At 52.7% G+C, this 57,671-nt stretch carries 55 protein-coding genes (2 of these 55 cut by a window edge); 30 read left to right on the top strand and 25 right to left on the bottom strand.

Annotated elements, in window-relative coordinates; genetic code table 11:
• Window positions 1-655, bottom strand: the 5' portion of a protein-coding gene (argC, locus tag F3J40_RS21550; RefSeq protein ID WP_167017945.1) for an N-acetyl-gamma-glutamyl-phosphate reductase. Its footprint begins 350 nt before the window's first position; only the first 655 of its 1,005 coding nucleotides appear in the window; it begins with the start codon at window positions 653-655; its stop codon lies off the left edge, out of view.
• 167 nt (window positions 656-822) lie between these two features.
• Between argC and argE the strand changes: the two genes are divergently transcribed.
• Window positions 823-1,974 carry an acetylornithine deacetylase gene (gene argE, locus F3J40_RS21545; RefSeq protein WP_017348796.1) on the top strand — a complete coding sequence of 384 codons (1,152 nt, stop codon included), beginning with the start codon at window positions 823-825 and terminating at the stop codon, window positions 1,972-1,974.
• Between the two features lie 269 nt (window positions 1,975-2,243).
• A complete protein-coding gene (ppc, locus tag F3J40_RS21540) occupies window positions 2,244-4,895 on the top strand; it encodes a phosphoenolpyruvate carboxylase (RefSeq protein WP_017348797.1) in 2,652 nt (883 codons plus the stop codon).
• A gap of 83 nt (window positions 4,896-4,978) precedes the next feature.
• Here ppc and F3J40_RS21535 read toward each other — a convergent pair whose 3' ends face one another.
• Window positions 4,979-7,414: a bifunctional aspartate kinase/homoserine dehydrogenase II gene (locus F3J40_RS21535; RefSeq protein ID WP_167017943.1), complete on the bottom strand. Its 2,436-nt coding sequence runs from the start codon at window positions 7,412-7,414 to the stop codon at window positions 4,979-4,981.
• A 2-nt stretch (window positions 7,415-7,416) separates the two neighbouring features.
• Window positions 7,417-8,577, bottom strand: a complete 1,161-nt coding sequence (metB, locus tag F3J40_RS21530; RefSeq protein WP_017348799.1) for a cystathionine gamma-synthase — start codon at window positions 8,575-8,577, stop codon at window positions 7,417-7,419.
• Between the two features lie 270 nt (window positions 8,578-8,847).
• Between metB and metJ the strand changes: the two genes are divergently transcribed.
• Complete coding sequence (gene metJ / locus F3J40_RS21525; RefSeq protein ID WP_017348800.1) at window positions 8,848-9,165, top strand: met regulon transcriptional regulator MetJ; 318 nt, start codon at window positions 8,848-8,850, stop codon at window positions 9,163-9,165.
• 74 nt (window positions 9,166-9,239) lie between these two features.
• On the opposite strand, the gene rpmE is transcribed toward metJ, so the two are convergent.
• Entirely contained in the window at window positions 9,240-9,452 is a 213-nt protein-coding gene (gene rpmE, locus F3J40_RS21520) for a 50S ribosomal protein L31 (RefSeq protein ID WP_017348801.1), read from the bottom strand.
• 225 nt (window positions 9,453-9,677) lie between these two features.
• Between rpmE and priA the strand changes: the two genes are divergently transcribed.
• The 6 genes from priA (at window position 9,678) to rraA (ending at window position 16,809) form a co-directional block, all read left to right on the top strand.
• Entirely contained in the window at window positions 9,678-11,873 is a 2,196-nt protein-coding gene (gene priA / locus F3J40_RS21515) for a primosomal protein N' (protein ID WP_167017941.1), read from the top strand.
• 144 nt (window positions 11,874-12,017) lie between these two features.
• A complete protein-coding gene (cytR, locus tag F3J40_RS21510; protein ID WP_167017939.1) occupies window positions 12,018-13,055 on the top strand; it encodes a DNA-binding transcriptional regulator CytR in 1,038 nt (345 codons plus the stop codon).
• 154 nt (window positions 13,056-13,209) lie between these two features.
• Window positions 13,210-14,175: a cell division protein FtsN gene (ftsN, locus tag F3J40_RS21505; RefSeq protein ID WP_167017937.1), complete on the top strand. Its 966-nt coding sequence runs from the start codon at window positions 13,210-13,212 to the stop codon at window positions 14,173-14,175.
• A gap of 88 nt (window positions 14,176-14,263) precedes the next feature.
• Entirely contained in the window at window positions 14,264-14,794 is a 531-nt protein-coding gene (hslV, locus tag F3J40_RS21500) for an ATP-dependent protease subunit HslV (RefSeq protein WP_071524416.1), read from the top strand.
• 11 nt (window positions 14,795-14,805) lie between these two features.
• A complete protein-coding gene (gene hslU / locus F3J40_RS21495; protein ID WP_167017935.1) occupies window positions 14,806-16,137 on the top strand; it encodes an ATP-dependent protease ATPase subunit HslU in 1,332 nt (443 codons plus the stop codon).
• Between the two features lie 186 nt (window positions 16,138-16,323).
• Window positions 16,324-16,809, top strand: a complete 486-nt coding sequence (gene rraA / locus F3J40_RS21490) for a ribonuclease E activity regulator RraA (protein WP_017348809.1) — start codon at window positions 16,324-16,326, stop codon at window positions 16,807-16,809.
• Between the two features lie 52 nt (window positions 16,810-16,861).
• Here rraA and zapB read toward each other — a convergent pair whose 3' ends face one another.
• Complete coding sequence (gene zapB, locus F3J40_RS21485) at window positions 16,862-17,101, bottom strand: cell division protein ZapB (protein WP_017348810.1); 240 nt, start codon at window positions 17,099-17,101, stop codon at window positions 16,862-16,864.
• Window positions 17,102-17,518: 417 nt separating this feature from the next.
• Here zapB and F3J40_RS21480 point away from each other — a divergent pair, with 417 nt between their 5' ends.
• From F3J40_RS21480 to glpX, 3 genes are all read left to right on the top strand, one after another.
• Entirely contained in the window at window positions 17,519-18,358 is an 840-nt protein-coding gene (locus F3J40_RS21480) for an MIP/aquaporin family protein (RefSeq protein WP_167017933.1), read from the top strand.
• Between the two features lie 30 nt (window positions 18,359-18,388).
• Window positions 18,389-19,906, top strand: coding sequence for a glycerol kinase GlpK (gene glpK, locus F3J40_RS21475; RefSeq protein ID WP_167017931.1), 1,518 nt, complete (start codon window positions 18,389-18,391; stop codon window positions 19,904-19,906).
• A 224-nt stretch (window positions 19,907-20,130) separates the two neighbouring features.
• Window positions 20,131-21,141 (top strand): class II fructose-bisphosphatase, encoded by a 1,011-nt coding sequence (glpX, locus tag F3J40_RS21470; protein ID WP_167017929.1) that lies wholly within the window; start codon window positions 20,131-20,133, stop codon window positions 21,139-21,141.
• Here the strand turns inward: glpX and emrD are convergent.
• The gene (emrD, locus tag F3J40_RS21465) at window positions 21,131-22,324 is read right to left on the bottom strand and encodes a multidrug efflux MFS transporter EmrD (protein ID WP_017348814.1); all 1,194 of its coding nucleotides are present in this window, start codon (window positions 22,322-22,324) and stop codon (window positions 21,131-21,133) included. The two genes, glpX and emrD, sit on opposite strands and share 11 nt — an antisense overlap.
• Window positions 22,325-22,621: 297 nt before the next feature.
• Between emrD and fpr the strand changes: the two genes are divergently transcribed.
• From fpr to tpiA, 3 genes are all read left to right on the top strand, one after another.
• Complete coding sequence (fpr, locus tag F3J40_RS21460) at window positions 22,622-23,368, top strand: ferredoxin--NADP(+) reductase (RefSeq protein ID WP_167017927.1); 747 nt, start codon at window positions 22,622-22,624, stop codon at window positions 23,366-23,368.
• A 138-nt stretch (window positions 23,369-23,506) separates the two neighbouring features.
• The gene (locus F3J40_RS21455) at window positions 23,507-24,130 is read left to right on the top strand and encodes a DUF1454 family protein (protein WP_167017925.1); all 624 of its coding nucleotides are present in this window, start codon (window positions 23,507-23,509) and stop codon (window positions 24,128-24,130) included.
• Between the two features lie 81 nt (window positions 24,131-24,211).
• Window positions 24,212-24,979, top strand: coding sequence for a triose-phosphate isomerase (gene tpiA / locus F3J40_RS21450; protein WP_167017923.1), 768 nt, complete (start codon window positions 24,212-24,214; stop codon window positions 24,977-24,979).
• Between the two features lie 19 nt (window positions 24,980-24,998).
• Here tpiA and F3J40_RS21445 read toward each other — a convergent pair whose 3' ends face one another.
• The 8 genes from F3J40_RS21445 to cpxP form a co-directional block, all read right to left on the bottom strand.
• Window positions 24,999-25,760 (bottom strand): CDP-diacylglycerol diphosphatase, encoded by a 762-nt coding sequence (locus F3J40_RS21445; protein ID WP_167017921.1) that lies wholly within the window; start codon window positions 25,758-25,760, stop codon window positions 24,999-25,001.
• 105 nt (window positions 25,761-25,865) lie between these two features.
• Entirely contained in the window at window positions 25,866-26,861 is a 996-nt protein-coding gene (locus F3J40_RS21440) for a sulfate ABC transporter substrate-binding protein (RefSeq protein WP_167017919.1), read from the bottom strand.
• A gap of 125 nt (window positions 26,862-26,986) precedes the next feature.
• Window positions 26,987-27,949, bottom strand: a complete 963-nt coding sequence (gene pfkA, locus F3J40_RS21435; RefSeq protein ID WP_017348820.1) for a 6-phosphofructokinase — start codon at window positions 27,947-27,949, stop codon at window positions 26,987-26,989.
• A gap of 182 nt (window positions 27,950-28,131) precedes the next feature.
• A complete protein-coding gene (fieF, locus tag F3J40_RS21430; RefSeq protein WP_167017917.1) occupies window positions 28,132-29,031 on the bottom strand; it encodes a CDF family cation-efflux transporter FieF in 900 nt (299 codons plus the stop codon).
• Window positions 29,032-29,245: 214 nt separating this feature from the next.
• On the bottom strand, window positions 29,246-29,428 hold the full coding sequence (locus F3J40_RS21425; protein ID WP_017348822.1) for a con-10 family general stress protein: 183 nt from the start codon (window positions 29,426-29,428) through the stop codon (window positions 29,246-29,248).
• A 420-nt stretch (window positions 29,429-29,848) separates the two neighbouring features.
• Window positions 29,849-30,397 carry a hypothetical protein gene (locus F3J40_RS21420; RefSeq protein WP_167017915.1) on the bottom strand — a complete coding sequence of 183 codons (549 nt, stop codon included), beginning with the start codon at window positions 30,395-30,397 and terminating at the stop codon, window positions 29,849-29,851.
• Window positions 30,398-31,069: 672 nt separating this feature from the next.
• Window positions 31,070-32,020 carry an Ssp4 family T6SS effector gene (ssp4, locus tag F3J40_RS21415; RefSeq protein WP_167017913.1) on the bottom strand — a complete coding sequence of 317 codons (951 nt, stop codon included), beginning with the start codon at window positions 32,018-32,020 and terminating at the stop codon, window positions 31,070-31,072.
• Between the two features lie 201 nt (window positions 32,021-32,221).
• Complete coding sequence (cpxP, locus tag F3J40_RS21410; protein ID WP_017348826.1) at window positions 32,222-32,734, bottom strand: cell-envelope stress modulator CpxP; 513 nt, start codon at window positions 32,732-32,734, stop codon at window positions 32,222-32,224.
• A gap of 148 nt (window positions 32,735-32,882) precedes the next feature.
• Here cpxP and cpxR point away from each other — a divergent pair, with 148 nt between their 5' ends.
• Genes cpxR through trmL form a run of 3 tightly spaced genes read left to right on the top strand, consistent with a single transcriptional unit; the run spans window position 32,883 to window position 35,464 of the window.
• Complete coding sequence (cpxR, locus tag F3J40_RS21405) at window positions 32,883-33,581, top strand: envelope stress response regulator transcription factor CpxR (RefSeq protein WP_026042746.1); 699 nt, start codon at window positions 32,883-32,885, stop codon at window positions 33,579-33,581.
• Window positions 33,578-34,954 carry an envelope stress sensor histidine kinase CpxA gene (gene cpxA, locus F3J40_RS21400; RefSeq protein ID WP_017348828.1) on the top strand — a complete coding sequence of 459 codons (1,377 nt, stop codon included), beginning with the start codon at window positions 33,578-33,580 and terminating at the stop codon, window positions 34,952-34,954. Before cpxR ends, cpxA begins: the two co-directional genes overlap by 4 nt.
• A 39-nt stretch (window positions 34,955-34,993) precedes the next feature.
• Entirely contained in the window at window positions 34,994-35,464 is a 471-nt protein-coding gene (gene trmL, locus F3J40_RS21395; RefSeq protein WP_017348829.1) for a tRNA (uridine(34)/cytosine(34)/5-carboxymethylaminomethyluridine(34)-2'-O)-methyltransferase TrmL, read from the top strand.
• 6 nt (window positions 35,465-35,470) lie between these two features.
• Here the strand turns inward: trmL and cysE are convergent, their stop codons facing one another.
• The 5 genes from cysE to F3J40_RS21370 all read right to left on the bottom strand — a co-directional run bounded on the left by cysE (window position 35,471) and on the right by F3J40_RS21370 (window position 38,582).
• On the bottom strand, window positions 35,471-36,289 hold the full coding sequence (gene cysE, locus F3J40_RS21390; protein ID WP_017348830.1) for a serine O-acetyltransferase: 819 nt from the start codon (window positions 36,287-36,289) through the stop codon (window positions 35,471-35,473).
• A gap of 68 nt (window positions 36,290-36,357) precedes the next feature.
• Window positions 36,358-37,374: an NAD(P)H-dependent glycerol-3-phosphate dehydrogenase gene (gpsA, locus tag F3J40_RS21385; RefSeq protein WP_205297477.1), complete on the bottom strand. Its 1,017-nt coding sequence runs from the start codon at window positions 37,372-37,374 to the stop codon at window positions 36,358-36,360.
• The gene (secB, locus tag F3J40_RS21380; protein ID WP_167017911.1) at window positions 37,374-37,835 is read right to left on the bottom strand and encodes a protein-export chaperone SecB; all 462 of its coding nucleotides are present in this window, start codon (window positions 37,833-37,835) and stop codon (window positions 37,374-37,376) included. The genes gpsA and secB overlap by 1 nt, the downstream gene beginning before the upstream one ends.
• Before the next feature lie 40 nt (window positions 37,836-37,875).
• A complete protein-coding gene (grxC, locus tag F3J40_RS21375; protein ID WP_167017909.1) occupies window positions 37,876-38,130 on the bottom strand; it encodes a glutaredoxin 3 in 255 nt (84 codons plus the stop codon).
• Between the two features lie 20 nt (window positions 38,131-38,150).
• A complete protein-coding gene (locus F3J40_RS21370; protein WP_026042748.1) occupies window positions 38,151-38,582 on the bottom strand; it encodes a rhodanese-like domain-containing protein in 432 nt (143 codons plus the stop codon).
• Between the two features lie 251 nt (window positions 38,583-38,833).
• On the opposite strand from F3J40_RS21370, the gene envC reads away from it, so the two are divergent.
• The 4 genes from envC to F3J40_RS21350 all read left to right on the top strand — a co-directional run bounded on the left by envC (window position 38,834) and on the right by F3J40_RS21350 (window position 43,586).
• Window positions 38,834-40,135 (top strand): murein hydrolase activator EnvC, encoded by a 1,302-nt coding sequence (envC, locus tag F3J40_RS21365; protein WP_167017907.1) that lies wholly within the window; start codon window positions 38,834-38,836, stop codon window positions 40,133-40,135.
• A gap of 3 nt (window positions 40,136-40,138) precedes the next feature.
• Window positions 40,139-41,053 carry a divergent polysaccharide deacetylase family protein gene (locus F3J40_RS21360; RefSeq protein ID WP_370659871.1) on the top strand — a complete coding sequence of 305 codons (915 nt, stop codon included), beginning with the start codon at window positions 40,139-40,141 and terminating at the stop codon, window positions 41,051-41,053.
• A gap of 167 nt (window positions 41,054-41,220) precedes the next feature.
• Window positions 41,221-42,342: a glycosyltransferase family 9 protein gene (locus F3J40_RS21355; RefSeq protein WP_167017905.1), complete on the top strand. Its 1,122-nt coding sequence runs from the start codon at window positions 41,221-41,223 to the stop codon at window positions 42,340-42,342.
• Complete coding sequence (locus tag F3J40_RS21350; protein ID WP_167017903.1) at window positions 42,339-43,586, top strand: O-antigen ligase family protein; 1,248 nt, start codon at window positions 42,339-42,341, stop codon at window positions 43,584-43,586. Before F3J40_RS21355 ends, F3J40_RS21350 begins: the two co-directional genes overlap by 4 nt.
• Here F3J40_RS21350 and F3J40_RS21345 read toward each other — a convergent pair.
• The 4 genes from F3J40_RS21345 to rfaD are packed head-to-tail and all read right to left on the bottom strand — an operon-like array spanning window position 43,581 to window position 47,635.
• The gene (locus F3J40_RS21345) at window positions 43,581-44,660 is read right to left on the bottom strand and encodes a glycosyltransferase family 9 protein (RefSeq protein ID WP_167017901.1); all 1,080 of its coding nucleotides are present in this window, start codon (window positions 44,658-44,660) and stop codon (window positions 43,581-43,583) included. The two genes, F3J40_RS21350 and F3J40_RS21345, sit on opposite strands and share 6 nt — an antisense overlap.
• A 1-nt stretch (window position 44,661) precedes the next feature.
• Window positions 44,662-45,639 (bottom strand): lipopolysaccharide heptosyltransferase RfaC, encoded by a 978-nt coding sequence (rfaC, locus tag F3J40_RS21340; RefSeq protein WP_017348840.1) that lies wholly within the window; start codon window positions 45,637-45,639, stop codon window positions 44,662-44,664.
• The gene (gene rfaF, locus F3J40_RS21335) at window positions 45,627-46,685 is read right to left on the bottom strand and encodes an ADP-heptose--LPS heptosyltransferase RfaF (RefSeq protein WP_167017899.1); all 1,059 of its coding nucleotides are present in this window, start codon (window positions 46,683-46,685) and stop codon (window positions 45,627-45,629) included. The genes rfaC and rfaF overlap by 13 nt, the downstream gene beginning before the upstream one ends.
• A gap of 20 nt (window positions 46,686-46,705) precedes the next feature.
• Complete coding sequence (gene rfaD, locus F3J40_RS21330) at window positions 46,706-47,635, bottom strand: ADP-glyceromanno-heptose 6-epimerase (protein ID WP_167017897.1); 930 nt, start codon at window positions 47,633-47,635, stop codon at window positions 46,706-46,708.
• Window positions 47,636-47,861: 226 nt separating this feature from the next.
• Here rfaD and F3J40_RS21325 point away from each other — a divergent pair, with 226 nt between their 5' ends.
• The 3 genes from F3J40_RS21325 (at window position 47,862) to F3J40_RS21315 (ending at window position 51,335) form a co-directional block, all read left to right on the top strand.
• Complete coding sequence (locus tag F3J40_RS21325; RefSeq protein WP_167017966.1) at window positions 47,862-49,085, top strand: glycine C-acetyltransferase; 1,224 nt, start codon at window positions 47,862-47,864, stop codon at window positions 49,083-49,085.
• Window positions 49,069-50,097: an L-threonine 3-dehydrogenase gene (gene tdh / locus F3J40_RS21320; RefSeq protein ID WP_167017895.1), complete on the top strand. Its 1,029-nt coding sequence runs from the start codon at window positions 49,069-49,071 to the stop codon at window positions 50,095-50,097. The genes F3J40_RS21325 and tdh overlap by 17 nt, the downstream gene beginning before the upstream one ends.
• Before the next feature lie 137 nt (window positions 50,098-50,234).
• Window positions 50,235-51,335, top strand: coding sequence for a glycosyltransferase (locus F3J40_RS21315; protein ID WP_167017893.1), 1,101 nt, complete (start codon window positions 50,235-50,237; stop codon window positions 51,333-51,335).
• Between the two features lie 15 nt (window positions 51,336-51,350).
• Here F3J40_RS21315 and F3J40_RS21310 read toward each other — a convergent pair whose 3' ends face one another.
• On the bottom strand, window positions 51,351-52,370 hold the full coding sequence (locus F3J40_RS21310; RefSeq protein WP_167017891.1) for a glycosyltransferase family 9 protein: 1,020 nt from the start codon (window positions 52,368-52,370) through the stop codon (window positions 51,351-51,353).
• 207 nt (window positions 52,371-52,577) lie between these two features.
• Between F3J40_RS21310 and rfaQ the strand changes: the two genes are divergently transcribed.
• From rfaQ to coaD, 5 genes are all read left to right on the top strand, one after another.
• On the top strand, window positions 52,578-53,654 hold the full coding sequence (rfaQ, locus tag F3J40_RS21305) for a putative lipopolysaccharide heptosyltransferase III (protein WP_167017889.1): 1,077 nt from the start codon (window positions 52,578-52,580) through the stop codon (window positions 53,652-53,654).
• Window positions 53,647-54,783, top strand: a complete 1,137-nt coding sequence (locus tag F3J40_RS21300) for a glycosyltransferase family 4 protein (protein WP_167017887.1) — start codon at window positions 53,647-53,649, stop codon at window positions 54,781-54,783. The genes rfaQ and F3J40_RS21300 overlap by 8 nt, the downstream gene beginning before the upstream one ends.
• Before the next feature lie 80 nt (window positions 54,784-54,863).
• Window positions 54,864-56,138: a lipid IV(A) 3-deoxy-D-manno-octulosonic acid transferase gene (gene waaA / locus F3J40_RS21295; protein ID WP_167017885.1), complete on the top strand. Its 1,275-nt coding sequence runs from the start codon at window positions 54,864-54,866 to the stop codon at window positions 56,136-56,138.
• A complete protein-coding gene (locus tag F3J40_RS21290; protein WP_167017883.1) occupies window positions 56,138-56,914 on the top strand; it encodes a glycosyltransferase family 2 protein in 777 nt (258 codons plus the stop codon). Before waaA ends, F3J40_RS21290 begins: the two co-directional genes overlap by 1 nt.
• The gene (coaD, locus tag F3J40_RS21285) at window positions 56,911-57,396 is read left to right on the top strand and encodes a pantetheine-phosphate adenylyltransferase (protein ID WP_017348851.1); all 486 of its coding nucleotides are present in this window, start codon (window positions 56,911-56,913) and stop codon (window positions 57,394-57,396) included. The genes F3J40_RS21290 and coaD overlap by 4 nt, the downstream gene beginning before the upstream one ends.
• Here the strand turns inward: coaD and mutM are convergent, their stop codons facing one another.
• Window positions 57,397-57,671 carry the end of a bifunctional DNA-formamidopyrimidine glycosylase/DNA-(apurinic or apyrimidinic site) lyase gene (gene mutM / locus F3J40_RS21280; RefSeq protein WP_017348852.1) on the bottom strand. 535 nt of this gene lie beyond the right edge of the window, so the window shows 275 of its 810 coding nt (coding positions 536-810); its start codon lies off the right edge, out of view; the stop codon is at window positions 57,397-57,399. It lies immediately after the preceding gene.

Here is a 57,671-nt window from a genome sequence, read left to right as displayed (position 1 = left end):
CAATTTCAGGCTGGTGACGGTGATTAAACAGGCCATAAGCTTGCAGGCTCACTTCACACAGGCTGGTGTTGAGGTTGGCTTTACGTCCAGCACCGCTCACGCCGCTGGTGGCGTTAATCACTGGCCACTGCGCTTCGTTGATCAGACCGGCGTCAAGCAGCGGCTTGAGTGACAGTTGAGCTGCGGTAGGATAGCAACCCGGTACAGCCACTAATTGTGCCTGCGCGATGGCTTCACGGTTCCACTCAGCCAGACCATAAACAGCCTTATCTAGCCAGTCAGCGTGCTGGTGTGGGAAGCCGTAATATTGGGTGTAAAAAGCGCCATCATTGACACGGAATGCGCCTGACAGGTCGAACACCACGCAACCGGCTTTCAGGAACTCAGGAGCCAAATCGTGACTCACTTCGTGCGCGGTAGCGAGGAACACTACATCCACTTTATCTGCCCATTCAGCGGCATTGCTCAGCGGCTGCAGTGGCAGATCGATCACGCCCTTAAGCTGCGGATGAAGATCGGAAAGACGTTTTCCTGCATCCGGGCTTTGCGCGGAAACCGCCAGAGCGGTTATGTTCATATGTGGATGGCGATTGAGGAAAGTGGCAAGCTCTACGCCAGCATAGCCACTGGCACCAACGATCAGCGTATTCAACATCAGGCTGTATACCTTTTTACAGTCACACATTCCGGGTCGCGGCCTTGCCCCGTTGCCCACCATGTCGTTTGCAGCAAATTTGGGTTCACATGCATACGACGTTAATGTATTTTTATTCACTATTAATGCATGAATATTGATACATCCTAACTCAAGGACCGTCAACAGTGAAGACAAAATTACCGCCTTTTATCGAACTGTACCGCCAGTTGATCGCTACCCCGTCGATCAGTGCGACTGAAAGCGCGTTGGATCAGAGTAATGAAACTTTAATCAGTTTGCTGGCAGGCTGGTTCCGCGATCTGGGCTTCCAGGTTGAAGTACAGCCCGTGCCAGGAACGCGTCGTAAATTTAACATGCTGGCACGCAGTGGCGATGGCGCAGGCGGACTGCTGCTAGCCGGTCATACTGACACAGTTCCTTTCGATGACGGGCGCTGGACGCGCGATCCGTTCACCCTGACCGAACATGACAATAAACTCTATGGTCTGGGCACCGCAGATATGAAGGGCTTTTTTGCCTTTATTCTCGACGCGCTGCGTGATGTCGATGTGACAACACTGAAAAAACCGCTCTACATTCTGGCGACTGCCGATGAAGAAACCACCATGGCCGGTGCGCAGTATTTCGCGGAAAGTACGCATATCCGTCCCGACTGCGCCATCATTGGTGAGCCAACGTCACTCAAGCCGGTGCGAGCACACAAAGGTCACCTCTCGAATGCGATTCGCATTGAAGGACATTCCGGTCACTCCAGCGATCCGGCGCGTGGCGTTAATGCCATTGAGCTGATGCATGAAGCTATCGGCCACCTGATGGGGCTGCGCAACACGCTGAAAGAGCGCTATCACCACGCCGATTTCGCCATTCCCTATCCCACCATGAACTTTGGCCGCATCAGCGGCGGTGATGCAGTCAACCGTATCTGTGCATGCTGCGAACTGCATATGGACATCCGTCCGCTGCCAGGGCTGACGCTGGACGATCTGGATGGATTGCTGAATGAAGCGCTGGCACCGGTGAGCGAGCGCTGGCCTGGGCGTCTGACGGTGGGAGCCATGCATCCCCCTATCCCTGGCTATGAGTGTCCGAAGAATCATGAACTGGTGAAGGTGGTGGAAAAACTGCTGGGTGTTGAGACGGAAGTAGTGAACTACTGCACTGAAGCGCCATTTATTCAGCAGTTATGCCCAACGCTGGTACTGGGGCCGGGATCGATCAACCAGGCGCACCAGCCAGATGAATTTATCGATACCGCATTTATCAAGCCCACACGCGAACTCATTTCTCAAGTGGTACACCATTTCTGCCACTGTTAAGCAATAAATCGGGCATTTTGCTGATAATTCAGCAAAATGCCCCAGCAATTCCCTTTGACGGGTGATAAGAATAACTTATCTCGCTTCCCTCCAGTTAAATTCCATGAATTTCCGTTATTTAGCGACACGTTTATGTCAGTTTAAGTCAATTGACGAATCCATGATTACGTGGCTAGATAAAAGACGATGTTATGTCCACGTGATCTTATTCACAGATTTTCGGGCATATGTGGTGGTGTTTATTTAGACGATAAGGTTAACAGGGTCCAATGAACGAACAATATTCCGCAATGCGTAGTAACGTCAGTATGCTCGGCAAATTGCTCGGGGATACCATCAAGGATGCTTTAGGAGAGAACATCCTCGAGCGGGTAGAAACTATCCGTAAACTCTCGAAGTCATCCCGTGCCGGAAATGACGCTCATCGCCAGGAACTGTTGACCACACTGCAAAATCTGTCTAATGAGGAGCTACTGCCTGTTGCTCGCGCATTCAGCCAGTTCCTCAATCTGACCAACGTTGCTGAGCAGTATCAAACCATTTCCCGCAGCGGCGATGGCGCAAACCACCCTGAACTGCTGAAAAAGACCTTCGAAAACCTGAAACAGCAGGGCAACATCAGCGAGTCAGCGATCCGCGAAGCGATTGAATCGCTGTCGCTGGAACTGGTACTGACTGCGCACCCAACCGAAATCACCCGCCGTACGCTGATTCACAAACTGGTCGAAGTAAATAGCTGCCTGAAGCAGCTCGATCACAGCGACGTGTCCGAATACGAATACAACCAGATTATGCGCCGCCTGCGCCAGCTGGTGGCTCAGGCATGGCACACGGATGAGATCCGTAAATATCGCCCGACCCCGATCGACGAAGCTAAATGGGGCTTTGCCGTGGTTGAAAACAGCCTGTGGGAAGGCGTGCCAGCTTTCCTGCGCGAACTGAACGAACAGGTTGAAGAAACCTTTGGCATCAAGCTGCCAGTGGACTTCGTGCCGGTGAAATTCACTTCATGGATGGGCGGTGACCGTGATGGCAACCCAAACGTTGTGGCCAGCGTAACGCGTCATGCACTGCAACTGGGGCGCTGGAAAGCCGCCGACCTGTTCCTGCGCGATATCGCCGTCCTGATTTCCGAACTCTCGATGTCCGAATGTACTCCGGAAGTGCTGGAGTTAAGTGGCGATCCAGAAGCGATTGAGCCTTATCGTGTGATTCTGAAGCGTCTGCGCAGCCAGTTAATGAGCACCCAGGCCTACCTGGAGCGCCGCCTGAAAGGTGAGCGCCTGCCGCGTCCAGCAGACCTGCTGATCACCAACGAACAGCTCTGGCAGCCGCTGTATACCATTTATCAGTCACTGCAAAAGTGCGATATGGGGATCATCGCCAATGGCCAACTGCTGGATACGTTGCGCCGCGTGAAGTGTTTTGGTGTTCCGCTGGTCCGTATCGATATTCGCCAGGAGAGCACACGTCATACCCAGGCGATTGCCGAAATTACCCGCTATCTGGGCCTGGGCGATTATGAAAGCTGGTCTGAAGCAGACAAACAAGCCTTCCTGATCCGTGAACTGAACTCCAAGCGCCCGCTACTGCCACGGAGTTGGGAACCGACCGACGACACGCGTGAAGTGCTGGAAACCTGTCGCGTTGCGGCGGAAGTGCCGGAAGGCTCAATTGCTGCCTATGTTATTTCTATGGCAAAAACGCCGTCCGATGTACTGGGCGTGCACCTGCTGTTGAAAGAAGCGGGCATCACTTTCGCAATGCCAGTTGCCCCGCTGTTTGAAACCCTGGACGACCTGAACAATGCCAATGACGTTATGGGCCAGTTGCTCAATATCGACTGGTATCGCGGCTTTATTCAGGGCAAGCAGATGGTCATGATTGGCTACTCTGACTCAGCAAAAGATGCAGGTGTCATGGCGGCAAGCTGGGCACAGTATCAGGCACAGGATGCACTGATTAAAACCTGTGAAAAAGCCGGTATCGCTCTGACGCTGTTCCACGGACGCGGCGGCACCATTGGCCGTGGCGGCGCACCAGCGCATGCTGCCCTGCTGTCACAGCCACCGGGGAGCCTGAAAGGCGGCCTGCGTGTCACCGAACAAGGTGAGATGATCCGCTTTAAGTTCGGCTTACCGCAAGTGGCAGTGGCCAGTCTTTCGCTCTATACCGGTGCGATTCTGGAAGCGAACCTGCTGCCACCGCCAGAGCCTAAAGCGGAATGGCGTAACATCATGGACCAGCTCTCTGCGCACTCTTGTGCCATGTACCGTGGCTATGTGCGTGAGAATCCGGACTTCGTGCCTTACTTCCGTTCAGCCACACCAGAACAGGAACTGGGTAAGCTGCCACTCGGCTCACGCCCGGCGAAACGCCGTCCTACCGGCGGTGTTGAATCACTGCGCGCTATTCCGTGGATCTTCGCGTGGACGCAAAACCGTCTGATGCTGCCCGCCTGGCTGGGTGCCGGTGCGGCCATTCAACAGGCAATGAATGATGGCCACCGCGATCAGCTGGAAGCGATGTGCCGTGACTGGCCATTCTTCTCTACCCGTTTGGGGATGCTGGAGATGGTGTTCCTGAAAGCGGATTTGTGGCTGGCGGAGTATTACGATCAGCGCCTGGTAGATAAGTCACTGTGGCCGCTGGGGCAACAGCTACGCGACCAGTTAGAAGCGGATATTAAAGCAGTACTGACCATTGCTAACGATGCGCATTTAATGGCCGATCAGCCCTGGATTGCAGAATCCATCGCGCTACGTAATGTCTATACCGACCCACTCAACCTGCTCCAGGCCGAACTCCTGCATCGCGCCCGTGCGCAGGAAGCGCGTGGTGAAGAACCCGATGCCAGCGTTGAACAAGCGCTGATGGTCAGCATTGCTGGTGTTGCTGCAGGTATGCGTAACACGGGTTAATGATGGCTGCCCCGGTGAAAGCCGGGGAGAGATAATAAGTCAGAAAGGGTGCCAGGAGGGCACCCTTTTTTGATTCAAAGAGATTAGAGCAGCTGCGCCAGCCGGTTGATATCGGACTGAATAGCGCCAGCAGTGACATCACGCCCGGCACCAGGCCCGCGAATCACCAGTGGGTTATCACGATACCAGCGGCTTTCAATGGCAAACACGTTATCACAGGGTAACAGCGCTGCCAGCGGATGGTCGGCTCGCACGGCTTCAACACCGACACGGGCTTTCCCGTTAGCATCAAAACGCGCGACATAACGTAACACCAGACCCATCTCCTGCGCCGCTTCCAGGCGTTGCAGCATCTGCTCGTCAAGGGTTGCGCCATTTTCAAAGAAGTGGTCGATGGACTCATCAGCACAGCCCGCTGGCACCAGTGATTCCACACGGACCTGATCGGGTTCGATATCGTAGCCCGCTTCACGCGCCAAAATCACCAACTTACGCTTCACGTCCTGCCCGCTGAGGTCAACACGTGGATCGGGTTCAGTCAGCCCTTGCTGCCATGCCTGGTCCACCAGCTCGGTAAACGGCACCGTGCCATCAAACATCAGGAACAGCCATGAAAGTGTGCCGGAGAAAATGCCGCTAATCGCCAGAATGCTATCACCGCTTTCGCGCAGATCCCGTACGGTGTGGTTGATAGGCAAACCAGCACCAACCGTGGCGTTATACAGCCAATGGCGGTTTGTTTTCGCAAATGCATCGCGAATCTGACGCCACTGTGCGCTGCCAGAAGCGCCGGCAACCTTATTGGCACTGATCACGTGAAAACCGTGGCTGGCAAAATCATGATACTGCTGCGCCAGTGATTCACTGGCGGTCACATCCAACACCACCAGGTCATCAAACGGATGTTCACACATCCACAGGAACAGAGACTCTTCGTCGCGTTCTTGTGCTTCATCATCAAAGAAAGCCAATGCGCGGCTGGCATCCAGCCCCTGATAATTCAGCAAGCTGCGGCGGCTGTCTGCCACGCCAGCCAGCACATATTCAAAACCGGTACGCGCTGAAAGCGTCTCCTGTTCGCGAGCGAACAGCTCCAGCCAGCGCGAACCGATATTGCCTTTGCCAAACAGCATCAGGCCAATACGTTTTTCTGCCCGGAACAGAGACTGATGCAGCCCCTGAATCACATGCTGAGTCGGCCCGACCCGCAATACCGCCACCAGGCTGATATGATCTTCCGACTGCCAGATAAACTCGACGGGCTGATCCTGCAACTGCTGCCAGAAACGGTGGCTGTGCAGCGGGTTACGGGTTACACCCGCGCCGACAAGAGCCACCAGCGCCAAACCGTCACGCAGCTGCAAATGACCCGGCAGAGCAGCATCTTGCAACAGCTCAAACACGCTGTTCACGACTTCCGAGGTGTAGCAAAGCTGGATCAAACGGCGATCGAGATGTACTCCTACCGCTAACGGGCGCAGCTGCGCGCGTTTCAGTAACAGATCGATCTCTTTTTGCAGATGGGAGAAATCATGCTGCGCGGGGATCTCGATTTCGATCAGACAAACGTCATCATGGCTGGTAACGATACGTGCACCCGTGCCAGAAGCCAGCACGCGTTCAATACGCGTAGAACCCTGCTCTGGTTGATAGCTACAACGCAATTGCAGATCGATATCGCTGTTCGAGACCGGCTGTAAGGTACGAGTATGTAATACCGGTGCTGCCAGACGCGCCAGCTCACTGGCTTCATCCAGACGCAGCAGCGGGAGCAAGCAGGCATCGGAGACTTTACGTGGGTCGGCGCTGTACACACCGGCCACATCACTCCAGATGGTGACGCGCTTCACGCCAGCCAGCGCACCAATTTGGGTGGCTGAATAGTCTGAACCATTGCGTCCCAGCAGTACGGTTTCACCGCTGTCGTTACCGCTGATAAACCCAGTGACCACCACACGCTGATGTGGATGCTGAGCCAACAGAGCCTGTAACAGCGGCCATGACTTCCCTTCATCGACCTGAGGTTGTGCAGCACGCTCAGCACGCAGGAAATCACGTGCATCCAGCCAGCAGGCATCGATATCTCGCTGACACAGTACCGCAGCCATCAGTCGGGCTGACCAAATTTCACCGTGCCCAACGACTTCGGCATACACCGCCTCAGTGATTTTTCCATCCAGCAGTGCAGCAAGGCGCTCCAGATCACGGATAAACTCCGTGATCATCGGTTCTGCGATTTCAGCAGGCAGTAATGAGCCAATCAGCTCACTCTGGAAACGGCGTAAAGTCTGTTGCACCTGGTGAGCCGCCAGCCGATCGCTCTGGCTGAGCTTCAGCCAGCTAATCAGCTGATTGGTGGTGCTACCCGCAGCGGATACCACCATCAGATCGCCCGGTTGGCTATAACCCGCCATAATTTCCGCCACACGTTGATAGCAACGTGGGTCCGCCAGGCTACTCCCCCCAAATTTATGCAACTGCTTTATCGTCGGCGTTCCCGCGCCTGCTGAACTCGTCATGCTTACTCCTCGGAAGCGATCCGGAATGCGTTATCCAGATCGGCAATTAAATCTTCGTGATCTTCAATACCGGTTGAAATACGCAGCAACGTCTCGGAGATTCCGGCAGCCGCGCGTGCTTCAGCAGACATGCCCGCGTGGGTCATGGTTGCGGTATGAGAGATCAAACTTTCAACGCCTCCCAAAGACTCCGCCAGCGTAAACAGCTGCAAGGCTTTGAGGAAACGGCGTAGGCGGGCTTCATCACCATCAAACTCGAAGCTTAACATGGCGCCAAAACCGCGTTGTTGACGGGCCGCATACTCGTGACCCGCATTTTCAGGCAACGAAGGATGATACAGCTTTTTCACCAAAGGTTGTTGCTTTAGGTAATCAACTATCGCCAGTGCATTACGCTGTGCTGCCGCCATACGCGGTGCCAGAGTGCGCATACCGCGCAGCAGCAGGTAGCTATCAAACGCGCCGCCTGTTACACCAATATTATTGGCCCACCACGCCATCTCCGTCGCGACCGCAGGATCTTTCGAAACCACAGCACCGGCCACAACATCGGAGTGTCCATTGAGATATTTTGTGCAGGAGTGGATAACCAAATCCGCACCCAGCGCCAGCGGGTTTTGTAATGCCGGGCTCAGGAAGGTGTTATCAACCACACTGACAGCACCCGCTTCACGCGCGGCCTGACAGATGGCCGCGATATCCACTACGCGCAGCAGAGGGTTACTTGGGCTTTCGACCAGAACCAGTTTTGGTTTTTCCGCCATGGCAGCGGCTAATGCCGCTTTATCGCCCTGATCGACAAATTTCACGCGGTAAGCGCCGCGCTTGCTCAGGCTGTCAAACAGACGATAGCTACCGCCGTAGCAGTCATGCGGGGCGACCAGCAGATCGCCAGGCTTCAGAAACACGGTGGTGACCAGATGGATCGCAGACATACCGGTATTGGTCAATACTGCACCCGCACCGCCTTCCAGTTCTGCCAGGGCGCGCTGCACGACATCACGCGTTGGATTACCACGACGCGAGTAGTCATGTGCACGAGGCTGGTTGAAATCAAGGAAGTTATAGGTACTGGAGAGGTGAATCGGGGGGACAACGCAGCCATATTGCTCGTCATCATTCAAACCGCTGCGTACTGCGATGGTTGCCTGTTTACGCGTCATGGTGCTTACTGTTCCTGAAGCTGAGAATAAAAGAGGCCACAGGATAACACCCCCAATTTAGACGTCAATACATCTGGACATCTAAATGTCTTTGCGTATAGATTGAGCAGAAGCGCAATACCCGCTAAAATTATGCGTCATCGCCTGTCTGCAGGGTTTATGCCACAGGGATGTACCGATAAAATGCGCATTTTCATCGGTAAGGCATCTGGAAATCGGGCATAATCCCCCCTTTTCCCCACATTTAACTTTTATTGATTAAGGTAAACCATGGCTGAATGGAACGGCGAATATATCAGCCCCTATGCTGAGCACGGTAAGAAAAGCGAGCAGGTCAAGAAAATCACGGTTTCTATTCCGCTGAAAGTTTTGAAGATTTTGACTGATGAGCGTACTCGTCGTCAGGTCAACAACCTGCGCCACGCTACCAATAGTGAACTGCTGTGCGAAGCGTTTCTGCACGCCTTTACCGGACAACCGCTGCCAGATGATGTTGATTTGCGCAAAGAACGCGGCGATGAGATCCCGGAAGAAGCCAAAGTGATTATGCGTGAAATGGGCATCGATCCCGATACCTGGGAATACTGATTTTTAGCCATAAAAAAACCCAGCCTAAGCCGGGTTTTTTTGTAGCCGAATCCGAAGACTCGGCTAGCGAAAACTTATTTTGAACCAGGGATGCTGAAACGCTTGTTGAAGCGATCAACACGGCCACCGGTATCAACAACACGCTGCTTACCAGTGTAGAACGGGTGGCAGTTACCACATACGTCCAGGTTCAGAGTACCGGTCATGGTTGAACGGGTGTTGATCACGTTGCCGCAAGAGCAAGAGATAGATACAGCTTCGTACTTAGGATGGATATCTTTTTTCATGGGAAACCTCAGAAAAGGCCGTGTCGCTCTCCGTGCCAGGTTAATCCTGCACAGCACCACACGCGATTGAACAATAAGTTATGTTTTCTTTGACGAGGAACACCTCACCAAAGGCGGCATATTATACAGCCCAGCCCGCCTGGGTGCAAATAGCACAGAAGATATCCCCTCACGGCGAAAGCCGTTACACTGTTTTTCCTTTTATTCCGCCGGATTGAGATTGCCATGCCCGTTGTTCAGGTCGCCTTACCCGTTCCGTTGCCTCGCCTGTTTGACTACCTGCCTGCAACGGAGAAGTTGCCAGTTGCAGGTGCGCGGGTCAGCGTGCCGTTTGGCAACCGTAAACTGGTTGGCGTGGTCGTCAATATCCGTGATACCAGCGATCTTCCGCTACATCAGCTAAAACCGATTGCAGAAGTCCTGGATAACGAATCCCTGTTCTCCCCTTCCCTGTGGCGTGTTCTGACCTGGGCGGCCAGCTACTATCAATCGCCGCTGGGAGAAGTCCTCAACCATGCGCTACCGGTGTTATTGCGCCAGGGAAAACCGGCGGAAGATGCCCCATTATGGCAATGGGTCATCACTGAATTAGGCCAGGCAACGCTGCCGGAGAGCCTGAAGCGAGCCCCAAAGCAGCAACAGGCGCTGGCAGCCCTGCGGCAAAAGCCGCTCTATCGTCATCAGGTCAGCGACCAGGACCTCACTGAAACCGCACTGCAAGCGCTGCGCAGTAAAGGGCTGTGCGAACTGCACCAGCAACGCGCCCAGCCTCACGACTGGCGGACAGATTTTGCCATTCTCGGTGAACGCCTGCGCCTGAATACCGATCAGGCCACGGCAGTCGGGGCGATTCGCGCCGAAGATGACCGTTATGTTCCCTGGCTGCTGGCAGGGATTACCGGTTCAGGTAAAACCGAGGTCTATCTCAGCGTGCTGGAAAATGTATTGGCGCGCGGGCAGCAGGCGCTGGTCCTGGTACCGGAAATCGGCCTGACACCCCAGACAATTGCCCGTTTCCGCGAGCGCTTCAAAGCCCCTGTCGATGTACTGCACTCCGCCTTAAATGACAGTGAGCGTCTGGCGGTATGGCTGCGCGCACGTCAGGGGGAAGCCGCTATCGTGATCGGCACCCGCTCGGCGCTGTTTACCCCGCTGGCGCGTCCGGGAGTGATCATCATTGATGAAGAGCATGACAGCTCCTACAAACAGCAGGAAGGATGGCGCTATCATGCACGCGACCTGGCCGTACTGCGCGCACGTGAAGAGGGCATCCCGATTGTTATGGGGTCAGCGACACCTGCACTGGAGACGTTGCACAATGTCACCAGCGGCAAATACCGTCAGCTGAATTTAACCCGACGCGCAGGTAACGCCCGCCCGGCATTACAGCAGTTGCTTGATCTTAAAGGTGCGCGCATTCAGGGCGGCTTAGCACCGGCATTAATCAAGAAAATGCGCGAGCACCTGCAAGCAGATAACCAGGTGCTGCTGTTTCTGAACCGTCGCGGCTTTTCTCCTGCGCTGCTGTGCCATGACTGTGGCTGGATTGCCGAATGCCAGCGTTGTGAACACTACTACACCTTACATCAGCAGCAGCGCCAGCTCCGTTGCCACCACTGCGATAGCCAACGACCACTGCCAAACCAATGCCCTCAGTGCGGATCAACTCACCTGCTGCCGGTGGGAGTGGGAACCGAGCAGCTAGAGCAGCATCTTTCGACGCTCTTCCCGCAGGTGCCGATATCCCGTATTGACCGGGATACCACCAGCCGCAAAGGAGCGCTGGAAAAACATCTGGCGGAAGTTCACCGCGGTGGCGCACGCATTCTGGTGGGCACACAAATGCTGGCTAAAGGACATCACTTCCCCGATGTCACTCTGGTGTCGTTGTTGGATGTGGATGGCGCGCTGTTCTCCGCTGACTTCCGCGCGGCTGAACGCTTTGCTCAACTTTATACTCAGGTTGCAGGCCGTGCGGGTCGTGCGGGCAAACAAGGCGAAGTGCTGTTGCAAACCCATCATCCGGAACATCCCCTGCTCCAGACATTGCTGCACCAGGGCTATTTTGCGTTTGCTGAACAGACGTTACGCGAACGGCAGATGCTCCATCTGCCACCGTGGACCAGCCATGCGATTTTCCGCGCTGAAGATCTGGATAATCAGCAGGCGGCAGAGTTCCTTACTCAGCTGCGTAATTTGCTGGAAGCCAGCCCATTAAAAGATGCTGCGCTGTGGCTGATGGGCCCAATCCCGGCCTTACAGGCAAAACGCAGCGGCAGGTGGCGCTGGCAACTGCTGATTCAGCACGCTTCACGGAAACGGCTACAGCAGTTGCTGAGCAGTTCACTGCCGCTGATTAACACCCTCCCCGCCGCTCGTAAGGTGAAGTGGACGCTGGATATTGACCCGACCGAAAGCTAAGGGTGGTTTGCGAGCAGGATCGAAAAAAGTCGTATAACTCACACTTTTTCTGCAAATTAAGTAACAGCCAATGCCAGCAATGGTTTAAAACAGAGCTTCAGCCCACAAATATTCAGGGCTTAGACCGACGTCAGGAGCGATGAGTTGCAGCAGAATCAGCAGTCCCCTTCTATCACAATGAAGGATGTAGCCGAAAAAGCGGGCGTATCCACCGCTACCGTCTCACGGGCGTTAATGAACCCGGATAAAGTCTCTGCCGCCACCCGGCAAAAAGTTGAATCAGCCGCTCAGGCCATCGGTTATGCACCCCATGTCTTGACGCGCAATACTCGCCGGGGTGAAACACAGACCATCCTGATTATCGTGCCTGATATCTGCGATCCGTTTTTCAGTGAAATCATTCGCGGTGTGGAAGAGACAGCGGCAAAGCAGGGCTACATTGTCCTGATTGGCGACTGCGCCCACCAGAATCAGCAGGAAAAATCATTCCTTAACCTGATGCTGACCCGGCAGATTGACGGCATGGTGCTGTTAGGTTCGCAACTGCCGTTTGAAGCCAGCACGGAAGAGTTGCGCAATCTCCCGCCAATGGTGATGGGCAATGAGTTCGCGCCTGAAATGTCACTGCCAACGGTACATATCGACAACCTCACGGCGGCCTTTGAGGCGGTCAACCATCTGTTGCAGCTTGGACATCGTGACATTGCCTGCATCGCAGGGCCAGAAGAGACGCCGTTAAGCCAGTATCGCCTGGAAGGCTATATACAGGCTTTACGCCGTAATGGCCTGACGGTCGATCCCCGCTATATTGTAAGGGGCGATTTTACCTTTGAAGCGGGATCGCAGGCGATGAAGCAGCTGATGAGCCTGCCAAACCCACCACGCGCGCTGTTCTGTCATAGCGATATTATGGCGCTGGGTGCGATGAATCAGGCTCGTAACCTCGGGTTGCGCATTCCTCAGGATCTCTCGGTCGTCGGGTTTGATGATATCGAGCTATCGCGCTACTGGGATCCCCCGCTGACCACGGTGGCGCAGCCGCGTTATCAGATTGGACGTGAGGCGATGTTGCTATTGTTAGAGGAGCTGCAAGGAAAACGGGTGAACAGCGGTTCAAGGCTGCTGGATGCCGAATTGAAAGTGCGAGGGAGCACCGCACCTGTGGCAAAAACGAAAAAGTAAGGCCACCGCCATGCTATTTTCAGCTTATTCTTAAGGCGAACACGGCTGGTCAAACTATCGACCCTTACAGTAACATTGCGAACTTCTGCCCGGGCGAACATCGCAACGTTTTTCTTGCCCGTTTGGCACTGTCAGTTAAGGAAAGTGAACGAGAGTGGCACAAAGAGATTATGTAGGCCGCGGGCGTTCAACAGGGACGCGTCGCAAAAGCAACAGTCGGGGTAAGAGCAGCAAAGGCGGTTCTGGTGCCTCTAAGGTGATGATAGTACTGGCAGCCGCCGTACTGGTCACGTTTGCGGGTGGGCTATGGTTTATTGCCCATCATAAAAAGGAAGAAGAGAAGGTCATTCCCGACCACAAGACCGTGGGGAATGGCCTGCCACCGAAACCTGAAGAGCGCTGGAAATACATTAAAGAGTTGGAAAACCGCCAACTTACCGTTCCCACACCTACTGAACCTTCGGCGGGTGGCGGCGTTCAGTCTCAGACTCAGCTGACTGATGAACAGCGTCAACTGCTGGAACAGATGCAGGCTGACATGCGCCAGCAGCCCACACAATTAAATGAAGTGCCGTGGAACCAGCAGACGCCGGCTCAACGCCAGCAGACTTTGCAGCAAATGCAAACTCAGCAGCGCCAGCCGCAAGCGCCACAGCCCGTGACGCAACCCTCAGCACAACAGCAATATCAGCATCAACAACAGATGCTCGCTCAACAGCAGCGTCAGGAACAGCAACGTCAGCAACAGTTGCAGAACCAACAGCGGCAGCAACAACTGCGCCAACAGCAGTTGCAGGAACAGCAGCGTCAGGAGCAGCAACGCCAGCAACAACCTGCCCCGGTCACGCGTGAGCAGGATGTCTTAAAAGCTAAGCCCGTGGAAAAAGCCCCCAGCCAACGCTGGTTAATTCAGTGCGGCTCCTTCAAGGGAACCGACCAAGCGGAATCAGCGCGTGCTGCTCTGGCATTCGAAGGTTTTGAAAGCCGGGTCAGTAGTGGCGGAGGCTGGCATCGCGTGGTCATCGGTCCCTATAAAGATCGCGCTAGCGCAGACAATGTGCTGAGAACCCTGCGTAGTGGTGGCCATTCAAACTGTATTCCCCTCGCTGCCGGGGGTTGAAACCCGCTAAACCCGCCCCATATCAGGTTGCATGATGCTCCGCGTGAAAACGCGGAGCCCTTTTCCCACAGCAACAAGGGGTCTGCCCGTGACAACAATAGTAAGCATTCGACGTAACGGCCAGGTAGTGATTGGCGGTGATGGCCAGGCTACGCTCGGCAACACCGTAATGAAAGGCAATGTTAAAAAAGTACGTCGTCTCTACAACGACAAAGTGATCGCTGGTTTTGCCGGTGGCACCGCAGATGCCTTCACACTGTTTGAGCTGTTTGAACGCAAACTGGAAATGCACCAGGGACACCTGGTGAAAGCCGCCGTCGAGCTGGCAAAAGACTGGCGTACCGACCGTATGCTGCGTCGACTGGAAGCACTGCTGGCAGTCGCAGATGAGAACGCTTCGCTGATTATCAGCGGCAACGGTGACGTGATTCAGCCAGAAAATGACCTGATCGCTATCGGTTCTGGCGGTCCTTTCGCTCAGGCAGCCGCACGCGCTCTGCTGGAAAATACGGAACTAGGTGCACAAGAGATTGTGGCTAAAGCGCTCGATATCGCTGGCGACATCTGCATCTACACCAACCATAACGTCAATTTTGAAGCACTCCCGTCTAAGGCGTAAGGATCGAAATCATGTCTGAGATGACTCCCCGCGAAATCGTCAGCGAACTGAATCGCTTTATCGTTGGCCAGGATGGCGCAAAGCGCGCTGTCGCTATCGCACTGCGTAACCGCTGGCGTCGCATGCAGCTCGACGAAGAGCTGCGCCATGAAGTCACACCAAAAAATATTCTGATGATTGGCCCAACGGGTGTCGGTAAAACCGAGATCGCCCGTCGTCTGGCAAAGCTGGCCAATGCGCCATTCATCAAGGTTGAAGCGACCAAATTCACCGAAGTGGGTTATGTCGGCAAAGAAGTCGACTCCATCATTCGTGACCTGACTGACTCCGCCATTAAAATGGTACGCGTTCAGGCGATTGAGAAAAACAAATACCGCGCAGAAGAGTTGGCGGAAGAGCGCATTCTTGATGTGCTGATCCCACCGGCAAAAAATAACTGGGGCCAGTCCGAACAGCCACAGGAGCCTTCTGCTGCACGCCAGTCTTTCCGCAAGAAACTGCGTGAAGGCCAGCTGGATGATAAAGAGATCGAAATCGACCTCGCCGCTGCGCCAATGGGCGTAGAGATCATGTCTCCTCCGGGCATGGAAGAGATGACCAGCCAGTTGCAGTCAATGTTCCAGAACCTCGGCGGTCAGAAGCAGAAACCACGCAAGCTGAAAATCAAAGAAGCGATGAAGCTGCTGGTGGAAGAAGAAGCGGCAAAACTGGTCAACCCAGAAGAGCTGAAACAAGACGCTATTGATGCCGTTGAGCAGCACGGTATCGTGTTTATCGACGAAATCGATAAAATCTGTAAGCGTGGGCAGAGCTCAGGCCCGGATGTCTCACGTGAAGGCGTTCAGCGTGACCTGCTGCCGTTGGTAGAAGGTTGCACCGTTTCGACCAAGCACGGGATGGTCAAAACCGACCACATCCTGTTCATCGCTTCTGGCGCATTCCAGGTTGCGAGCCCGTCAGACCTGATCCCAGAGCTGCAAGGTCGTTTACCGATTCGCGTTGAGCTACAAGCGCTGACCGTCAATGATTTTGAACGTATCCTGACCGAGCCAAGTGCCTCTGTCACCGTACAGTACAAAGCGTTGATGAACACCGAAGGCGTGAACATCGAATTCACCGAAGATGGTATTCGTCGCATCGCAGAAGCGGCATGGCAGGTTAACGAGACCACCGAAAACATCGGTGCACGTCGTCTGCATACTGTGCTTGAGCGCCTGATGGAAGATATCTCCTATGACGCCAGCGATCTCAATGGACAGTCATTTACCATTGATGCTGACTATGTTGGCAAACATCTGGATCAGTTGGTCGCCGACGAAGATCTGAGCCGCTTTATCCTGTAATTCGCCGCTCAGTGAATGCCGAATGCCAGTCAGTTTATGCTGCCTGGCATTTTTGTTTCTGCCACTCACGCCCCATGTTTGCACAAACAGATTGAAACACCGCCCTTTTTATCCCCTGATGCTTTTGCCAACAATCTGTGTATAGCGATATACTTACGGCTCCTGTGGTCAACAGACGAAACCGCTATGAAATACGATACATCTGAACTCTGCGACATCTACCATGAAGACGTGAATGTGGTTGAACCGCTCTTTTCAAACTTTGGTGGTCGCACCTCATTCGGTGGTCAGATAACCACAGTCAAGTGCTTCGAAGACAACGGCTTGTTATACGACCTGCTAGAAGAGAATGGCCGTGGACGCGTACTGCTGATCGATGGCGGTGGTTCCGTGCGCCGGGCACTGGTCGATGCACAACTGGCACGACTCGCTGCGCAAAACGAATGGGAAGGCCTGGTCGTTTACGGCTCAGTACGTCAGGTTGATGAGCTGGAAGAACTGGATATTGGCATCCAGGCGATTGCCGCCATTCCAGCGGGTGCCGCGGGTGAAGGCATTGGGGAGAGTGACGTTCGGGTCAACTTTGGTGGCGTAACATTCTTCTCCGGCGACCACCTCTACGCCGACAACACCGGCATGATCCTCTCTGAAGACGCGCTCGATATCGAATAACGCGCAAAAAAAACGGGTGCTTCAAGCACCCGTTAGACGATGGCTGAGGCTGTTACACCTCTTCCATTTTTCCCAGCAGTGAGCGTAAACGTTCCTGCCATGCAATCTGCTCTTCTTTCAGATGCTGATTTTCACGAATCAGGGAATCGTGATTGCCTGCAGCCTGCTGTGCTTCATTTTTCAGCACGTTGTTCTGCTCTTTCAGCTCTTCAATTTCCATCTGCAGCAAAGTGATGGTATCAATCGCCTGCTGTACTTTCGATTCCAGTTTCTCGAACACTTCAAATGACATCTTTTTGACTCTCCCAAACCTTGCAAGGCGGTGATACTGCTCGCCTCCGCGCAAATCGCAACGCGATCGCACCGAGACAGCAACGATGAATCGATTGTAAGTAGCCTCATCGCGCAAGTCCAGCAACGCAAAGGGTTTGATCTCCAACTGTCACACTTTTCAGCCTATGCTGAAAAGTGAGGTATCACTGAATCCCACCACGAGAAAAACCAACCCCCCGGCTCGATATGATGGTTTATGAAAGCCACAGCACGCGAAAACGCTCATTTTTTTGACGAGGGACACAAATTTTAATTTCGCTATTTCTCGTTTATGCTCGTTAACGATAAATTCACATCAACCCTACATACAGCTCGGGGTATCTCACGGATGAGCACGACAATTGATAAAATTTAACCTCGCTTCAGGAATACCAACATGAGTCAAACAACAAGTACTCTCAAAGGTCAATGCATCGCCGAATTCCTTGGCACCGGATTAATCATCTTCTTCGGTGCCGGCTGCGTGGCTGCGTTAAAGCTGGCGGGTGCCAGTTTTGGTCAGTGGGAAATTTGCATCATCTGGGGTTTAGCTGTCTCCATGGCGGTTTACCTCAGTGCAGGCGTTTCAGGCGCTCACCTCAATCCCGCTGTTACGGTTGCGCTCTGCCTGTTCGCTAACTTCGAAGGCCGCAAAGTTGTTCCCTACATTCTGGCGCAAGTCGCTGGCGCATTTTGTGCAGCCGCGCTGGTATATGGCCTCTACTACAATCTGTTTTATGATTATGAACAAAGCCATCAGATGGTACGCGGCACGGCTGCAAGCCTCGACCTGGCCGGTATTTTCTCTACCTACCCGAACCCACACATTGGTGTTGGTCAGGCGTTCCTGGTAGAAATGGTGATTACCGCCGTTCTGATGTCAGTGATCATGGCCCTGACTGACGATGGCAATGGCGTGCCGCGCGGCCCACTGGCGCCACTGTTGATTGGTTTGCTGGTTGCCGTTATCGGTGGATCTATGGGTCCATTGACGGGCTTCGCACTGAACCCGGCACGTGATTTCGGACCAAAGCTGTTCGCCTTCTTTGCAGGCTGGGGTGAGGTTGCCTTTACCGGTGCCCGTGATATCCCGTACTTCCTGGTCCCTATTTTTGGACCACTGGTCGGTGCTTGCCTCGGTGCTTTCGGTTATCGCGCCCTGATTAGCCGCCATTTGCCAACTAACCTGGCAACAGAAGAAAAACCGGTCGCGCGCGCTGAGCAGCGTAAAGCGTAAGTTTCACCTTTACTCATTCAGGAAAGCATTATGTCTTCAAATAGTGATAAAAAATATATTGTTGCGCTCGATCAGGGTACTACCAGCTCTCGCGCCGTAGTGCTGGATCACGATGCCAATATCGTTGCGGTTTCCCAGCGTGAATTTACCCAAATCTACCCGAAAGCAGGCTGGGTAGAGCACGATCCAATGGATATCTGGGCTTCACAAAGCTCCACGCTGGTAGAAGTTCTGGCCCACGCAGACATCAGTTCCGATCAGATTGCGGCGATTGGTATCACCAACCAACGCGAAACCACCATCGTGTGGGAAAAAGAGAGCGGCAAGCCGATCTATAACGCCATTGTCTGGCAGGACCCACGTACCGCCGACTACTGTAATAAGCTGAAAAAAGAGGGCCTGGAGGAGTACATCCAGAGCAGCACCGGTCTGGTGATTAACCCTTACTTCTCTGGCACCAAAGTGAAATGGATCCTTGACCATGTCGAGGGTGCGCGTGAACGCGCAAAACGCGGTGAACTGCTGTTTGGTACCGTGGATACCTGGCTGGTATGGAAGATGACCCAAGGCCGTGTTCACATCACGGATTATACCAATGCCTCACGTACCATGTTGTTCAACATCCACACCTTAGAGTGGGACCAGAAGCTGCTGGATGTGCTCGATATTCCGCGCGAAATGCTGCCAGAAGTGAAGTCTTCTTCTGAAATCTACGGGCAGACCAACATCGGTGGTAAAGGCGGTACGCGTATTCCGATCGCCGGGATCGCCGGGGATCAGCAAGCCGCGCTGTATGGCCAACTCTGTGTTCAGCCGGGCATGGCAAAGAATACCTATGGCACCGGTTGCTTCATGCTGATGAATACCGGCACTGAAGCTGTGACCTCGAAGAATGGCCTGTTGACCACCATCGCCTGCGGCCCGCGTGGCGAAGTAAACTATGCACTGGAAGGTGCGGTATTCATCGGTGGAGCCTCCATTCAGTGGCTGCGCGATGAGATGAAACTGTTCAGTGATTCACAAGACTCTGAATACTTCGCCACTAAGGTCAAAGACAGCAACGGCGTGTATATGGTGCCTGCGTTCACTGGTCTCGGCGCGCCTTACTGGGACCCGTATGCCCGTGGTGCGATCTTCGGCCTGACCCGTGGTGCGAATGCTAACCACATCATCCGTGCGACGCTGGAGTCAATTGCCTACCAGACACGTGATGTACTGGAAGCCATGCAGAATGACGCCAATACGCGTCTGCAATCACTGCGCGTTGACGGCGGTGCAGTCGCCAACAACTTCCTGATGCAGTTCCAGTCAGACATTCTGGGAACGCGCGTTGAGCGCCCAGAAGTGCGTGAAGTGACCGCATTGGGTGCGGCTTACCTGGCAGGCCTCGCCGTTGGCTTCTGGAATGACCTTGAAGAAGTGCGCGCGAAATCGGTGATTGAACGTGAGTTCCGTCCTGGTATTGAGACCACACAGCGTAACTTCCTCTACGCAGGTTGGCAGAAAGCCGTTTCCCGCGCGCAGAAATGGGAAGATCACGAGGAATAATTAACCACCCTCACCCTGACCCTCTCCCTTAAAGGGAGAGGGAACATTCGCATAATATCCAGCCTTGAATGCACACCAACACCGCTTTGGGACTGGCACCTGCACTGGCCTCTTATTCAGCACTGACTGCTCCCTCTCCTGTTTGCGGGAGAGGGCTGGGGTGAGGGAAAAATGGCGTAGTGCTGTGCTACACTCTCTGCCTGTTTTTCCAACTGACATTTCACATGAAACGCGAACTCGCTATCGAATTTTCCCGTGTCACTGAAGCAGCAGCACTGGCTGGCTATCGCTGGCTTGGGCGTGGAGACAAAAACGTAGCCGATGGTGCAGCAGTTAATGCCATGCGCCAGGTGCTCAATACCATTGCCATTGATGGACAGATTGTCATTGGTGAAGGTGAAATCGACGAAGCGCCGATGCTCTACATCGGTGAGAAAGTGGGTACCGGCCAGGGCGACGCGGTCGATATCGCCGTTGATCCTATCGAAGGCACCCGCATGACGGCAATGGGTCAGGCGAATGCGCTGGCGGTGATGGCAGTCGGCGAAAAAGGCAGCTTCCTGCACGCGCCCGATATGTACATGGAGAAGCTGATTGTTGGACCCGCCGCGCGTGGTGCCATCGATCTGCATCTGCCACTGGAAACGAATCTACGTAATATCGCTGCGGCGCTGAATAAACCCCTGACTGAACTCACAGTCTCCATCCTCGCGAAACCACGCCACGACGCAACTATCGCTCAGCTCCATCAGCTTGGTGTGCGCGTATTCTCTTTCCCGGATGGCGATGTTGCGGCTTCCATTCTCACCTGCATGCCCGACAGTGAAGTGGATGTGATGTATGGCATTGGTGGCGCGCCAGAAGGTGTGGTGTCTGCAGCGGTGATCCGTGCGCTGGATGGCGATATGCAAGGGCGCTTACTGCCACGCCATCAGGTAAAAGGAGATTCAGAAGAGAACTGTCGCCTCGGCGAAAATGAACTTCAGCGCTGTGCGGAGATGGGCATTGAAGCAAACCGCGTACTGCCACTCTCAGAGATGGCACGCAGCGACAACGTGGTGTTTGCGGCCACCGGTATCACTACCGGCGACCTGCTTAAAGGGATCAGCCGTCAGGGCAATATCGCCAGCACCGAGACGCTGTTGATCCGCGGTAAATCGCGAACCATTCGCCGCATCCAGTCGATTCACTATCTTGATCGCAAAGACGCGGCGTTACAGCCTTTTATTCTGTGACGTGTTGGCTGCCACTTTCCGGATTACGCGAGAGAGGCAGCCAGCAAAGCAGCATCACCAGTGCGGTCAGAAACATCAGCATCCCCACGCTGGACTGATCGTGCTGCGGTAGCAACGCGGAGGCCCAGGCAACAAACCCCGCCCCCAGGTTCTGCAATCCACCCAGCAAAGCACCTGCTGTGCCCGCGAGCCAGGCATAGGGTTCCATCGCGCCAGAGGTAGCCAGTGGAAATAACATACCCGCACCGAAGAAGAACAGTGCCGCCGGCACCAGCAGCGTCCAGATGTTCATGACCCCGAACCAGGCAGGCAACCACATCAGGAAACCTGCGGCCAGGCAGCTATTCACGCCCGTCCACATCAAACTATTCCAGCTTGCGCCATCGCGCCCCGCATACCAGGCACCAAAAAAGGCCGCCGGGATAGGCAGAATAAACAGCACGCTTACCGTCAGGCTACTTAAGCCCAACACGCCGCCCAGCAGAACGCCGCAGCTGGCTTCGAACACCGCGATACCGGCCAACGCACCAATCAGCAGTAGTAAAAAGCGTACAAAGCGCCCATCACGTAAGAGTAACGTGTAACGCTGGAAAAAAGGTGTCGTGCTCTTCTGCCCGATGCGAGTTTCCGGCAACCAGCGAGACATCGCCCCAGTGACCAACAAACACAGCAGCAGCAAGAAGGCAAAACAGGCGTGCCAGCTAAACCAGCGCGTCAGTGCGGCCCCGACCAGCGGTGCCAGTAGCGGGCTCATTAGCAGACCCATATTGAGCAGGCTATTTGCCCGGCGCAGAGACTGGCCGTCATACAGATCGCGCGGTAGGGTGCGCGCCATAACACCACCCACACCGGTTCCCATGCCCTGAATCGCACTTCCCAGCACCAGCATATTGAGCGAGGTTGCCATCAGTGAAACGCCAGCACCCAACATAAACAGCAGCATGCCAAACAGAATCACTGGACGCCGTCCGGTGCTGTCAGAAATCGGGCCGTAGATCAGCTGTGATGCGCCATAGGTGATCAAATACGCGGCCATCACACGCGGCATCTCGCCGTTTCTTACATTCAGTGCTTCCGCAATTTGCGCCATCGCGGGCACATAAATGGTCTGCGCCATCTGACCAACAGCCAGCAATACCAACAACATAAAAATAATATGGCGATTTTCTAAGGGGGTTTTCATCAAATACCGTAACAAGCATCTAAAATTTAAACAGATAACAGCAGGAAAACAGACATGCTGCCCTAATGGCGGTGCAAAATATCAGTTTCCTGTGACAAAGCGAGGGGTGATGATTCCGCAGTTTGACTATCACGTGTAAAGAAAAATATCCGCCCTGTAAAAACAACAGCACAGCAGGTGATCGTGGGTGCTATCCATTTGATCATTCGGGTCATGTGGGGGTTCAGGCAGTAGAAAAATCACACGCGGCATCGCAGGATAATCACCAGGTGAAAATAGTCCTACTAAGGAGAACTCATGGCCGAATGGGTCACTGCAAAGGTGCAAGAGATCGAGAACTGGACGGATGCATTGTTCAGCCTGCGCGTCACCGCGCCAATTGATACTTTTACTGCGGGTCAGTATGCCAAACTGGCGCTGGAAGTGAATGGTGAGCGCATTGTACGCGCTTACTCATACGTTAATGCGCCCAATGATCAGCTGCTGGAGTTCTATCTGGTTACCGTGCCGGAAGGTAAACTCAGCCCACGCTTACAGGCGCTCCAGCCGGGTGATGAGGTGCTGATCACCAAAGAGGCGGCAGGATTCTTCATCCTCGATGAAATTCCGCCGTGCGAAACCTTGTGGATGCTGGCGACTGGCACCGCAATCGGCCCTTACCTGTCGATTCTGCAACAGGGCGAGGGATTAGATCGCTTTGAGAATATCGTCTTGCTACACGCGGTACGCTACGCGGCTGACCTGAGCTATTTACCGTTGATGCAACAGCTACAGCAGATTTATCAGGGCAAGCTGCGTATTCAAACCGTTGTCAGCCGCGAAACCACGGCGGGTGCATTAACGGGACGCGTCCCGGCATTAATTGAAAGCGGCGAACTGGAGGCGGCTGTTGGCTTAAAAATGACGGCAGAATCCAGCCACATCATGCTGTGTGGCAATCCTGAAATGGTACGAGACACACAACAGATGCTGAAAGAGAGCCGTGAAATGCGCAAACACTTCAAACGTAAACCGGGCCACATGACCAGCGAACACTACTGGTAAGTGGGCTTCGTTAAGAAAAAGCCAGCCTCTGAAAACAGATGACTTGATTTACCGAGAAAATTCATCGGTTGGCTTTTGACTTTCACGGCAGAAAACCGGTTTAATTTGCAGCTGAGTTTACTGGTCAGGGCCGAAGAAATGAAGAAATTGCCAGGCGTACTCTTACTGAGTATCGCGCTGACAGCCTCCGCCTGTGCTGCCGAGACTTCGCAGCCTGCGGAACCCGCCGCGTCATCCCCCCCGACTGCCTCCTATTTGATGGCGGGCGCGCCCACCTTTGATATGACTATTGCTCAGTTCCGCGAAAAGTTTAATGCCAGCTACGTGGACACACCGTTACTGGAGTTTCGCGCTATCGACAGCGGCGCGGCCTTAACCCGCGCCGCGAGTAAAATTAACGAAACCCTCTATGCTTCCACCGCACTTGAAGCGGGCACCGGTAAGATTAAAACGCTGCAAATCACCTGGCTACCGCTACCCGGTCCAGATCAGAAAGCCGCACAGGCAAAAGCCATGGCTTACATGACTGCACTGCTGCGTTTCTTTGAACCGACGCTCACCGCTGAAACCGGACGTAAAAAGCTCGATTCACTGCTTACTGCGGGAAAAGGAGAACGTTATTTTGCCCGTAGCGAAGGAGCCTTGCGGTTTGTGGTTTCAGATAGCGGAGATAAAGGGTTAACCCTCGCGATTGAGCCGATAAAACTGACGTTGCCACCCACAAACAGCAGCGACAAAACTGATCAAAAGCAGAGCCAGTAGGGTAATAGATCTCTATACTGGGCACAGAAAACACTGCCCCCGGCAGTGCTATTAAACGAAGCGCTTTATGCGGAGGAAAGAATGCGACATCCACTGGTTATGGGTAACTGGAAACTGAATGGCAGCAAGCAACAGACCGCTGATTTAATTGCAGGTTTGAAGCAAGAACTCTCTGGCGTTGATGGCTGTGGCGTGGCTATCGCTCCACCTGCAATCTATCTCGATCAGGCTGCTGGTGCCATTAAAGGCAGCGCTATCAAACTGGGCGCGCAGAACGTTGATGTTAACCTGTCTGGTGCTTTTACCGGTGAAACCTCCGCAGAAATGCTGAAAGATATTGGTGCTGAGTACATCATCATTGGTCACTCTGAGCGTCGTACCTATCACAAAGAGAGCGATGAATTCATCGCGAAAAAATATGCCGTACTGAAAGCGGCAGGTCTGGTGCCAGTGCTGTGCATTGGTGAGACCGAAGCGGAAAACGAAGCCGGAAAAACGGAAGAAGTTTGTGCACGTCAGATCGATGCAGTACTGACCACCCAAGGCGCTGAAACCTTCAAAGGTGCAGTCATTGCCTATGAACCCGTCTGGGCGATTGGCACTGGCAAATCAGCGACCCCTGCGCAGGCGCAGGCAGTTCACAAGTTTATTCGTGATCACATTGCTAAGCAGGATCAGGCAATTGCCGATCAGGTCATCATTCAGTACGGTGGCTCAGTAAACGATAAGAACGCCGCTGAACTGTTCACTCAGCCAGATATCGATGGCGCGCTGGTTGGCGGTGCTTCTCTGAAAGCCGATGCCTTCGCGGTCATTGTTAAAGCTGCCGCTGCGGCTAAAAAAGGCTAATCTCGCCTAAGGGCGGCGCTCAGCCGCCCTGCAAAATCTCACATTGATGATCCTGCAACTCTTCCGGCGAACCACGGTTCAACAGCAGCCAGTTTCTCTCCAGCGCCAAAAGTGCCAGTTTGCCATCCGGCAACGCCGCCAGCGCCATGCCATATTTCCCCATTTGATCCTGAGCTTGAGGGATTTCCTGCGCCAGACGGATAAATACGCTCTCCTGTGCCAGTTGATCCGGGGTCAACGTGCGGATGAGGTAGCGATGCTTCTGTAAGGTAAAAGGTTGCCACTGCGCGGTGAGCGAGGCCGTATATTGATCCAGCTGCTGGCGCACTCGCGGTTTCAGGCAGGACATATGAATGTGGAGCTGATTTTGCGAACGACCGTATTCAGAATTGATCGCCAGTGCGATAGCCCGGTCAGCAACCGGTGCACCGCGTTTTTCACTCATGATGGCTCGCTGTTGCCATGCCAGTGCAAAGAAGTTAGGCGTTGAAGGAAGCAGCAGAGTCGGGCTTTCGATACCGGTGATTTTTGCGACCGGCATCAGCAAAAATTGCAGTGGACCATTGAGATCTTTCAACGTCACATAGCCCTGCGCCAGATTGACCTGCTGGCAGGGTGCGGGCACGCCGTGTTGTGCCATATCTGGCAAACACTTCTCGCTGATGATATGCCACAAGGCATCGGAATTCTTTTTGACGTGAAAAGCTTTGAACAGCAGCCCACCGACCAATACAACCAGTAGCACGCTGATGACAACCAGGGGGCGGTTTCTTCCCTGCATAGCAGTTAATCCTCTCGCTGGAATCTGCCTGCATCCTCGCCTGCGGCGAGCGGAAAGTCACGAAAAAAAACCAGCCCGGAGGCTGGTCTGTCTGAACGACGGCGATTACGGTTTCATGATCTGGTCGTAAGTGCCGCCATCGGCAAAGTGCGTTTTCTGTGCGGCGGTCCAGCCACCAAACTTGTTGTCGATGGTGAACAGTTTGACTGGCGCAAAGGCATTAGCGAATTTCTTCTCAACGGCTGCATCACGTGGACGATAGAAGTTTTCCGCGGCAATAGTCTGCCCTTCTGGAGAGTAGAGATATTTAAGGTACTCTTCCGCGACTTTACGGTTGCCATCCTGATCGACCACTTTATCCACCACCGCGACCGTTGGCTCAGCCAGAATCGATTCGCTTGGCGTGACGATCTCAAATTTATCTTTACCGCCTGGCAGTTTATTAACTGCCATATAGGCTTCGTTTTCCCAGGCAATCAACACATCACCGATGCCACGCTCAACGAAGGTATTGGTGGCACCACGCGCACCGGAATCCTGAACTTCGACGTTTTTAAACAGCGCTTTGACGTATTCCTGCGCTTTGGCCTGATCGCCATGGTTTTGATCCAGCGCCCAACCCCATGCAGCCAGATAGTTCCAGCGCGCTCCGCCTGAGGTTTTTGGGTTTGGCGTGATCACAGAAACGCCTTTTTTCGTCAGGTCGCTCCAGTCGTGGATCCCTTTCGGGTTGCCCTTACGCACCAGGAAGACGATGGTCGAGGTGTAAGGTGCGGAGTTATCCGGGAGACGTTTGATCCAGTCTTTATCGATACGGCCACGCTCAGCGATGGCATCAACATCGGACTGCAACGCCAGCGTTACCACATCGGCGCGAATTCCGTTGATGACAGAAGTCGCCTGTTTGCCCGAGCCGCCGTGTGACTGACGCACGATGACGTTATCGCCCGTTTCTTGTTTGTAATGGGCAGCAAACGCTTTGTTGTACTGATCGTACAGCTCACGCGTTGGGTCATAAGACACGTTTAACAGCTGGATATCCTTAGCCAGGACGCTGGTCGAAGCCAGCAACAGGGTGAAACCAATACTCCACTTGTTCATTACGCCATCTCCCAGAATCGTTATGGGCTAAGCGTGACATAAACCTTTCTACGACTAAAAGAATTAAAAAGGAGGATTTATAACCACGGGGAATAAAGGGGTGCTGAGCAGCACCCCAGGTAAAATCAGAACAGTTTTTTGGCCGTATCCAGCCAGTCGCGCTTGAATGGACGCTTCATGTTCTCAATGGCATCGATGATGTCATGGTGTACCATCTTCTCATTCTGAATGCCGACACAGCGACCACCGTAGCCCTGCAACAGCAGCTCAATCGAATAAGCTCCCATGCGTGACGCCAGAATGCGGTCATAGGCGCAAGGCGCACCGCCACGCTGGATATGGCCTAACACCGTGGCGCGGGTTTCGCGCTTGGTTTCTGTTTCGATGTAGTGCGCCAGTTCGTCGATATCACAGATGTGCTCAGTGATAGCGACGATAGCGTGTTTTTTACCCTTGGCGATCCCGGCTTTAATTTCTGACAGCAGCTCTTCACGCGTGTAAGGAATTTCAGGCAACACGATAAATTCACAGCCGCCTGCAATCGCCGCCGCTAATGTCAGATCACCACAGTAACGCCCCATCACTTCGACGATAGAAATACGCTGATGCGAAGAAGAGGTATCACGCAGGCGGTCAATCGCCTCAACCACCGTTTCCAGCGCGGTGAAGTAACCGATGGTGTAATCAGTACCGGCGACATCGTTATCGATCGTGCCTGGCAGGCCGATGCATGGGAAGCCCATTTCGGTCAGGCGCTTCGCACCCATGTAGGAGCCATCTCCCCCAATCACCACCAGCGCATCAATGCCGCGCTTTTTCATGTTCTCAATCGCGACCTGGCGCACGTCTTCATTGCGGAATTCAGGGAAACGCGCAGAACCGAGGAAAGTACCACCACGGTTGATCATGTCTGACACGCTGTAGCGGTCGAGATTAATCATGCGATCTTCGTACAAACCCTGATAGCCGTCATAGATACCAAAAACCTCTAGCCCTTCACTCAGCGCTGCGCGGACCACTCCACGAATTGCTGCGTTCATGCCGGGGGCGTCGCCACCACTGGTCAGTACTCCGATTTTCTTAATCATGACAACCTCTGGTTTGTTCAAACGAAGGGTTTTATCTGTAGGCCGGGCGGTAAGGTTCCGGCAAGTATTGGCTGATAGTATATCAAAGGCTCAATGCTGAATTGATTCAGGTCAGATAAGTTTTCACTACTTTTTTTGCGGCCTTGCTAGCGAAACGGCAAAATTCCGCCGTTTCCCTGGTATCAGTTAAAAGGCTGGCGAGGCTCTTGCGGCACGACCGAGCAAGGGTCCTGATGAATAATCACATCTGAGCCGGGAAATCTCGCCAGTAAAGCGTGCTCGACACCCACCGCGATATCGTGTGCTTCAACCAACGGCAAATGGTCATCAATTTCCAGGTGCAGTTGGATAAATCGGGTCGGCCCGGACTGACGAGTCCTGAGATCGTGCGCCCCCTGCACCCCGGGCCAGTTTTGCGCAATGGTGAGAATCTCCTGGTGATCGGATTCCGGCAGAGCCCGGTCGAGCAGTGACTGAACTGCGTCATAGCCCATACGCAGTGCGCTATAAAGAATATAGACGCCAATCCCCAGTGCAAAAAGGGCATCTGCCCGCGTAAAGCCATAGCTGCTGAGGACCAGTGCCAGCAGGATTGCGCCGTTCATCACCACGTCCGACTGGTAGTGCAGCATGTCAGCCCGCACCGCCTGGCTGGAGGTTTTACGCACTACCCAGCGCTGGAAGGCGACCAGCACCAGCGTGGTAAACAGCGCAATAACGGTAATGATGACGCCGACACCGGGATCGTGTAGCTCCGAAGGGCGAGCCAGATGTTGTAAGCCCGTCAGGAATAAAAACAGGGCGGAGCCAGAGATAAACATACTTTGAGCCAGCGCAGCGAGCGATTCGGCTTTGCCGTGGCCAAAGGTATGGTCGCTGTCTGCGGGTTGAAGTGAGTAGCGAACCACCAGTAAATTAGTGAGCGAAGCGCCCATATCCACCAGTGAATCGACCAACGCGGCTAACATACTGACCGAACCGGTGTACCACCAGGCAAAGATTTTGATGATGAGCAGGGAGAATGCCAAAAGAGTGGCAGCCAGCGCAGCGCGCTTAACCAAAGTCGCGTAGGAGTGTTGCATCTGAGACTCATCGCAAAAAGCACATAGTCAGTGAGTCTACCACTCGGTCGATGACAGTACAGCGTTATGCAACATACCAAAACCCCCACTTTCTAAGAGAAAAGACGTGGGCCGTAGGCTATTCATGAAAGGTACGAAAATAAATACCTCGGCCTCTGCGTTGAGGTCGAGGCATTCCTCTGCTTAAGCGGTTTTCAGGGCATCACACACTGAATCATTTAGATGAACTGCGGCGACCGCCGTGACTGTTCTGTCCACCTTTTCTGCCTGCTTCAGAGGCTTTCTCGCGATCATTTTTAAAATTCCCGCCGCTATGTTGTCCGCCTTTTTTCCCGGCTTCAGAAGCGCGTTTTGGATCTTCTGCAAAATTACCGGAACCACCACGATGCTCAGCCATAACTTACTCCGTTACTCAGTTGTATTGGATAAGATAAAGGTTTGCAGTATTTCCCTATTTCCCGCAAAAAGATCTGACAATGTTTCACAAATGCATATTCAACACTTATCAGCATTTCCGTTTGCGACAGGACTTAGTGTAGAGCAAGCCTGATATTCTGCCAGCCTGACGACTACGCAAGCTAATACACTGAATATCATGAGTTAAATCCAGATAAATTATGAACCGCCTGTGAGATTAAAAAAAATCACCGCACAGAAAATCACTATTCAAAAACCTTTTATTTCAGCAATATGCACCAGATAAATAACAGAACAAGCGCAGCGGGAATGACAAAGATAAATTAATTTTTAAAACACTAAAAGTGTGACCATTATCACACAAACCGCAGCACTCAACTCTCTGCCTGTTTTGCCAGATTTATTTTTTACGTAAGATTCTATTGTGATAAGCAAATAAAATATATTTATAAGTGTTTCTTCGGTTAAACAACAGAAAAGACAATGACCCCAAAATCATTCCCATCGAACTGAGTGCAACCCCACCGCTGGTGATGTAATGTTCGTAATTAAATAGTGTGATAAAACTGCCGGATACTGCAATACAGAAACTCATAAACCAGATCCCTGCCAAAGCTAAAATGCCGTGGTAAAAACCTTTTGCCAAATAGTGGACTGCCGTAATCAAGGACAAAATGAAGATCAGTAGTTCTGGTTTATGTATGATGTTTTCATTATCGGTAGATATATGATCACCGGTAATTATCTCAAACCACAGTATATAAGGACCCACAACGCTTAACATCGTAAAAAAAACAGCAAACACCATTGCCCAAGGTGTGCGAGCACAAGGTTCATTCCCTATTAATTCTTTAATTTCTTTTTGTGTACTTTCAAGTTGATTGATATCGGTTGTTTTGATTTTTTGATCAAACTGACGTAGCTGAGCAAGATGTGAAATAACGCACATGGTTTAGTGCCTTTTTTTAAAATTTTAACCTTAGACTACTTATCTTTTTCAAAAAAACATTGAGAATCCAATGCTACAAGAAAATATTTAACTCAATAAAATTATGATATTTCTTTCTCCCTTCTCCATGTCAGCTCATGGAAATTATTTAGCATGAATCTATCAAAATGGCGCGTATAAAGAAAAGACTTACCTGCTAAAACAAATAGTAATGAACAAGTAGAGTACACTATACTCCCTTCAAACCCAGGAATTATGCTTCTGAAAAATGGTAATGACATAAAAAAGTACGAAGCTAGTATAATAATTACCGCATTCAACAGCCAGCAGTAGAGTATAAGGCCTAATGACACACCTCTCCTAAGTAGAAAAATAGATGCCGTCTTCAAAAGACAATATAATCCGATTGAAAAAACAACTCCGGAAAAAACCTTAACAGCATCCAACCCGGCGATAAAAAAAACATCACGCCACAAAAAAACCTGAATAATAACGAAGCCTATGAAAGATAAGATATCACATGCAAACATCGGAAAGCTTACCCATACTGGCATGTTCTTCATTTCAACATTCAGTCTTTCCCTTATAGCGTCAAGCTCCTTAACGTTTGATTTATTTATATTAATCTCTAGTTCATGATACTTTACGGTTTGAATTCTCATGATTTATCGCTCAAAAACTCTGCATTAAGCTAACGATGTATTTCCCATGTGAAGAAATGTTTGCTGGGTTTCTGAGATTACCAGACAAACCACTCCCGACAAATGCTGAAGAATTAATTACTGCACTGACAAGCTCACGATGTAATGATCGTTGCAGAGACTCTGCAGGAAAGCGTTTTGGGTATTTCCCAACATTAATAGCAGCTTTGATACCTGAGGCTGAAATGCCAGGATTTTGCGCGCGGATGATGTGATCAGTCAAACGTTTCCGTTCTGCTCTTGGAAGTAGCTTTAACCATTCAGTTGCTTTAATGGAAGAAATTGCCTTCATTTTCTTGTAAACATCTACTGTTTTCTTTAAACCAATGCTAGCCGAAGTTAATGATAATCCATCTAAGATCGTAGACGTCGCTTGAAACCATTGCTGACTATCCAACCATTTAACTTCTTCACTAAAACCAGCAGATAACCCAATAGCTCTACCCACTCCTATACCACACTGGAAGCCTGTTGCCCAAGTTCCTGTTGCTAAAGTGACAGCTGCAATACCTGAACTACCACCAGTCAAAGGAATAACACCAGTAGCCGTAACAGCTAATACCGCTGTCGCTAAACTAGAACCGCATGCTAGAGCTGTTGCCGCAAGCTCCCCATTGAAAATCGAAGTTGAAAGAGTGTCAGTAAGAGATTTTTCAATATCTGCTGATGAGGTGTTTTCCCTAATCTTAGTAATCACCACATGCGTAACCACATTATTTGTAATGCTCGCATAGCGTCGCGAAGGCCGCACCAGCCAGCGTGAGTAGCCATCGTCATAGATAATCCCTACGCGCTCAAAGTTACGTAGGCAGTCAAACTGATCGCTCAGCGCCTGAAAATCGATCGGATCTTTAATGCCCAGTAGGCGGGCTAAGTCGATTGAAGGGAGTTTGTTTGCCGGGAAAAGACCTGAAGTTGCCATTGTTATTCTCATCGCTCCGTGAAAGGCGATGAATTTATAACATTGAGTTATCATCACTCAAGTAAACCACAGTAAAGTATTGTTTATAATCAGAGCGAAGTAAGATCGGCGGGCAAAAAAAACCCCCTCATCATGAGGGGGAAGACAGGGATGGTGTCTATGGCAAGGAAAAACAGGGATACTATGTTACTGGATACATGCTTACTGATTACCACTGGTACTACTCACTGCTTGCAGCGATGACGCCGACTGCAAAGATGAGAGCTCGCGTAACTGATTCAGGCGACGCTCATAATTTTTCTGCAACGTGGCTTGCTGTGCCGTCGTTAACAGGTGATACATCTGATTACTGACCCGGGCCATCTCAACCTGATGATCTACCTGCGCTTGTGCTATCTTTTCAGCTTCGGCGCGCAGCGCAGATTCATTAAACTGGTCAGCAATCGTTAACTCGTGCAGGTTTTCAATTTCCTGCAGTGAAATCGCTGGACGTTCATGGCGGGCCTGCTGCATCAGGTCGCGCATTTGTTGACGTTGCTGTTCTGTCAACTCAATCCCATCGAACATCTGGTTTTGATGAATTTGCGATATGCCTCCCGGCACCCGCTGTCCATCCTGATGCGGTTGTTCACTCTTCGTCGTGCTTGCGGCTCCTGCCTGAGTGATACTTAGACTCACCGCTGAGGCAAAAACGACGGCGGTTAGTGTGCGCATCGGGTACTCCAGTTCGTTCTGTTTTGCGATTCAACGAGAGCCAGTGTACGGCTGGGGCTGCAAACATGCGTCAGGGGGTGTAAAACTACGTAAAGCGATGGATGGGTTAGCCAGGAACGAGGTATTTTGCCTGCGGAGGGCAATGAAAATGAACAAAATCCTGTTAGTTGATGACGACCGCGAATTAACGTCACTGTTAAAAGAGCTGCTGGAAATGGAAGGGTTTGAAATACTGGTAGCCGGTGACGGCGAGCAAGCACTCAACCTCCTCGACAGCTCTGTTGACCTACTTTTACTTGATGTAATGATGCCGAAAAAAAATGGCATCGACACGCTGAAGGAACTCCGCCAGCAGCATCAAACGCCAGTGATTATGCTGACTGCACGCGGCAGTGAGCTCGATCGCGTTCTGGGGCTGGAACTCGGTGCAGATGACTATCTGCCCAAACCGTTTAATGACCGCGAGCTGGTAGCGCGTATCCGCGCCATCCTGCGTCGTTCGAACTGGAGTGAACAGCAACAGCAGCAAGACAACAGCGCGCCAACGCTGGAAGTGGACTGCCTGCGCCTCAATCCTGGCCGTCAGGAAGCGAGCTTTGAAAACACCACGCTGGACCTCACTGGCACGGAATTCACGCTACTCTATTTGCTGGCACAGCATTTGGGGCAAGTGGTCTCCCGTGAACATCTGAGCCAGGAGGTGTTAGGTAAACGCTTAACGCCTTTTGATCGTGCGATTGATATGCACATTTCCAACCTACGCCGCAAACTGCCAGAACGTCGCGACGGGCACCCGTGGTTTAAAACCCTGCGTGGACGTGGCTACCTGATGGTCTCTGCATCATGATTGGAAGTTTGACCACCCGCATCTTCGCTATTTTCTGGCTGACGTTGGCCCTGGTGTTGATGCTGGTGCTGATGGTCCCGAAACTTGACTCCCGCCAGATGACCCCGCTGCTCGATAGTGAGCAGCGGCAAGGTCTGATGATTGAACAACATATTGAAGCTGAGCTTTCTGACGATCCCTCCAATGACCTGATGTGGTGGCGTCGGCTGTTTCGTGCCATTGATAAATGGGCACCGCCGGGCCAGCGTTTATTACTGGTGACCAGTGAAGGTCGTGTGATTGGCGCTCAGCACAATGAAATGCAGGTGATCCGCAACTTTATCGGCCAGTCCGATAACGCCGACCACCCTATGAAGAAGAAATATGGCCGCATCGAGCTAGTGGGGCCGTTTATGGTGCAGGACGGCGAAGATAACTATCAACTGTATCTGATCCGCCCGGCCACCAGTTCCCAACTGGATTTCGTCAATCTGCTGTTTGACCGGCCATTTTTACTGCTGATTGTCACCATGCTGATCAGCGCGCCACTGCTTCTTTGGCTCGCGTGGAGCCTGGCACGTCCAGCACGTAAGTTGAAACACGCCGCGGATGAAGTAGCCAGCGGTAATCTGCGTCAGCACCCGGAACTGGAATCCGGACCGCAGGAGTTCCTCGCCGCCGGTTCCAGTTTCAATCAGATGGTTAGCGCGCTAGAGCGAATGATGTCCGCTCAGCAGCGTTTACTTTCTGACATCAGCCATGAACTGCGCACACCATTAACCCGCTTACAGTTAGCCACTGCGTTGGTACGGCGTCGACAAGGCGAGAGTAAAGAGCTGGAACGTATCGAAACCGAGGCACAACGCCTGGATGGCATGATCAACGACTTGCTGGTGCTGTCACGCACACAACACAACAATGCGCTGGTCAGTGAAGCCATGAAGGCGAATCAACTGTGGAACGGCGTGTTAGAAGATGCGAAGTTCGAAGCAGAGCAGATGGGCAAGCAACTGGATGTGCCTTATCCACCGGGATCGTGGCCGCTGTACGGGAATCCTCATGCTCTGGAAAGTGCGTTGGAGAATATTGTTCGCAATGCCCTACGCTATTCACACTCCCATATCAGTGTCTCGTTTTCCGTGGATATAACTGGCATCACTATTCACGTTGATGATGACGGCCCAGGCGTTAGCCCGGAAGACCGTGAGCAGATTTTCCGTCCGTTCTACCGTACTGATGAAGCGCGTGACAGAGAGTCTGGTGGAACCGGTTTGGGCCTGGCGATTGTGGAAACGGCGATCCAGCAGCATCGCGGCTGGGTGAAAGCCGATGACAGCCCGCTAGGTGGCCTGCGTCTGACGCTATGGCTACCGCTTTACTCCTCTGCCAGTTAATAATTTGCTATGCTGCGGCCCTCGTTACTGGGGGCCACTATGCTGAACATCGTTTTATTTGAACCTGAAATCCCACCGAATACCGGCAACATTATTCGCCTGTGCGCTAACACCGGCTTTCAACTGCATCTGATTCATCCACTGGGCTTTGGCTGGGATGATAAGCGGTTGCGCCGCGCCGGGTTGGACTACCATGAATTCACGGCTATTCGTCATCACGACGATTACGCCGCCTTCCTCAACGCTGAAAATCCGCAGCGGTTGTTTGCCTTGACGACCAAAGGCACACCGGCACACAGCGCGGTGAGCTATCAGGCTGGGGATTACTTGCTGTTTGGACCGGAGAGTCGCGGCTTACCCGCAACGATTTTGGATGTGTTGCCTGCACAACATAAGATCCGCATCCCAATGGCGCCAGAAAGCCGGAGCATGAACCTCTCGAATGCGGTTTCAGTCGTGGTGTTTGAAGCATGGCGCCAGCTGGATTATGCCGGCGCGCTGGTTAAATAAACGCGTTTAGATCCCGTCGCCGAATTCAAATCCGGCGGCACCACTAAAGTGCTGATCCATATCCATTGAGGGTTTATCACTGGTGGGTTTGCCCACAATGCGTGCCGGAACCCCTGCTGCCGTGGTATGCGGCGGCACCGGTTGCAGTACTACCGAGCCCGCGCCAATTTTCGCACCACGTCCCACTTCGATATTGCCGAGAATTTTGGCTCCCGCGCCAATCAGTACGCCTTCGCGAATTTTTGGGTGACGGTCGCCGGTGGTTTTCCCGGTACCGCCCAGCGTCACTGACTGCAAAATGGATACGTCATTTTCTACCACAGCCGTTTCACCAATGACGATGCCGGTGGCATGGTCGAGGAGAATACCGTAACCAATATTTGCCGCAGGGTGGATATCAACGCTGAAGGAGACAGAAATTTCATTCTGCAGATAGACCGCCAGCGCACGACGTCCCTCATTCCACAGCCAGTGGCCGATACGATAAGCCTGCAAAGCATGGAAACCTTTGAGGTAAAGTAATGGCGTGGAATATTTGTCGACTGCCGGGTCACGCAGGCGTACCGCCTGAATATCATAAGCCGCAGAGACAATCATGGAGGGATCTTCACGATACGCCTCTTCAACAATCTCGCGAATGGCGATTGCTGGCATGATTGGGTTCGAAAGCTTGTTCGCCAGCATATAGCTCAACGCGCTGCCGAGATTTTCATGTTTCAACAATGTCGCATGGTAAAAACTGGCCAGCATTGGCTCACAGTCTGCCAACGCTCGTGCTTCGGCTTTAATATTATTCCAAACCAGTTCTAACTCATCAGACGACATTGCTCTTTCTCCTGATAAAAAAAAGCGCCAAAACCGGCGCTACAGATAATTCTACCGGGCATCATGCCTCAGCTCGGGCTGTTTTCATCCTTGCGTTCACGGCCCAACAAGCTCAATGCTGCCTCTCGCGCTGACTTTTCGCAATACAGAACCTGGTAAATTTGTTCTGTAATTGGCATCTCTACGCCAAGACGAGCGGCTAATGCTTTGACCTCTTTAGTGTTTCGGTATCCCTCAACCACTTGTCCGATAATGCGCTGTGCGCTGTCTACATCCTCGCCCTGTCCCAGCATCATGCCAAAACGACGGTTACGTGACTGATTATCGGTGCAGGTCAGCACCAAATCGCCTAGACCGGCCATGCCCATGAAGGTTGTCGCATCGGCACCTAACGCGGCACCCAAACGACTCATTTCAGCCAGACCACGCGTGATCAATGCCGTGCGGGCATTCGCACCAAAGCCAATGCCATCGGAAATACCGGCTCCGATAGCGATGACGTTTTTCACCGCCCCACCCAACTGTACGCCGACAAAGTCCGGGTTGTTGTAAACACGGAAGCTTTTGCCACAGTGCAGTTTGAGCTGCAGATCTTCAGCAAATTGCGCATCTGTTGCCGCCAGAGCAATCGCGGTTGGCATACCCGCAGCCAGCTCTTTAGCAAAGGTGGGACCAGACACCACAGCAAGTGGGATTTCATCACCCAGCACTTCACGCGCGACATCCTGCAACAAGCGCCCTGTTTCACGCTCCAGGCCTTTTGTTGCCCAGACAATGCGTGAATCCGATCGCAGGTGCGGTTTGATTTGCGCCAGCACTTCACCAAAGACATGGCTTGGCACCACGACCAGCAAGTCACGGCTAGCAGCCACAGCTTTTGCCAGATCGGTTTCAAGTGCAAGGTTGTCAGGGAAAGGAACATCGGGCAGAAAAGCCACATTACAGCGGTCAGCCTGGAGCTGCGCCTGATGGACAGGATTATGTCCCCATAACAGTACCGGATGGCCGTTACGGGCTAGGGTGATCGCCAGTGCGGTGCCGTATGAACCGGCACCGATGACGCTAATAGAAGCGTGATTACTCATCAGGCATCCTGATGTGGTTCAGCGCCCTGCTGCTGCTGCAGATAGTTCATGAACAGCGCATCAAAGTTCACTGGCGCCAGGTTAAGCTGCGGGAAGGTACCGCGAGAAACCAGGCTGGTGATGCACTCGCGCGCATACGGGAACAGGATGTTCGGGCAGTATGCACCCAGGCAGTGAGCCATCTGGTTGCCTTCGATACCGGAGATGCTGAAAATACCTGCCTGCTGAACTTCGCACAGGAACGCAGTATCTTCACCAACGCTGGCGGTTACAGTGACGCGCAGGACAACTTCAAATACGTCGTCAGCCAGCTGAGAAGACGCGGTGTCCAGATCCAGTTTAACTTCAGGTTCCCACTCTTTCTGGAATACCTGTGGCGCATTAGGCGCTTCAAAAGAGATATCTTTAGTATAGACGCGTTGAATCTGGAACTGCATTTCGTTGGTGTTATGTTCTGACATCTGACTTAAGTCCTGTATGTTAAAATGTCCTGACGTTAAATTACGCCTGAAGGAGTGGGTCTAATCCAGCACGACCATCAAGAGCAAAAAGGTCGTCACAGCCGCCAATATGCTGCGCATCAATAAAGATCTGAGGCACAGTAGTACGGCCACTGCGTTTAATCATCTCTTCACGCTTTTCGGCATCACCATCAATAGCGATTTCATTGAATGCAGCACCCTTCTGTTTTAACAGTGCTTTTGCACGCACGCAGAAAGGACAGGTCGCTTTGGTATAAATCTCAATGTTTGCCATATCGGATTCCTTAGGGAAGATTATTTTCCGCGTACCAGAGGCAGGTTTTCACCGCTCCAGCCACTGATACCATCTTTCAGAACGCTAACCTGCGCAAAACCTGCTGCACTCAGTGCAGCTGCTGGCTCACCGGCGCTCTGGCCCGTGGCGCAGACAACAATGACTGGCTGAGCTTTATGCTTTTCCAGTTCGCCAAAGCTGCCTTTTTTGATATCTGCTGCTGCCAGGTTAATTGCCCCAGAAATGTGCCCCTTGCGATAATCATCGCGTGAGCGAACGTCAACCACCACCGCGTCTGCTTTATTAATTAGATGGGTTGCTTCGCCCCGGCTAATTGTTTTTACTTTAGAGAACATGCCTTTAACGGTGGTTACAATCACCAGAATTAATAAAGCAACCCAAGCCAGGCTCAGGATGGTGTGATTGCTGGCAAACTGCATAATTTCTTGCATGAGGGGTAACGACTCCAAACCGGGCTAATAAGCGAAAACAAGGGTTCTGAGTATACCTGCGCCACTTCGCATGTACAGAAGCGAGAGGGCCTGAGTTACGATTTGTGCGTCATTTTCCAAAAAAAGTGGTCAAATCGTAAAAACAGCGCAACGCTTAAGAAGGTTTGGTCGCTTACGGACATGTTTGGAAAAGGAAATCCCTTTGGGGATGGCTGGTAAGCATCTATTCAACGTGGAATAATCACTGGTATATGAAGGGAAAAACAGCCAATTCATACACATGGACCCGTTTTAACACGGCGCATTCGCCAAAAACGGTGCGTATGTCCGTCCTCTCCCTGAGCCTGCTTTGCGCGGGCATGTTGTCATTGCCTGTCACTGGCTACAGCGCTGATGACAACAAAACTCAACTCAAGTCGATCCAGCAGAGTATTGCAGAGAAAGAGAAGAGTGTTCAGGCGCAGAAAGTGCAGCGCAGCCAACTGCTTGATCAGCTCCAGAGCCAGGAAAAAGTGGTCGCGCAAGCGAGCCGCCAGTTGAGAGAAACCCGCAATACACTGGCCAGTATCAACAATGATATCAACAAACTCACCGCCTCCATTGCACAGCTGAAGAAGCAGCAGGTTGCTCAGGAAAAACTACTCGCACAACAACTGGATGCTGCATTCCGTCAGGGCAAACATAACGGCCTACAGTTGCTGATGGGCGGTGCAGAAGCACAACGCAGTGAGCGCATTCTGGCGTACTTCGGCTACCTCAACGACGCCAGAGAAAAGAACATTGAGGCGCTCAAGCAAACCCGAGCGAAACTCGCCCAGCAACAAAGCACATTGCTGGCTAAGCAAGCACAACAAAAAGGGCTGCTGTCTCAACAACAGACACAGCAAACCCGTCTGGAACAAGCCAACGCAGCACGCAAAAAAACCCTGAGCGTGCTGGAGAGTTCACTGGAGAAAGACCAGGCTGACCTGGTGCAGATGCGCCAGAACGAAAGCCGCCTGCAAGATAAAATAGCCAAAGCTGAACGCGAGGCACGTGCAAGAGCTGAACGTGAAGCGCGCGAAGCAGAACAGGTGCGCCAGCGTCAGGCACAAGCCAAAGCCAAAGGCTCCACTTACAAACCTACTCGCGATGAGAGTGAGTTGATGGCACGTACCGGTGGCTTAGGCCGACCTGGTGGCCAGGCTCTGTGGCCAGTACATGGCCGCATCGAGCATCGTTTTGGTGAAACTCTGCAAGGTGAACTGCGCTGGAAAGGGCTGGTGATTGATGCCGCAGAAGGCAGTGACGTTAAAGCCATCGCAGATGGCCGCGTGCTGATGGCCGACTGGCTGCAAGGCTACGGGCTGGTGGTGGTTATCGATCACGGCAAAGGGGATATGAGCCTCTACGGCTATAACCAAAGCGCACTGGTGAGCGTAGGTGCTCAGGTAAGGGCCGGACAGCCCATTGCCCTGGTTGGCACCAGCGGCGGACGTGGTACGCCATCGCTCTATTTCGAAATCCGACGCCAGGGACAGGCGGTTAACCCACTCCCGTGGTTAGGAAGATAAGCCTTGATTCGCTCCCGCACTCTCATTTCGTTGCTGGGCGGTCTGATGCTCAGCTTTACTGCTCATGCTGGCAAGTTAGCGTTAGTGATTGATGATTTTGGTTATCGCCCGGCGGAAGAGAACCAGATTTTGCAGATGTCGCCGCAAATCAGCGTTTCCGTCCTGCCAGATGCCCCACATTCCCATGAGATGGCGGTTAAAGCCCACCAATTGGGCCATGAGGTGATCATCCATCTTCCCATGGCCCCGTTAAGTAAACAGCCACTGGAAAAAAATACCCTCACGCCCGAGATGAGCAGTGCCGAAGTTGCTCGCATCATCCAGGAAGCGGTGAATAAAGTCCCGTTTGCTGTCGGCCTGAATAATCATCAGGGCAGTAAGATGACCTCCAGTTTGTCGGGCATGCAGAAAGTGATGCAGGCGCTGGATCACTACAATCTCTATTTTCTCGATAGCATGACAATTGCGGGTAGCCAGTCCATACCCGCAGCGCAGGGCACGCACGTCCGTATTCTGAAACGTCGCGTTTTCCTTGATGACAGCCAAAACGAGGCAGACATCCGCCAGCAGTTCCAGCGAGCGGTAAAACTGGCCCAGCGTGATGGATACGCTATTGCGATTGGGCACCCACATCCCACCACGGTAAGGGTGCTACGTGCGATGCTGCCGAATCTACCCGCCGATGTCACCTTAGTGCGTCCTAGCCAGCTCCTTAATGAGCCACAGCGTGGTACCACGGCTTCTGCCAGCACGCATCCTACTTCGCCAGTAAAACCTCAGCCAGCACGCTTCAAAGCGCCTGGCTTGTGCGTGACCAGGCAGCCTATTGCCCCGGTGCCAGCAACGCGTATGTTGAGTGTGATCGCCGAGAGTATTGCGCAAAGCCCGCTCTACAAAAAACTGGCGGACCTGTTCTGATTGCCTTTCCCCCACTGTGGGGAAAGTGGCACAATTCGTTAAAAGCAAGAGACTGTTTGCACGCTTAAACGGTGTGGTAACACGCGGTTTTGACCGGGAAACTTAATCAGCTCTACCGGGTCAAAAGTGTTTCATCGTCATCTGAATCAGAATAATACGAGCCGTACATGCGCAAAATTTGGAAAACAAAACTGTTAGACAAGGCGCTCCTTGTCCATAACCTGGTAAAGCGTCATCAGGTCGATACTACGGTTGATTTATCAACTCTGCAGCCTCGTCACATTTTAATTTTTTCCACTACGGCGCTTGGCGACTTTCTGTTTAACTCCCCGGCGATTCGCGCAGTAAGGGCTCGCTATCCTGACGCCTTGATTACCCTTATTGCACATCAGAAGTTTACTGATTTCCTGCGCACAGGTGATGACTGGGATAATCTTGCCTTCTGGAATAACAAAGCCATTACGATTGCGCCATTGCTGAAAGAGCTAAAACAATATCCCCGCCCTGACTTAGCGCTGTTGCTACACTCGCACGAACCTTATGACTATTTATGCGCCATCTTATCGGGTGCGAAAACCATCATTAAAGATAACTATCAGGATAATGTGCCTCTGCGGGATAAATGGCTGGCGGATTACACCATCGCGTTTAAAGGGCATATCATTCAACGCAAGCTGGCTTTGGTACAAGGGTTAGGCTGTGACATCAATGATATTACAATGAAACTCCCGTTGGTTTTGCCGGAAAAACAACGCAACCCGCAACCGGTTATTGGCCTGCAATTAGGCGCTTCAACCCCAGAGCGCTGCTGGGCGCCAGAACATTTTGCCAGCGCAGCCGCTCACATTCTGACCCGCCATCCCGAGTGCCATTTTATTTTGATCGGCGGGCCGGGGGATACGGGCCGGGCAGCCGCGCTCCTCCAACATTTGCCGCAAGCACTGCATGAAAAAGTCAGCAATCGCGTCGGCGCGACCGGTTTACCGGAGCTATGCACGATCATCAACAATATGGATCTCTTAATCACCGGAGACACTGGCCCATTACATATTGCAGTGACGGTAAAAACCCCGACTTTAGGGCTGTTTGTGACGGCCAACCCCTACGCAACGGGCGCATTCCAGGACCCTCATTTACATCAAACCATTTATGTTAGCCGCAGAAAGTCCCATAGCGAACTGGCACATGTGATGGATGTCATCCGGCCTGAACAGGTCGCGGCAAAAGTCACGGAGATGCTGGAAAAAGGAATCAGAACACTCACACCTGAGGAGCAACTTGTCGAATGAAAATACTTCCTGCGCCAGACAAGAGATTGACATGGTTATTCAACCTCTCAGCTTTACTTATCTTATCGACAGTTATTTTTACTTTCTTTGATAAAAAAGACGGGCGCATTTTTTTCTTTATCTCTTCTTACCTTGCCGCTTTTGGCATGTTATATCGTCGCCTCTCCTTGAGTCGCAGTGAATATTTTTTTATCGGCTCACTCTTTCTTCTTGGGCTCAGTAAAGTTGTCTGGTTTGGCATCGAATATATTGGTCAGCCGGACTTTGATATCTATAACTCCTACCTTGCCAGCGGCAAACGCGTGATGATTGCAGCATTCATCGCCCTGTTTCTACTCGGCAATAAACGTTTGCTCAGCCCCGTTCATGCCCAGTTCATCAAGTATGGCCTGCTGGTTGCACTGTTGGTGGCAACCTGCGTGGGTGGCTGGCAGATTCTGCATCATGTTGACCGGGTCGACTTTTATCAGGGTCGCGCCACTGATGCCTCCTACATGTATGCCGGGTTAGCAACCGCCGTCATTTTTATGCTGCTGCAAGATGCCAACCAACGCTGGCACTACCTTGTGGCCGCAGGGGTGTTTATTCTCGCGTTTCTGATGATCAGCGCCACTGAAACCCGCAATACAATGGCGAGCTTCCCATTGGCATTGCTCATTATTGGTGTGCTGAAGTTCCGTCATTTTGGCTGGAAGGGCTTTGCGATAGTCTTTGTCACCCTCTTCGTGTTGATTGCAGCGAGCTACAAACTGGTGATTGCACCTAGAGTCGCGACAACGGTTCAGGAGTATCAGACGTTTGAACAGAGTGAGGGTAATGACCTCGGTTCATTAACTACCCGGCTGGCAATGTGGAACGTGGGCCTAAAGAGTTTTGCCGCCCACCCGTTTGGCATGAGCCAGGAGGATCGTACTCAGTGGTTCAAAGACTATGTCGCCACCACGCACAAAGACAAATCCTCGCTCGCTTACGTCAATATCCATCTGCACGATGAGTTAATTGAAACCGCCAGTCTGCAAGGTATCCTGGGTCTGGCAGTCCTGATTTTCTACTACATCACTAACCTGACTTTGGGATGGAGATACCGCAACCCGGCGTTCTTGTCCGTGGTGCTCGTCGTTATGCTCTCTGGCCTGACCGACGTCATATTTATCAGCCGCGATCAGACCATTTTCTTCCCCGTGCTGATGCTCCTGACACTGCTCTGGCAGCTCAGTCGACCCGCACCTCAGGTAACGTCATAAGATTTTGCCCAGCGCCAGGATAATATCATCCGCCTTGATCGTAGAGACCGGATGGTATTTATCCTGAGTGTAAACCTGGAAGGCCTGCGGATAACCCGGCCCCCAGACCTTGCTGTTAATCCACGAACCGTGCAGATCATTACCGTACAGACAAACCATGGGTTTTTGCCAGGCGGCGGCAATATGGACGACTGCGGTATCAGGTGACAGTACAGCATCACTTTGCGCAATCACCCCACACGCACCTTGCAAGGTCTGGAAAGGACTGATCACCGCACCTTCCAGTTCCAGATGGCTAACACGTTTGGGGTCACCAATGATCACCACATCCGTGTCTGACCAACGCTCATGAATAAGTTGGATCACCTGCTGCAACTGCGCCAATGACATATCACGTCGCGCATCCGCAGCATAGGGATTGATAACCAGGCAGCGTTCACCCGGTAAGCTGGCAAGAAAAGCGCTGATTTCGCTCTGCAATGACTCAGGGATGTGCAGGTCATACGCAGTGCTGAAATTCTTAATATCAAAGCTTTCCATCAGCAACTGGTAGCGCTCGGTGATGTGGCGTTCATAACCGAGATAATCCAGCGACTTATTGTAGATATTGAACCCTTTTTTATTAAAACCCACGACATTCATGGCGTTCAAACGGCGCAGAAATCGCAGATGAAACGGCGAAAGTTTATCGCCCATATCAATCACGACGTCATAAGGCTTTTGAGCGAGCACGTTTGCTTGTGCCAACCTGGCCTGAATGTCTTTACTGGCAATAATAATGTTATTGATGTGCGGATTACGCTCAATGACACAGGCATTGGCTGCGCCAGCATAAACATCAACCTGATACCCTGCGCGTGAAAATTCACGAAACAGTGAGGTGGAAACAACCATATCGCCAATTTTGTCGTCATCACGCAGGAAAAGAACGCGTTTACTCGCCGTAATAGCAAAAGCCCTTGGTGAACGATGATCGAGTAAAAGGCGTGCGAAATGGAGGCGCAGCGACTTCATCAGATAATTGCGTTGGCGATTTAATGCCCGCAGCTTCGCAAATTTTTTCTTCTTTTCCATTTTATGCCGCCTGAGACTGCAATATCTCCTGAAGACGTAAGTACACCGCTTCACTGGTAATCGAATCGGTGCAGTTATCTTCCGCTTTGATGCTCACCTGATTCTGGCCATAACCGCCAATCAAGCCGGGATCGGTCGGACCATACAGTGTGATATTCGGTCGATCCAGCGCTGCGGTCAGGTGACTCAAGCCGGTATCTACCGACACCACCGCTCGTGCATTTGCCAGTTGACCTGCAACGAGTTCCAGTGACAGCTTCGGCAGCACTTCTACGTGGTCGAAGCCTTCAGCAAGGCGCAGTGCGCGTTGATGCTCATGTTCAGCACCCCACGGCAATTTTATCCGCAGGCCGGTGGGAGCCACACGGGCGATGAGATCGCGCCAGTGCGCTTCGGGCCAGTGTTTGTTATCACGCGTGGTGGCGTGCAAAAACACCAGATAACGCTGTGCATCCGCTGATGGCTGACTCAGAAAATGGCGAGCAATCGCGTAGTCACCCTGGGTTTGTGGTTTTTCATATCCCAGGCTTTTCGCGAACAGTTCACGCGTACGTTCTACTGCGTGCTGCTGTTTGCTAATTTCATGGCGCTTGTCATACCACCAGCTGGAAAAGGGCTCACGTGCACTGCGGCTGTCCTGGCCATGCTTGACCCCTTTTGCTAACCGGGTGACCAGAGCCGCACTCTTAATCAACCCCTGCGCATCCAGCACGATATCGTACTGACGGGACTGCAGTTCACGTTTAAACAGAAAACGTTCTTCTCGCTGCTGGCTGCCAAACCAGTGCTTGCGCCAGCGGCGAATAGCCACCGGCAGGACTTTATCGACTGCCGGATGCCAGCCAGGGATCTGGGCAAAATTCTCTTCAACCACCCAATCAAAACGAATGCCAGGAATCGCCTGCATCGCATCCGTTAATGCGGGCAACGAGTGCAGAACATCGCCCATTGAGGAGGTTTTAATAATCAGGACGTGCATGACGTCTCCTGTGGTGCGTGCAGCAATGTGCTGAGTTCCTGATAAACACGCGCCGGAGTGATATCGATCAGGCTCTGATGATAACCCTGTTCCGCATCGCCTTTACGTACTTTGTGATAACCGCTGATCAGGCGGATAACACGCGCCTGATGGGATAATGGCGGCGTAAAATCTGGACTGCTTGGGCCATAAAGCGCCACCAGCGGGCGATCTAATGCCGCTGCAATGTGCATTAACCCCGAGTCATTACTGACCACGGCCGCACACTGCGACAGCAGGATAACCGCCTGCTCCAACTGTGTTTCCCCGGCGAGATTACGGCACCACGGACGGGCTGGCTCATCCAGACTTTGCAGGATAGTTTCACCCGTCTCATGATCTTTGGCGGAGCCAAACAGCACCACCTGATAGCCTTCAGCAATAAGCTGCTGCGCGAGCGCCGCATAGTGATAATGCGGCCAGCGTTTCGCCGGGCCAAATTCAGCGCCGGGACAAAAACCGATGATCGGGCGTTCAGCAGCCAGTGAAAACTGCGCCGCAACCGCCTGTTTTTCTGCGTCAGCCACGGCCAGCTTCGGCCACAGCAATGGCTGTGGCAGTTGGCTCGCTGCGGCTAACGGCGTGTCGTAACCTAACGCGACGTAACGCTCAACCATCAATGGAAATGCGGCTTTATCCAACACCCGACGATCGTTAAGCAATCCATAACGCATTTCGCCACGCCAGCCAACACGACGAGGAATACCAGCAAAGAACGGCACCAGCGCCGATTTAAACGAGTTCGGCAGTACATAAGCCCGGTCATAGCCGCTAGCGCTCAGCGATTTGCCCAGTCGACGACGTTCGCCAATTTCCAGCGCACCGTGCCCGAGCGGCATCGCCAGTGCCTGATTAACTTCTGGCATACGCGACAGTAGCGGACGACACCACGCAGGTGCCATCACATCAATAATCGCCTCAGGATGTTGCGCCTTGAGGGTACGATAGAGACTTTGCGACATCATCATATCGCCGACCCACGACGGGCCAATGACCAGAATCTTCATAACTGGTGCACGCTTCCTTGTTATGCCTTATTCAGCCAGGTCATGTATTCAGCCACACCCTGGGCAACCGTTTTGAACGGCTTGTCATAGCCAGCGGCACGCAGTTTGGTGAGGTCAGCCTGGGTATAAGCCTGATAACGGCCTTTCAGTTTTTCCGGGAACGGGACGGTTTCCAACTGACCTTTCTGGTGGAACTTCAGGACGGCATCCGCCACTTCCTGGAAAGATTCGGCACGACCTGTTCCGCAGTTGTAGATACCAGAAACACCGTTTTCCCAGCACCACAGATTCACGGCGGCAACATCATCAACGTGGATGAAGTCGCGTTTGAAGGTATCGCTACCTGCAAACAGTTTTGGATTCTCACCGTTGTTAATCTGCGTATTCAGATGGAATGCGACGCTCGCCATGCTGCCTTTGTGGCCTTCACGCGGACCGTAAACATTGAAGTAGCGGAACCCACATACCGGTGATTCCGCTTCTGGCAGAATCTGGCGCACGTAGTGGTCGAACAGCATTTTTGAGTAGCCATACACATTCAGCGGCTGCTCATACTGGCGCTCTTCAATAAAGTTGTCATCACGGCCACCGTAGGTCGCGGCAGAAGATGCATACAGGAACGGAATTTCACGCTCAAGACAGAAGTGCAGCAGATCTTTAGAGTACTGATAGTTGTTATCCATCATGTACTTGCCGTCCCACTCGGTGGTCGCAGAACAGGCGCCTTCATGGAACACGGCTTCAATCGGGCCGAGATCTTCGCCGGAAACAATCAGCGCGAGGAACTCTTCTTTGTCCATGTAATCAGCGATGTCTAAATCCACCAGATTGACGAACTTAGTGCCATCTTTGAGGTTATCTACCACCAGAATATCGGTGTGACCACGGTCGTTGAGTGCCTTGACGATGTTGCTGCCAATCATGCCGGCACCACCAGTTACGATAATCATCTGCTTAACCTTAAATTGGGGGTGAAACGGGAGGTTTCACGCGCGAATGGTTGCCATCATAACATTTCATTCCAGAGCCGACAGCCAGATGACTCCGTAACGCATATGCTTTTACATTGCAGCCCGTGAACTATGCTGCAAATTTTACATTTAGCGAGTGGATTCAACGTTTACTGACAATTCTCTCAGTAAGATGTGCCGAAAGACCGTCCCAAAGGAGAAAATGATGTCAGCGCAATTTTATTCTCAGATCAGTCAGCAGTTGGAAAATAGCCGCAGTGAAGGGCTATTTAAACAGGAGCGCATCATCATCTCGCCGCAACAAACTGAAATTACGACACAGAATCACGCGGCTATCATCAACTTCTGCGCCAATAACTACCTCGGTTTGGCTAACCATCCTGCCTTAATTCAGGCAGCAAAAGCCGGGTTGGATTCACACGGTTTTGGCATGGCTTCGGTGCGTTTTATCTGCGGCACGCAGGACATTCATAAACAACTGGAACAAAGACTGGCGGCATTTTTAGGCATGGAGGATGCCATTCTTTACGCTTCCTGTTTTGATGCCAACGGCGGCTTGTTTGAAACGCTGCTGGACGCGGAAGATGCGATTATCTCTGATGCCCTCAACCACGCCTCGATTATTGATGGCGTGAGGCTGTGTAAAGCACAACGGTATCGCTATGCCAATAATGATATGGCCGCGCTACGAGGCTGCCTTGAAGAGGCGCGCAGCAAAGGTGCACGTCATATCCTGATCGCAACCGACGGCGTGTTTTCAATGGACGGCGTCATCGCTAACTTAGCGGGCATTTGCGACCTGGCTGATGAGTTTAACGCGCTGGTGATGGTCGATGATTCACACGCGGTTGGCTTCGTTGGCGCTGGTGGGCGCGGTACGCATGAACATTGCAATGTCATGGGTCGCGTTGACATTATCACCGGTACTTTAGGTAAGGCGCTGGGAGGCGCTTCCGGTGGCTACACCGCAGCCAAAGCGGAAGTCGTGGAGTGGCTGCGCCAGCGTTCACGTCCCTACCTGTTCTCTAACTCTCTGGCCCCTTCCATCGTCGCAGCCTCTTTGCAAGTGCTAGAACTGCTCAATCAGGGTGATGGGCTGCGCCAGCGGCTGTGGCACAACGCGAACTTTTTCCGTAGCCAAATGCATGCCGCCGGTTTCACCCTCGCCGGGGCCGATCACGCGATTATTCCGGTAATGCTAGGGGAAGCCAGCGTCGCACAAGAGTTTGCCCACCGGTTACAGCAGGAAGGCATTTACGTCACGGGCTTCTTCTACCCGGTGGTTCCGAAAGGTCAGGCACGTATCCGCGTGCAAATTTCCGCAGCACATACCCAACAGCAGCTTGAACAAGCGGTCTCTGCTTTTAGCCGCATCGGCAGGCAACTGGGCGTGATCAATCAGGAGAGAAACGATGAAAGCGCTCGCTAAGCTCTATCCGCGCGAAGGAATCTGGATGATCACGGATGCGCCAATCCCTGAGCCTGGTCATAACGATTTGCTGATCAAAATTCGCAAAACCGCTATCTGTGGCACTGATGTTCACATCTACAACTGGGATGAATGGTCGCAAAAGACCATTCCCGTTCCCATGATTACCGGCCATGAGTATGTGGGTGAAGTGGTTGCCATCGGCCAGGAAGTGCGGGGATTTAACATTGGCGATCGCGTCTCCGGTGAAGGACACATCACCTGTGGCCACTGCCGCAACTGTCGCGGTGGGCGCACACACCTGTGCCGTAATGCCATTGGCGTGGGCGTTAACCGGCAAGGCTGTTTTGCGGAGTATCTGGTTATTCCAGCAGGTAACGCCTTCCGTATCCCGGAAAGTATTCCTGATGAGATCGCCGCCATTTTTGATCCCTTCGGTAACGCTGTACACACTGCGCTCTCCTTCGACCTGGTGGGAGAAGATGTGCTGATTGCAGGAGCAGGGCCAATCGGCATCATGGCAGCAGCAATTTGCCGCCATGTTGGTGCACGTCATGTGGTGATTACTGATGTAAATCCCTATCGACTGGAGTTGGCAACCCGGATGGGCGCAACGCGCGCGGTTAACGTCGCGCAGCAAGATTTGCGCAGCGTGATGGCTGAGTTAGGCATGACAGAGGGATTTGATGTGGGGCTGGAAATGTCAGGTGCGCCCCCCGCTTTCCGGCAGATGCTGGATGTGATGAATCACGGCGGACGTATTGCTCTGCTCGGTATTCCCCCCTCAGAAATGGCTATCGACTGGAATAAAGTCATCTTTAAAGGGCTATTTATTAAGGGTATTTATGGCCGTGAAATGTTTGAGACCTGGTACAAAATGGCCGCACTGATACAGTCAGGGCTCGACTTAAGCCCGATCATTACCCATCGTTTTACCATTGATGAGTTCCAGCAGGGCTTTGATGAGATGCGCTCAGGACACTCCGGAAAAGTCATTCTGAACTGGAGTTGATTACGCGGCGTCACTAAAGTCGAAAGTTTATGCAAACACAGGTAAGTGGAGTGCAAATTATACCCGCCCGGGATAGCGCCGGATCGGTTGAAGAGGTATAAAGAGCGCTTCACTTTACCCAGCAGACCGGACGTACTATGCGCATTCTAATGATTATTGACGGCCTGCCCGGCGGCGGTGCAGAAAAGGTAGTGCTGACGCTGAGTGAATGTATGCAGCAGTTAGGCCACGCCGTCAGCCTTTATTCGCTGGATGAGGTCTGTGCCTACACCTTGCCAGAAGGTGTTGACTACCGGGTTATCACCCAGCCTAGCCGTGCCCCCTGGCGCAAGCTGACAGAACTGTCTCGTCGTGCCCGGAAACTGGATCAGGTTCTGCGTGCAGACGAAGCCCAGAACGGTAAGTTTGACCTGATTGTCTCGAATCTGCATAAAACTGACCGCATCGTGGCACGTTGCAAATCCATTGATCAGGTGAAGTTGTGGTACTGCATTCATGGCGTGCTCTCTTCAACCTATCTTGGGCATCGTACCGGACTGAATTACTGGTGGAAAAAGCGCAAAATGGCGCAAATCTATCAGGGCAAAAATCTGACTGCGGTTTCACAAGCGGTGTTGGACGATATGCTGACGGTGATGCAGGTAGCGCCGGCCAAAAGTGCCGTGATCAACAACCCGTTTGACCTCAATATACTGCGCCAGCGCGCCAGCGAGCCCTGTGAGTTAGCGGGAAGTGATTATCTGATTAACGTCGCGCGTATTCACCCGCAGAAGCGTCAGGATCGGTTATTGCGCGCTTTTGCACTGGCAGATTTGCCGTGCAAGCTGGTGTTACTCGGGACCGGAACCGATGAGCGCGTCGCCTTTGCTAAGCAACTCGCACAAGAGCTCGGCATCGCCGATCGCGTGCTCTTTCTCGGCTTCCAGCAGAACCCGTTCCCCTACATCAAACATGCCCGTTTGATGGTAATGAGCTCCGACAGTGAAGGCTTCGGCAATGTCATTGTGGAGTCTTTGGTGCTGGGTACGCCCGTGATCAGCACCCGCTGCCCTGGTGGGCCGGAAGAGATTCTGCTTAAAACCGGAATGTCCGACATGCTCACCGAGCTGGATGAACATGCTCTGGCAGCAAAAATGCGTGAAGTGTATGCGCATCTGCCGCCCATCAATGAGGCGGCATTAGATCAATACGATGTGGTCACTATCAGCAAACAGTACGTCGATCTGACACAACGTTAAGCGAATACAGGCGCGTTACTGCGCCTGTAATTTCTGCCAGGCCTGCCAAACCTGCTCTCCGGTGACATCGACACAATCCCCTGATTCCGTTTGCAGAATCTCATATTGCCCTGACCACGGATGCCAGAGCGCAGCATTGGTGTCACCAAAAAAGACCACCTGCTTTTTGTGCAGCCCAGCAGCCAGATGCATTTGCCCACCGTCACTGCACAAGATTTGCTCACAGCGATCAAAGCCCGCGATCAACTCACGTACCGAAGCCGTAGCATAACGAGCAACGCGTGGTGAATTGACCTGTTGCAACAGAGATTCAGCTCGCGCGTCATCGCCCACATCGCCGGGATGCAGCGTGCCCTGTGGTGACCAGAAGATCAGTACCTGCGCCTGCTCATCAGCCAATAACTGGTGGATAAAAGCCGCATAGCGCTCCAATGGCCAGCGGCGTTTAGCGCTGCGACTGCTGATATGTACGCCATAAATACGCCCCGCGCCTGGCAGCAGCTGCTGCACCCGAGCCCCAGCGGTTGCACGCTCTTCAGGTGACAAAAACAGGCTGACTTCAGGAACCGGCGGAGGTGTTGTGGTGAGTGCAGAAAGATAGCTGTACGTGTGCTCAACCTGATGCTGGCCACGGAAATCACTCCGCGCAAAGCTATGAGCCAGTTCGGGGTTACCTTCACCCGCACCAATAATGTTGTTGGCACCTGCCATTTTTGCCAGACGTAAGCTGTATTTACACGGCACTGGGTTTGCAAGAATCGTCGCATCAAACCGGGTGCGGCGCAGCGTAAGCATAATTTTCAGGCGCTGCCAGTAAACGCCGAGGGTGGTTTCATGGGCCGCACGGTGCTTGGCTTTTTTATACACGAACAGGCGATCTACCCACGGATTATGCGTAACAACATCCTGTGCCACTTTGTTCACGAGCAGGGTTAGCTTCGCGTCCGGATAAGCGCGCTTTATTCCCTCTAACAGCGGGGTTGTGCAGACCATATCACCAATATTGTCTCGCCGAATAACCAGTATATTTTTCATTATTTGCTCACAGGTTAAAGCTGCTATCACTGGCCACTTTGACCATCTATTTCAGAAAAGTTCGCGACAACTAACCATTATTATTCAATGAGTATCCTGTTCATTTTGCCAGATATTTCTGCATGAATCAGAAATCAAGAATGCCGTCTTTCACACCCGATGGCTTTACCCTACAATCGGGTCACAAAATTCCGGGAACCTATAAGTATGGCAAGTCCGATCCTGACCACGTTGACGCCTCAGAAAATACTGCTGATTAAGCTGCGCCATCACGGTGACATGCTGCTTACCACCCCCGTCATCAATGCCCTCCATCAACGCTATCCGCAGGCAAAAATCGACGTTCTCCTGTACGCCGAAACCAGCCCAATGCTTGATGCGCATCCGGCGGTGAATCAGCTGCATGTCCTGGATCGAAAATGGAAGCAGGAAGGTGGCTGGCAGAAATTACGCCACGAAGCACGCCTGATCGGGCAGATCCGCCACGCCAATTATGATCTGGTGATTAATCTCGCCGATCAATGGCGCAGTGCTGTGATCGCCTTGTTCAGTGGCGCCCGCACGCGTATCGGTTTCGCTTTCCGCAAACGCGACAACTTTCTGTGGCGTTGTTGTCACAATGTCCTGGTTCCCACGGATAATCACGAGCAATTGCACACCGTTGAACAAAACATGACGGCATTAACACCGCTGGGTATCGGTGCAGCGGGTGCAAGAGCCTCAATGCACTACCACACTGCCGACTGGCAAAAAGCAGAAGCTCTGCTGGCTGCTCAGCAGGTGACGTCACCGTTCATCGTTTTGCAGCCCACTTCCCGCTGGCAGTTCAAATGCTGGGATGATGACAAAGTGGCAGCCACTATCGACCAGCTCAGTGCCGAAGGCTATCGTGTGATTCTCACCGCAGGCCCGGATAGCAAAGAGCTCGCGATGATCGAGAACATTATTGCACTGTGCCACAGCAAAACCGTGATCTCACTGGCCGGCCAGCTCTCTCTTCGTCAGTTGGCAGCATTGATCGATCATGCCCGTCTGTTCATTGGCGTTGATTCCGCCCCAATGCATATGGCCGCTGCGCTGGAAACACCTTGCATTGCGCTGTTTGGCCCGTCGAAACTGCAGTTGTGGCGTCCTTGGGGGCAAAATAATCAGGTATTCTGGGCAGGCGATTACGCCCCACTGCCTGACCCTGATTCAATCAATACCAATACCCAGCAGCGTTTTCTTTCCGCCATTCCGGTGAGTGATGTGGTTGCTGCGGCAAGGAGTTTTTTAGATGAGTAAGTTACGCCTGGCCATTGTCCGGCAGAAATATCGCCCCGATGGCGGCGCGGAACGTTTTATCTCGCGGGCCTTAGAAGCACTGGATAGCGAACAGCTGGATCTCAACATCATCACCCGCAGTTGGCAGGGCACACCGAATCCGGCGTGGCATTTGCACATCTGCAACCCGGCGAAGTGGGGCCGTGTGTCACGTGAACGCGGCTTTGCCAGCGCGGCCCGCGCCTGCTGGGAGCAACAGCAGTTCGACATCGTACAAAGCCATGAACGCATTGCCGGCTGCGATATTTTCCGTGCGGGCGATGGCGTCCATCGCGTCTGGCTGGAACAGCGCGCTCGCATTGTCTCACCACTACAGCGCCTGAGCGCTACTCTCAGCCCCTATCATCGCTATGTGCTGCGCGCGGAAGAAGAGATGTTCCATTCACCCGCGCTCAAAGCGGTGATTTGCAACTCAGAGATGGTGAAGCAGGATATCCTCCGCTGCTACCAGGTTAAGCCAGACAACATTCACGTCATCCACAACGCGATTAACGGCGAGCACTTTCAGCCAGCAGCCGAGGCTGCACGCTTTGCGGCGCGCGAGACGCTTAATCTTCCACAGCACGCCACGGTCTTCATTTATGTTGGCTCCGGCTTTGAGCGCAAAGGGCTAAAAGCCGCCATTGAGGCGATAGCGAAAAGTGACCGTTATTTGATCGTCGTCGGCCAGGACAAGCAACAACAACGCTATCATCAGTTGGCGCAACAGCTCGGTTGCGCGCAGCGTCTGCGTTTTGTCGGCGTACAGCAAGACGTCCGCCCGTTTTATCACGCGGCAGATGGCCTGCTGTTACCCACGCTGTATGATCCTTTTCCGAATGTGGTGCTGGAAGCCATGGCTTGTGGACTGCCGGTGATCACCAGCACCGGTTGTGGTGGCGCTGAATTTATTGTTGCTGGTCAGGAAGGCTTCGTCTGCGATGCCTTAGATATCAGTGCATTAAATGAAGCAGTCAACGCGATACCTGCACTTTCGCAAAACTCAGCGATGGGTGAAGCGGCACGACGTAGAATTGAACCTTTTGGCCCTCAGAGGCTGGCCCAGGCGCTGACCGAGCTGTATCAGCAAGTGCTAGAGCAAAGGCGATAATGTGGGATGAGCGGCTGAGTGGTTTCTGATAACATGCCGCCATTCGTGCTTTTTGACACCAGTGAGTCATAACACTATCTATGACGATAATTTATACCGCCCTGCTTTACCTTCTTCAGCCGTTCATCTGGCTTCGCCTGTGGCTGCGTGGACGTAAAGCACCGGCCTATCGCAAACGCTGGGCAGAACGCTATGGTTACTGTAGCGGCAAAGTAGAACCCGGCGGCATTGTGCTGCACTCTGTTTCTGTTGGTGAAACACTAGCGGCTGTGCCACTGGTGCGCGCTTTGCGCCACCGTTACCCTGATATGCCGATCACCGTCACCACCATGACGCCAACCGGCTCAGAGCGCGCACAGTCTGCATTTGGCAAAGATGTTCATCATGTCTACCTGCCTTATGATCTGCCCGGCTCGATCAACCGCTTTCTTGATAATGTCGATCCTTGTCTGGTCATCATTATGGAAACCGAGCTGTGGCCGAACATTATTCGTATTCTGCATCAGCGCAACATTCCGCTGGTGATCGCCAACGCGCGTCTGTCTGAACGTTCTGCCAGGGGTTATCGCAAGCTGGGCAAATTTATGCGCCAGCTGCTGCAATCTATTACGCTGATTGCCGCGCAAAACAGTGAAGATGGCGAGCGCTTTCTCTCACTCGGCCTGAAACGTTCTCAACTGACGGTAACTGGCAGCCTGAAATTCGATATTTCTGTGACGCCAGAACTGGCTGCCCGTGCAATTACACTACGTCGCCAGTGGGCTTCTCGCCGTCCAGTCTGGATCGCAACCAGCACGCATGAAGGCGAAGAAGCCATTATTTTGGCGGCACACCGTGAACTCCTGCAAAAATGGCCCGAGCTGCTGCTGATTTTGGTGCCGCGCCATCCTGAACGCTTCCGTGATGTGGAAGAACTGACCCAAAAGCGGGGCTTTAGCTTCATCCGCCGTAGCAGCAATCAAATTCCCGCGCTGGAGACCCAGGTTGTTATTGGCGATACCATGGGCGAACTGATGTTGTTGTACGGGATTGCCGATCTGGCTTTTGTCGGCGGTAGCCTGGTCGAACGCGGTGGCCATAATCCGCTGGAGCCAGCAGCACATGCGATTCCCGTGCTGATGGGACCACATACCTGGAACTTCAAAGATATTTGCAGCAAGCTGCAACAGGCACAGGGTCTGATCACCGTCACTGATGCGGCTTCACTGGAAAAAGAAGTGGCTAATCTGCTGCAAGATGAAGACTATCGCCTTTACTATGGCCGCCATGCGGTAGAAGTCCTGCATCAAAACCAGGGCGCGCTGCATCGTCTGCTACAGTTACTCGAACCTTACCTTCCTCCTCGGGCACATTAATGACCTCACGCCAGCGCCTTTCTGTGGTAATCATCAGCAAAAATGAAGCCGACCTGTTGCCGGACTGTCTGGCATCTGTCAGTTGGGCCGATGAAATCGTCGTGCTCGATTCTGGCAGTGAGGATAATACCGTTGAGGTCGCTCGGCAGGCTGGCGCGCGGGTGTGGCAATCGACCCACTGGCAGGGCTTTGGCAAACAGCGTCAGTTGGCCCAAAGCTACGCCAGCAACGACATGATTTTGATGATCGATGCTGACGAGCGCGTAACGCCGCCGCTGCGCCAGGCGATTGAGCAGGTGCTGAGTTCGCCTGCCAGTAACACCGTGTACAGCCTTGGTCGTAGTAATCTGTTTCTGGGACGTTTTATGCGCCACAGCGGCTGGTATCCTGACCGTGTGATGCGCCTCTACCCGCGCCAGCTGAGTTATAACGACAATCTGGTGCATGAGTCACTGGAAACTCAGGGTGCGCCTGTGGTCGCCCTGAAAGGGGATTTGCAGCATCTCACCTGTCGCGATCTGGTCGCATTCCAGCGCAAGCAGCTTAACTATGCCGCTGCATGGGCGCAGGAGCGGCATCAGCGCGGCAAACGTTGTGGGATCGTCAGTATTTTTACCCACACGCTAGGTGCATTCTGCAAAACGCTGATTTTGCGGGCTGGATTTCTCGATGGCAAACAAGGCTGGATTTTGGCCGTGGTCAATGCGCAGTATACCTTTAACAAATACTCCACTCTGTGGGCGCTGAATCGCCCTTCTGCAAAAGGCAGCGTATGAGCACGAAAGCGATATACCCCGGCACTTTTGATCCCATCACCAGTGGCCATGTTGATATTGTTACCCGCTCCGCAAAGATGTTTGATCACATCCTGCTTGCCGTTGCGGCCAGCCCACACAAGAAAACCCTGTTCTCTTTGGACGAACGCGTTGCTTTGGCTAAGCTGGCGACGGCACATCTGCCTAACGTCGAAGTAAAAGGATTTTCTGACCTGATGGCCAACTTCGCTCAAGCGCAGGGTGCAAACGTGTTGGTGAGAGGGCTACGTGCGGTCGCCGACTTCGAGTATGAGCTGCAACTGGCGCAGATGAATCGTCACCTGCTGCCCAGCCTGGAAAGTGTGTTCCTGATGCCTTCCCAGGGCTTTTCATTTATCTCCTCTTCGTTGGTCAAAGAGGTGGCGCGCCATGCTGGTGATGTTGCTGCCTTTTTACCGGAAGAGGTACACAAAGCCCTGCTGAAAAAACTGGCTGAACAGTAATTATCGCTGGCAGTTAGGGCACCAGAATGTGCTGCGCTGACCGTGCTTACCGCTGACTATCGGTGTACCACAGGCGCGGCACGGCTCACCCGCACGACCATAAACTTGCAACTCCTGAGCAAAATACCCCGGCTTACCATCGCTTTGCAGGAAATCGCGCAGTGTGGTTCCCCCCTGCTCAATGGAGCGAAGCAGCACGGCTTTAATGGTACTGACCAGCAAAGCGACTTCATCTTTGCTCAAACTATAAGCGGGTCGATCGGGCGCGATCCCAG

The sequence above is a fragment of the Candidatus Pantoea multigeneris genome (genome assembly GCF_011752615.1).
Classification (GTDB): domain Bacteria; phylum Pseudomonadota; class Gammaproteobacteria; order Enterobacterales; family Enterobacteriaceae; genus Pantoea; species Pantoea multigeneris.
This window is presented reverse-complemented; position numbering and strand designations above follow the sequence as displayed.

Coding starts and splice junctions, on each gene's coding strand:
- ppc (WP_017348797.1), top strand. CDS start 2,244: ATGAACGAACAATATTCCGCAATGCGTAGTAACGTCAGTATGCTCGGC.
- F3J40_RS21535 (WP_167017943.1), bottom strand. CDS start 7,414: ATGACGAGTTCAGCAGGCGCGGGAACGCCGACGATAAAGCAGTTGCAT.
- metB (WP_017348799.1), bottom strand. CDS start 8,577: ATGACGCGTAAACAGGCAACCATCGCAGTACGCAGCGGTTTGAATGAT.
- metJ (WP_017348800.1), top strand. CDS start 8,848: ATGGCTGAATGGAACGGCGAATATATCAGCCCCTATGCTGAGCACGGT.
- rpmE (WP_017348801.1), bottom strand. CDS start 9,452: ATGAAAAAAGATATCCATCCTAAGTACGAAGCTGTATCTATCTCTTGC.
- priA (WP_167017941.1), top strand. CDS start 9,678: ATGCCCGTTGTTCAGGTCGCCTTACCCGTTCCGTTGCCTCGCCTGTTT.
- hslU (WP_167017935.1), top strand. CDS start 14,806: ATGTCTGAGATGACTCCCCGCGAAATCGTCAGCGAACTGAATCGCTTT.
- rraA (WP_017348809.1), top strand. CDS start 16,324: ATGAAATACGATACATCTGAACTCTGCGACATCTACCATGAAGACGTG.
- zapB (WP_017348810.1), bottom strand. CDS start 17,101: ATGTCATTTGAAGTGTTCGAGAAACTGGAATCGAAAGTACAGCAGGCG.
- F3J40_RS21480 (WP_167017933.1), top strand. CDS start 17,519: ATGAGTCAAACAACAAGTACTCTCAAAGGTCAATGCATCGCCGAATTC.
- glpK (WP_167017931.1), top strand. CDS start 18,389: ATGTCTTCAAATAGTGATAAAAAATATATTGTTGCGCTCGATCAGGGT.
- glpX (WP_167017929.1), top strand. CDS start 20,131: ATGAAACGCGAACTCGCTATCGAATTTTCCCGTGTCACTGAAGCAGCA.
- emrD (WP_017348814.1), bottom strand. CDS start 22,324: ATGAAAACCCCCTTAGAAAATCGCCATATTATTTTTATGTTGTTGGTA.
- fpr (WP_167017927.1), top strand. CDS start 22,622: ATGGCCGAATGGGTCACTGCAAAGGTGCAAGAGATCGAGAACTGGACG.
- F3J40_RS21455 (WP_167017925.1), top strand. CDS start 23,507: ATGAAGAAATTGCCAGGCGTACTCTTACTGAGTATCGCGCTGACAGCC.
- tpiA (WP_167017923.1), top strand. CDS start 24,212: ATGCGACATCCACTGGTTATGGGTAACTGGAAACTGAATGGCAGCAAG.
- F3J40_RS21445 (WP_167017921.1), bottom strand. CDS start 25,760: ATGCAGGGAAGAAACCGCCCCCTGGTTGTCATCAGCGTGCTACTGGTT.
- F3J40_RS21440 (WP_167017919.1), bottom strand. CDS start 26,861: ATGAACAAGTGGAGTATTGGTTTCACCCTGTTGCTGGCTTCGACCAGC.
- pfkA (WP_017348820.1), bottom strand. CDS start 27,949: ATGATTAAGAAAATCGGAGTACTGACCAGTGGTGGCGACGCCCCCGGC.
- fieF (WP_167017917.1), bottom strand. CDS start 29,031: ATGCAACACTCCTACGCGACTTTGGTTAAGCGCGCTGCGCTGGCTGCC.
- F3J40_RS21425 (WP_017348822.1), bottom strand. CDS start 29,428: ATGGCTGAGCATCGTGGTGGTTCCGGTAATTTTGCAGAAGATCCAAAA.
- F3J40_RS21420 (WP_167017915.1), bottom strand. CDS start 30,397: ATGTGCGTTATTTCACATCTTGCTCAGCTACGTCAGTTTGATCAAAAA.
- ssp4 (WP_167017913.1), bottom strand. CDS start 32,020: ATGGCAACTTCAGGTCTTTTCCCGGCAAACAAACTCCCTTCAATCGAC.
- cpxP (WP_017348826.1), bottom strand. CDS start 32,734: ATGCGCACACTAACCGCCGTCGTTTTTGCCTCAGCGGTGAGTCTAAGT.
- cpxR (WP_026042746.1), top strand. CDS start 32,883: ATGAACAAAATCCTGTTAGTTGATGACGACCGCGAATTAACGTCACTG.
- cpxA (WP_017348828.1), top strand. CDS start 33,578: ATGATTGGAAGTTTGACCACCCGCATCTTCGCTATTTTCTGGCTGACG.
- trmL (WP_017348829.1), top strand. CDS start 34,994: ATGCTGAACATCGTTTTATTTGAACCTGAAATCCCACCGAATACCGGC.
- cysE (WP_017348830.1), bottom strand. CDS start 36,289: ATGTCGTCTGATGAGTTAGAACTGGTTTGGAATAATATTAAAGCCGAA.
- gpsA (WP_205297477.1), bottom strand. CDS start 37,374: ATGAGTAATCACGCTTCTATTAGCGTCATCGGTGCCGGTTCATACGGC.
- secB (WP_167017911.1), bottom strand. CDS start 37,835: ATGTCAGAACATAACACCAACGAAATGCAGTTCCAGATTCAACGCGTC.
- grxC (WP_167017909.1), bottom strand. CDS start 38,130: ATGGCAAACATTGAGATTTATACCAAAGCGACCTGTCCTTTCTGCGTG.
- F3J40_RS21370 (WP_026042748.1), bottom strand. CDS start 38,582: ATGCAAGAAATTATGCAGTTTGCCAGCAATCACACCATCCTGAGCCTG.
- envC (WP_167017907.1), top strand. CDS start 38,834: ATGAAGGGAAAAACAGCCAATTCATACACATGGACCCGTTTTAACACG.
- F3J40_RS21355 (WP_167017905.1), top strand. CDS start 41,221: ATGCGCAAAATTTGGAAAACAAAACTGTTAGACAAGGCGCTCCTTGTC.
- F3J40_RS21350 (WP_167017903.1), top strand. CDS start 42,339: ATGAAAATACTTCCTGCGCCAGACAAGAGATTGACATGGTTATTCAAC.
- F3J40_RS21345 (WP_167017901.1), bottom strand. CDS start 44,660: ATGGAAAAGAAGAAAAAATTTGCGAAGCTGCGGGCATTAAATCGCCAA.
- rfaC (WP_017348840.1), bottom strand. CDS start 45,639: ATGCACGTCCTGATTATTAAAACCTCCTCAATGGGCGATGTTCTGCAC.
- rfaF (WP_167017899.1), bottom strand. CDS start 46,685: ATGAAGATTCTGGTCATTGGCCCGTCGTGGGTCGGCGATATGATGATG.
- rfaD (WP_167017897.1), bottom strand. CDS start 47,635: ATGATTATCGTAACTGGTGGTGCCGGCATGATTGGCAGCAACATCGTC.
- F3J40_RS21325 (WP_167017966.1), top strand. CDS start 47,862: ATGTCAGCGCAATTTTATTCTCAGATCAGTCAGCAGTTGGAAAATAGC.
- tdh (WP_167017895.1), top strand. CDS start 49,069: ATGAAAGCGCTCGCTAAGCTCTATCCGCGCGAAGGAATCTGGATGATC.
- F3J40_RS21315 (WP_167017893.1), top strand. CDS start 50,235: ATGCGCATTCTAATGATTATTGACGGCCTGCCCGGCGGCGGTGCAGAA.
- F3J40_RS21310 (WP_167017891.1), bottom strand. CDS start 52,370: ATGAAAAATATACTGGTTATTCGGCGAGACAATATTGGTGATATGGTC.
- rfaQ (WP_167017889.1), top strand. CDS start 52,578: ATGGCAAGTCCGATCCTGACCACGTTGACGCCTCAGAAAATACTGCTG.
- F3J40_RS21300 (WP_167017887.1), top strand. CDS start 53,647: ATGAGTAAGTTACGCCTGGCCATTGTCCGGCAGAAATATCGCCCCGAT.
- waaA (WP_167017885.1), top strand. CDS start 54,864: ATGACGATAATTTATACCGCCCTGCTTTACCTTCTTCAGCCGTTCATC.
- F3J40_RS21290 (WP_167017883.1), top strand. CDS start 56,138: ATGACCTCACGCCAGCGCCTTTCTGTGGTAATCATCAGCAAAAATGAA.
- coaD (WP_017348851.1), top strand. CDS start 56,911: ATGAGCACGAAAGCGATATACCCCGGCACTTTTGATCCCATCACCAGT.